Origin of the sequence: Thermovenabulum gondwanense, assembly GCF_001601575.1 — a bacterium.
In the GTDB taxonomy this organism is placed as follows: Bacteria; Bacillota; Thermosediminibacteria; order Thermosediminibacterales; family Thermosediminibacteraceae; genus Thermovenabulum; species Thermovenabulum gondwanense.
Map to the genome: position 1 here is coordinate 1 of NZ_LOHZ01000020.1, position 57671 is coordinate 57671.

The 57671-nt window shown below is 37.0% G+C and carries 62 protein-coding genes, 1 pseudogene and 1 other annotated feature (1 of these 64 running past the window's edge); of the genes and pseudogenes, 52 read left to right on the forward strand and 11 right to left on the reverse strand.

Annotation, left to right across the window (positions count from 1 at the left end):
* A pseudogene (locus ATZ99_RS02090) lies at positions 1 to 200 on the forward strand (L-lysine 6-transaminase); the annotation flags it as partial.
* A 214-nt stretch (positions 201 to 414) separates the two neighbouring features.
* Complete coding sequence (locus ATZ99_RS12175) at positions 415 to 1377, forward strand: resuscitation-promoting factor (RefSeq protein WP_068747590.1); 963 nt, start codon at positions 415 to 417, stop codon at positions 1375 to 1377.
* Between the two features lie 62 nt (positions 1378 to 1439).
* Here ATZ99_RS12175 and ATZ99_RS02100 read toward each other — a convergent pair whose 3' ends face one another.
* Complete coding sequence (locus ATZ99_RS02100; RefSeq protein WP_068747591.1) at positions 1440 to 2651, reverse strand: D-alanyl-D-alanine carboxypeptidase family protein; 1212 nt, start codon at positions 2649 to 2651, stop codon at positions 1440 to 1442.
* A gap of 131 nt (positions 2652 to 2782) precedes the next feature.
* Between ATZ99_RS02100 and ATZ99_RS02105 the strand changes: the two genes are divergently transcribed.
* The 6 genes from ATZ99_RS02105 (at position 2783) to ATZ99_RS02130 (ending at position 7375) form a co-directional block, all read left to right on the forward strand.
* Positions 2783 to 3193, forward strand: coding sequence for a hypothetical protein (locus ATZ99_RS02105; protein WP_068747592.1), 411 nt, complete (start codon positions 2783 to 2785; stop codon positions 3191 to 3193).
* A 2-nt stretch (positions 3194 to 3195) separates the two neighbouring features.
* Positions 3196 to 3906 (forward strand): DUF421 domain-containing protein, encoded by a 711-nt coding sequence (locus ATZ99_RS02110; RefSeq protein WP_068747593.1) that lies wholly within the window; start codon positions 3196 to 3198, stop codon positions 3904 to 3906.
* Positions 3903 to 4142 (forward strand): hypothetical protein, encoded by a 240-nt coding sequence (locus ATZ99_RS02115; RefSeq protein ID WP_068747594.1) that lies wholly within the window; start codon positions 3903 to 3905, stop codon positions 4140 to 4142. The genes ATZ99_RS02110 and ATZ99_RS02115 overlap by 4 nt, the downstream gene beginning before the upstream one ends.
* Positions 4143 to 4221: 79 nt before the next feature.
* Positions 4222 to 4464, forward strand: coding sequence for a (2Fe-2S) ferredoxin domain-containing protein (locus tag ATZ99_RS02120; protein ID WP_068747595.1), 243 nt, complete (start codon positions 4222 to 4224; stop codon positions 4462 to 4464).
* Between the two features lie 3 nt (positions 4465 to 4467).
* A complete protein-coding gene (locus tag ATZ99_RS02125) occupies positions 4468 to 6204 on the forward strand; it encodes a [Fe-Fe] hydrogenase large subunit C-terminal domain-containing protein (protein ID WP_068747596.1) in 1737 nt (578 codons plus the stop codon).
* Entirely contained in the window at positions 6197 to 7375 is a 1179-nt protein-coding gene (locus tag ATZ99_RS02130; RefSeq protein WP_068747597.1) for a SpoIIE family protein phosphatase, read from the forward strand. The genes ATZ99_RS02125 and ATZ99_RS02130 overlap by 8 nt, the downstream gene beginning before the upstream one ends.
* Here the strand turns inward: ATZ99_RS02130 and ATZ99_RS02135 are convergent, their stop codons facing one another.
* Positions 7376 to 7564 carry a hypothetical protein gene (locus ATZ99_RS02135; protein ID WP_068747598.1) on the reverse strand — a complete coding sequence of 63 codons (189 nt, stop codon included), beginning with the start codon at positions 7562 to 7564 and terminating at the stop codon, positions 7376 to 7378.
* A gap of 12 nt (positions 7565 to 7576) precedes the next feature.
* Positions 7577 to 7762 (reverse strand): hypothetical protein, encoded by a 186-nt coding sequence (locus tag ATZ99_RS02140; protein ID WP_068747599.1) that lies wholly within the window; start codon positions 7760 to 7762, stop codon positions 7577 to 7579.
* Positions 7763 to 7935: 173 nt separating this feature from the next.
* Between ATZ99_RS02140 and ATZ99_RS02145 the strand changes: the two genes are divergently transcribed.
* From ATZ99_RS02145 to ATZ99_RS02185, 9 genes are all read left to right on the forward strand, one after another.
* Positions 7936 to 8130: an FmdB family zinc ribbon protein gene (locus ATZ99_RS02145; RefSeq protein WP_068747600.1), complete on the forward strand. Its 195-nt coding sequence runs from the start codon at positions 7936 to 7938 to the stop codon at positions 8128 to 8130.
* A gap of 100 nt (positions 8131 to 8230) precedes the next feature.
* Complete coding sequence (locus tag ATZ99_RS02150; protein WP_068747660.1) at positions 8231 to 10489, forward strand: DEAD/DEAH box helicase; 2259 nt, start codon at positions 8231 to 8233, stop codon at positions 10487 to 10489.
* Positions 10486 to 11730 (forward strand): ribonuclease H-like domain-containing protein, encoded by a 1245-nt coding sequence (locus tag ATZ99_RS02155; RefSeq protein ID WP_068747601.1) that lies wholly within the window; start codon positions 10486 to 10488, stop codon positions 11728 to 11730. Before ATZ99_RS02150 ends, ATZ99_RS02155 begins: the two co-directional genes overlap by 4 nt.
* Positions 11731 to 11767: 37 nt before the next feature.
* The gene (locus ATZ99_RS02160; RefSeq protein WP_068747602.1) at positions 11768 to 12289 is read left to right on the forward strand and encodes a ferredoxin domain-containing protein; all 522 of its coding nucleotides are present in this window, start codon (positions 11768 to 11770) and stop codon (positions 12287 to 12289) included.
* A gap of 137 nt (positions 12290 to 12426) precedes the next feature.
* Positions 12427 to 13326 (forward strand): ABC transporter substrate-binding protein, encoded by a 900-nt coding sequence (locus tag ATZ99_RS02165; protein WP_068747603.1) that lies wholly within the window; start codon positions 12427 to 12429, stop codon positions 13324 to 13326.
* 19 nt (positions 13327 to 13345) lie between these two features.
* Positions 13346 to 14038, forward strand: coding sequence for an ABC transporter permease (locus ATZ99_RS02170; protein ID WP_068747604.1), 693 nt, complete (start codon positions 13346 to 13348; stop codon positions 14036 to 14038).
* Between the two features lie 2 nt (positions 14039 to 14040).
* Positions 14041 to 14724 carry an energy-coupling factor ABC transporter ATP-binding protein gene (locus tag ATZ99_RS02175; RefSeq protein WP_068747605.1) on the forward strand — a complete coding sequence of 228 codons (684 nt, stop codon included), beginning with the start codon at positions 14041 to 14043 and terminating at the stop codon, positions 14722 to 14724.
* A gap of 313 nt (positions 14725 to 15037) precedes the next feature.
* Entirely contained in the window at positions 15038 to 16417 is a 1380-nt protein-coding gene (locus ATZ99_RS02180) for a glycine--tRNA ligase (RefSeq protein ID WP_068747606.1), read from the forward strand.
* A gap of 63 nt (positions 16418 to 16480) precedes the next feature.
* Positions 16481 to 16891 (forward strand): hypothetical protein, encoded by a 411-nt coding sequence (locus ATZ99_RS02185; RefSeq protein WP_068747607.1) that lies wholly within the window; start codon positions 16481 to 16483, stop codon positions 16889 to 16891.
* A 37-nt stretch (positions 16892 to 16928) separates the two neighbouring features.
* On the opposite strand, the gene ATZ99_RS02190 is transcribed toward ATZ99_RS02185, so the two are convergent.
* Positions 16929 to 18287: a phosphomannomutase/phosphoglucomutase gene (locus ATZ99_RS02190; RefSeq protein ID WP_068747608.1), complete on the reverse strand. Its 1359-nt coding sequence runs from the start codon at positions 18285 to 18287 to the stop codon at positions 16929 to 16931.
* Positions 18288 to 18456: 169 nt separating this feature from the next.
* Here ATZ99_RS02190 and ATZ99_RS02195 point away from each other — a divergent pair, with 169 nt between their 5' ends.
* The 14 genes from ATZ99_RS02195 to ATZ99_RS02260 all read left to right on the forward strand — a co-directional run bounded on the left by ATZ99_RS02195 (position 18457) and on the right by ATZ99_RS02260 (position 30450).
* Positions 18457 to 19095 carry a thiamine diphosphokinase gene (locus ATZ99_RS02195; RefSeq protein WP_068747609.1) on the forward strand — a complete coding sequence of 213 codons (639 nt, stop codon included), beginning with the start codon at positions 18457 to 18459 and terminating at the stop codon, positions 19093 to 19095.
* Positions 19096 to 19130: 35 nt separating this feature from the next.
* Positions 19131 to 20840, forward strand: a complete 1710-nt coding sequence (locus ATZ99_RS02200) for a sigma-54 interaction domain-containing protein (RefSeq protein ID WP_068747610.1) — start codon at positions 19131 to 19133, stop codon at positions 20838 to 20840.
* 165 nt (positions 20841 to 21005) lie between these two features.
* Positions 21006 to 21896 (forward strand): bifunctional enoyl-CoA hydratase/phosphate acetyltransferase, encoded by an 891-nt coding sequence (locus ATZ99_RS02205; RefSeq protein ID WP_083947302.1) that lies wholly within the window; start codon positions 21006 to 21008, stop codon positions 21894 to 21896.
* Between the two features lie 24 nt (positions 21897 to 21920).
* On the forward strand, positions 21921 to 22961 hold the full coding sequence (locus tag ATZ99_RS02210; RefSeq protein ID WP_068747611.1) for a Glu/Leu/Phe/Val family dehydrogenase: 1041 nt from the start codon (positions 21921 to 21923) through the stop codon (positions 22959 to 22961).
* 16 nt (positions 22962 to 22977) lie between these two features.
* Positions 22978 to 24048 (forward strand): butyrate kinase, encoded by a 1071-nt coding sequence (gene buk / locus ATZ99_RS02215; RefSeq protein WP_068747612.1) that lies wholly within the window; start codon positions 22978 to 22980, stop codon positions 24046 to 24048.
* A gap of 21 nt (positions 24049 to 24069) precedes the next feature.
* Positions 24070 to 24288, forward strand: coding sequence for a 4Fe-4S dicluster domain-containing protein (locus ATZ99_RS02220; RefSeq protein WP_245641282.1), 219 nt, complete (start codon positions 24070 to 24072; stop codon positions 24286 to 24288).
* Position 24289: 1 nt separating this feature from the next.
* Positions 24290 to 25360, forward strand: a complete 1071-nt coding sequence (locus tag ATZ99_RS02225) for a 3-methyl-2-oxobutanoate dehydrogenase subunit VorB (protein ID WP_068747614.1) — start codon at positions 24290 to 24292, stop codon at positions 25358 to 25360.
* On the forward strand, positions 25344 to 26090 hold the full coding sequence (locus ATZ99_RS02230; protein ID WP_068747615.1) for a thiamine pyrophosphate-dependent enzyme: 747 nt from the start codon (positions 25344 to 25346) through the stop codon (positions 26088 to 26090). Before ATZ99_RS02225 ends, ATZ99_RS02230 begins: the two co-directional genes overlap by 17 nt.
* Positions 26090 to 26626, forward strand: a complete 537-nt coding sequence (locus ATZ99_RS02235; RefSeq protein ID WP_068747616.1) for a 2-oxoacid:ferredoxin oxidoreductase subunit gamma family protein — start codon at positions 26090 to 26092, stop codon at positions 26624 to 26626. The genes ATZ99_RS02230 and ATZ99_RS02235 overlap by 1 nt, the downstream gene beginning before the upstream one ends.
* A 194-nt stretch (positions 26627 to 26820) precedes the next feature.
* Positions 26821 to 27291: an HAD family hydrolase gene (locus tag ATZ99_RS02240; protein ID WP_068747617.1), complete on the forward strand. Its 471-nt coding sequence runs from the start codon at positions 26821 to 26823 to the stop codon at positions 27289 to 27291.
* A gap of 8 nt (positions 27292 to 27299) precedes the next feature.
* Positions 27300 to 28004 carry a hypothetical protein gene (locus ATZ99_RS02245; protein ID WP_068747618.1) on the forward strand — a complete coding sequence of 235 codons (705 nt, stop codon included), beginning with the start codon at positions 27300 to 27302 and terminating at the stop codon, positions 28002 to 28004.
* Between the two features lie 92 nt (positions 28005 to 28096).
* Complete coding sequence (locus tag ATZ99_RS02250; RefSeq protein ID WP_068747662.1) at positions 28097 to 28960, forward strand: radical SAM protein; 864 nt, start codon at positions 28097 to 28099, stop codon at positions 28958 to 28960.
* Positions 28961 to 28981: 21 nt separating this feature from the next.
* Positions 28982 to 30097: an aminopeptidase gene (locus tag ATZ99_RS02255; protein WP_068747619.1), complete on the forward strand. Its 1116-nt coding sequence runs from the start codon at positions 28982 to 28984 to the stop codon at positions 30095 to 30097.
* A 20-nt stretch (positions 30098 to 30117) separates the two neighbouring features.
* The gene (locus tag ATZ99_RS02260) at positions 30118 to 30450 is read left to right on the forward strand and encodes a tRNA-binding protein (RefSeq protein ID WP_187694810.1); all 333 of its coding nucleotides are present in this window, start codon (positions 30118 to 30120) and stop codon (positions 30448 to 30450) included.
* A 36-nt stretch (positions 30451 to 30486) separates the two neighbouring features.
* Here ATZ99_RS02260 and ATZ99_RS02265 read toward each other — a convergent pair whose 3' ends face one another.
* From ATZ99_RS02265 to ATZ99_RS02275, 3 genes are all read right to left on the reverse strand, one after another.
* Positions 30487 to 30702 carry a DUF3006 domain-containing protein gene (locus tag ATZ99_RS02265; protein ID WP_068747621.1) on the reverse strand — a complete coding sequence of 72 codons (216 nt, stop codon included), beginning with the start codon at positions 30700 to 30702 and terminating at the stop codon, positions 30487 to 30489.
* A gap of 29 nt (positions 30703 to 30731) precedes the next feature.
* A complete protein-coding gene (locus ATZ99_RS02270) occupies positions 30732 to 31619 on the reverse strand; it encodes a ComEC/Rec2 family competence protein (protein ID WP_068747663.1) in 888 nt (295 codons plus the stop codon).
* Positions 31620 to 31711: 92 nt separating this feature from the next.
* On the reverse strand, positions 31712 to 31912 hold the full coding sequence (locus ATZ99_RS02275) for a DUF1540 domain-containing protein (RefSeq protein ID WP_068747622.1): 201 nt from the start codon (positions 31910 to 31912) through the stop codon (positions 31712 to 31714).
* A 117-nt stretch (positions 31913 to 32029) separates the two neighbouring features.
* Here ATZ99_RS02275 and hprK point away from each other — a divergent pair, with 117 nt between their 5' ends.
* The 5 genes from hprK to ATZ99_RS02300 all read left to right on the forward strand — a co-directional run bounded on the left by hprK (position 32030) and on the right by ATZ99_RS02300 (position 37142).
* The gene (gene hprK, locus ATZ99_RS02280) at positions 32030 to 32953 is read left to right on the forward strand and encodes an HPr(Ser) kinase/phosphatase (protein WP_425428275.1); all 924 of its coding nucleotides are present in this window, start codon (positions 32030 to 32032) and stop codon (positions 32951 to 32953) included.
* 15 nt (positions 32954 to 32968) lie between these two features.
* Entirely contained in the window at positions 32969 to 34021 is a 1053-nt protein-coding gene (locus ATZ99_RS02285; RefSeq protein ID WP_068747624.1) for a bifunctional phosphoglucose/phosphomannose isomerase, read from the forward strand.
* Between the two features lie 14 nt (positions 34022 to 34035).
* Positions 34036 to 34782 (forward strand): phosphatase, encoded by a 747-nt coding sequence (locus ATZ99_RS02290; protein ID WP_068747625.1) that lies wholly within the window; start codon positions 34036 to 34038, stop codon positions 34780 to 34782.
* A 76-nt stretch (positions 34783 to 34858) separates the two neighbouring features.
* Positions 34859 to 35710 carry a D-amino-acid transaminase gene (gene dat / locus ATZ99_RS02295; RefSeq protein WP_068747626.1) on the forward strand — a complete coding sequence of 284 codons (852 nt, stop codon included), beginning with the start codon at positions 34859 to 34861 and terminating at the stop codon, positions 35708 to 35710.
* Between the two features lie 76 nt (positions 35711 to 35786).
* Positions 35787 to 37142, forward strand: a complete 1356-nt coding sequence (locus ATZ99_RS02300) for an extracellular solute-binding protein (RefSeq protein WP_068747627.1) — start codon at positions 35787 to 35789, stop codon at positions 37140 to 37142.
* A 4-nt stretch (positions 37143 to 37146) separates the two neighbouring features.
* Here ATZ99_RS02300 and ATZ99_RS02305 read toward each other — a convergent pair whose 3' ends face one another.
* On the reverse strand, positions 37147 to 38496 hold the full coding sequence (locus ATZ99_RS02305) for a hypothetical protein (protein WP_068747628.1): 1350 nt from the start codon (positions 38494 to 38496) through the stop codon (positions 37147 to 37149).
* Positions 38497 to 38906: 410 nt separating this feature from the next.
* On the opposite strand from ATZ99_RS02305, the gene murB reads away from it, so the two are divergent.
* The 3 genes from murB to ATZ99_RS02325 all read left to right on the forward strand — a co-directional run bounded on the left by murB (position 38907) and on the right by ATZ99_RS02325 (position 41002).
* Entirely contained in the window at positions 38907 to 39815 is a 909-nt protein-coding gene (gene murB, locus ATZ99_RS02315; RefSeq protein WP_157074687.1) for a UDP-N-acetylmuramate dehydrogenase, read from the forward strand.
* Positions 39816 to 39879: 64 nt separating this feature from the next.
* A complete protein-coding gene (locus ATZ99_RS02320; protein WP_157074686.1) occupies positions 39880 to 40461 on the forward strand; it encodes a hypothetical protein in 582 nt (193 codons plus the stop codon).
* A 112-nt stretch (positions 40462 to 40573) separates the two neighbouring features.
* Positions 40574 to 41002: a hypothetical protein gene (locus ATZ99_RS02325; RefSeq protein ID WP_068747632.1), complete on the forward strand. Its 429-nt coding sequence runs from the start codon at positions 40574 to 40576 to the stop codon at positions 41000 to 41002.
* A gap of 27 nt (positions 41003 to 41029) precedes the next feature.
* Here the strand turns inward: ATZ99_RS02325 and ATZ99_RS02330 are convergent, their stop codons facing one another.
* The 3 genes from ATZ99_RS02330 to ATZ99_RS02340 are packed head-to-tail and all read right to left on the reverse strand — an operon-like array spanning position 41030 to position 43274.
* On the reverse strand, positions 41030 to 42202 hold the full coding sequence (locus tag ATZ99_RS02330; protein ID WP_068747633.1) for a class I SAM-dependent rRNA methyltransferase: 1173 nt from the start codon (positions 42200 to 42202) through the stop codon (positions 41030 to 41032).
* A gap of 12 nt (positions 42203 to 42214) precedes the next feature.
* Positions 42215 to 42550 carry a YlbF/YmcA family competence regulator gene (locus tag ATZ99_RS02335; RefSeq protein ID WP_068747634.1) on the reverse strand — a complete coding sequence of 112 codons (336 nt, stop codon included), beginning with the start codon at positions 42548 to 42550 and terminating at the stop codon, positions 42215 to 42217.
* Entirely contained in the window at positions 42537 to 43274 is a 738-nt protein-coding gene (locus ATZ99_RS02340) for an HAD family hydrolase (protein WP_068747635.1), read from the reverse strand. The genes ATZ99_RS02335 and ATZ99_RS02340 overlap by 14 nt, the downstream gene beginning before the upstream one ends.
* 108 nt (positions 43275 to 43382) lie before the next feature.
* Here ATZ99_RS02340 and ATZ99_RS02345 point away from each other — a divergent pair, with 108 nt between their 5' ends.
* From ATZ99_RS02345 to ilvB, 13 genes are all read left to right on the forward strand, one after another.
* Positions 43383 to 44111: a PHP domain-containing protein gene (locus ATZ99_RS02345; protein WP_068747636.1), complete on the forward strand. Its 729-nt coding sequence runs from the start codon at positions 43383 to 43385 to the stop codon at positions 44109 to 44111.
* Positions 44112 to 44133: 22 nt separating this feature from the next.
* Positions 44134 to 45012 (forward strand): RNase adapter RapZ, encoded by an 879-nt coding sequence (rapZ, locus tag ATZ99_RS02350; RefSeq protein ID WP_245641284.1) that lies wholly within the window; start codon positions 44134 to 44136, stop codon positions 45010 to 45012.
* A gap of 6 nt (positions 45013 to 45018) precedes the next feature.
* Positions 45019 to 45954 carry a gluconeogenesis factor YvcK family protein gene (locus ATZ99_RS02355; RefSeq protein ID WP_068747638.1) on the forward strand — a complete coding sequence of 312 codons (936 nt, stop codon included), beginning with the start codon at positions 45019 to 45021 and terminating at the stop codon, positions 45952 to 45954.
* Between the two features lie 60 nt (positions 45955 to 46014).
* On the forward strand, positions 46015 to 46977 hold the full coding sequence (gene whiA, locus ATZ99_RS02360) for a DNA-binding protein WhiA (RefSeq protein ID WP_068747639.1): 963 nt from the start codon (positions 46015 to 46017) through the stop codon (positions 46975 to 46977).
* Complete coding sequence (locus ATZ99_RS02365) at positions 46970 to 47236, forward strand: HPr family phosphocarrier protein (RefSeq protein WP_068747640.1); 267 nt, start codon at positions 46970 to 46972, stop codon at positions 47234 to 47236. Before whiA ends, ATZ99_RS02365 begins: the two co-directional genes overlap by 8 nt.
* Positions 47237 to 47281: 45 nt before the next feature.
* A complete protein-coding gene (locus ATZ99_RS02370) occupies positions 47282 to 48277 on the forward strand; it encodes a DRTGG domain-containing protein (RefSeq protein ID WP_245641285.1) in 996 nt (331 codons plus the stop codon).
* A 2-nt stretch (positions 48278 to 48279) separates the two neighbouring features.
* Positions 48280 to 48579 (forward strand): PaaI family thioesterase, encoded by a 300-nt coding sequence (locus ATZ99_RS12090; RefSeq protein ID WP_245641286.1) that lies wholly within the window; start codon positions 48280 to 48282, stop codon positions 48577 to 48579.
* A gap of 3 nt (positions 48580 to 48582) precedes the next feature.
* Positions 48583 to 52032 (forward strand): DNA polymerase III subunit alpha, encoded by a 3450-nt coding sequence (locus ATZ99_RS02375; RefSeq protein WP_068747641.1) that lies wholly within the window; start codon positions 48583 to 48585, stop codon positions 52030 to 52032.
* A gap of 2 nt (positions 52033 to 52034) precedes the next feature.
* Positions 52035 to 52229, forward strand: coding sequence for a hypothetical protein (locus ATZ99_RS02380; protein ID WP_068747642.1), 195 nt, complete (start codon positions 52035 to 52037; stop codon positions 52227 to 52229).
* An 18-nt stretch (positions 52230 to 52247) separates the two neighbouring features.
* Positions 52248 to 53207, forward strand: coding sequence for a 6-phosphofructokinase (gene pfkA / locus ATZ99_RS02385; protein ID WP_068747643.1), 960 nt, complete (start codon positions 52248 to 52250; stop codon positions 53205 to 53207).
* Between the two features lie 14 nt (positions 53208 to 53221).
* Positions 53222 to 54970: a pyruvate kinase gene (gene pyk / locus ATZ99_RS02390; protein ID WP_068747644.1), complete on the forward strand. Its 1749-nt coding sequence runs from the start codon at positions 53222 to 53224 to the stop codon at positions 54968 to 54970.
* Positions 54971 to 55113: 143 nt separating this feature from the next.
* Positions 55114 to 55321 (forward strand) — a binding site (T-box leader).
* 61 nt (positions 55322 to 55382) lie between these two features.
* Complete coding sequence (ilvC, locus tag ATZ99_RS02395) at positions 55383 to 56375, forward strand: ketol-acid reductoisomerase (RefSeq protein ID WP_068747645.1); 993 nt, start codon at positions 55383 to 55385, stop codon at positions 56373 to 56375.
* 14 nt (positions 56376 to 56389) lie between these two features.
* Positions 56390 to 57671: the 5' portion of a biosynthetic-type acetolactate synthase large subunit gene (gene ilvB / locus ATZ99_RS02400; protein WP_068747646.1), read on the forward strand. It continues 395 nt past the right edge of the window; 1282 of the gene's 1677 nt are visible here — the first part of the coding sequence; the start codon lies at positions 56390 to 56392; its stop codon lies off the right edge, out of view.

A 57671-nucleotide genomic window follows, 5' to 3' on the forward strand; every position in this document is an offset into this window, starting at 1 on the left:
TGGCGGCCTTTGATTTTCCCGATCAGGAACTTAGGGGTAAATTTTTGAAATATTGCTTTGAAGAGCGGATGCTGGTATTGGCGACGGGTGTAAAGGGAGTAAGGTTCAGGCCGATTCTCACGGTAACAAAAGAAGATTTGACGGAAGGGTATAACCGCATGAAAAAGGCTTTAATGAGGATAAAGAAAGAAAATGCATAAACGGGGCTAAAAACGCCCCGATTTATTTTTGCCGTATTTTTTTTAGAATTTGTAGCATACTATATATAATAAATGGCATTCAGAAATTTATCAAAAAAATGTATTAAAAAAGAAGGAATTTGATAATTTTTATAGAATGTATAAAGTTGAGCCCTTTTATTGCCGCTTGCCATCATATTTTTATAACTTAAAAAAAATGTAAGGAGGAGTGTAATTGAAATTAAAATTCTTCAAAAATAGTATTGCCTCCTTTTTAATTGCTTTTTTTGTTTTTTCTGCGGCTTTGGGCTATACATATTTGGAAAAATCGGTTACCATAGTTGATAACGGTAGAGAAATGAAAGTTAAAACTTTTTCCACCACTGTGGGAGAGCTTTTAAAAGAGAAAAATATAATTCTTTCCAGGGATGACAAAGTTTTACCGGAGCCCTCCCAAAAATTAAAAGAAAAAGACAAGATTATTATTTATAGAGCTTTTCCGGTGAAAATTATCGACGGTGGCAAAGAAATAACGGTGAATACCTTAGCAGACAGCGTGGAAAATATAATAAAAAAAGCTGGCTTAAATTTGCAAGAAAAAGACAAAGTAGTGCCCCGAAAAGATGAAGTAATAAATAATTCTACAGAAATCAAAATCACAAGAGTAGATGAGAAAGTTATTGAAGAGGTAAGGAAAATACCCTTTAAAACCATTACCAGGGTAGATTACAACCTGCATTTTGGCAAACAAAACATTATTCAGCAGGGAGAAGATGGTGAAGAAAAAATTATTACTACAATAGTTTATGAAAACGGTAAGGTGGTTGACAAAAGTACTCGGAAAGTAATAACGAAGCCTGCAAAGCCGCAAATAATAGTAAGAGGAGGCTTAATGGTAGCATCCCGTGGAGGAGTAGAATTTGCTTACACTGCAAAATACCGTATGCTGGCTACCGCCTATACCTATACCGGTAATTTAACCAGAATGGGGACAAAGCCGCGGGTCGGTGTAGTAGCAGTAGATCCCGAGGTAATTCCCTTGGGTAGCAAGTTGTATGTGGAAGGATATGGATTTGCACGGGCTGAGGATACGGGAGGCGCAATTAAGGGAGAAAGGATAGATATATTTGTCGAAAGTGAAGCTATCGCCCAAAGATTCGGGAGAAGATGGGTAACCGTTTATTTATTAAAGGAATGAAAAAGCTAAATAATAAATTATACGCAAAAAATAAACGCCATCTGCAAAAAAGCAGGTGGCTTTTATTTTAAATAACTTACATTAATTTTATTTTTTTTATATCTTTTATACCTTTTTATTGCTACTTTTATCCTGAAAGGTATGTACAATAAAAGGAGAAAAAGTAAAGCTCTAAACCAGAAATAAGTATATATTTTTCTTTTAACTTCGTCCTTTGAAATCAAGTTTACGCTTCCTATAAAATTTTCTCCTTGATAAAAATCTATTTTTCCTATTACTGCTCCCTTAGCTAAGGGAGCTTTTATTGTTTTAGGAATATCTATTTTTTTAGTGATTGGCAAATTATTATCTTTTTCCGATACAAAACTGAAATCTTGAAAAGCAATTAAGGCAACGGGATTACCGTATTTTACATCTATATAAGTAATCTCCTCACCATTTTTAACTAAATCTTCGCGTTTGAAATTATTAAAACCATAATCCAGTAATGAGATTGCATCGGTATAAATATTTTTTCCCTGGGATTTTAAAACTACTGCTAAAAGTTGCATTCCGTTTCGCGTAGCGGAAGCGACTATGGTTTGACCTGCGGAAACGGTGTAGCCCGTTTTTACCCCATCAGCACCTTCATATCTCCACAAAAGTTTATTGTGATTTATCAATGTCCTATCGTATTCTTTTCCCTGCCAGGGTATATTAAAGGTCTTTGTTTTTACTATTTTACAAAAGGTAGGATTATTTAATGCATAACGCGATATTAAAGCTAAATCGTAGGCAGTAGTATAATGGTTTTTATCGGGGAGACCGCTGGGGTTTACAAAGTTCGTATTTTTTGCACCTATTTCCTTTGCTTTTGCATTCATAAGTTCTGCAAATTGTTCCACACTGCCGGAAATATGTTCTGCTATAGCTACGGCAGCATCGTTGGCAGAACTAAGCATCAAACCGTAAAGCATTTGTTCAAGGGTAAGAGTTTCACCTATTTCAAGGTATATCCTTGAGCCGTCAGATTTAAAAGCTCTTTCGCTTGTTGTGACTTTATCGTTTAAATCCCCTCTTTCTATTGCTATTATAGCCGTCATTATTTTCGTTGTACTTGCGGGTTCAAGGGGAATATTGGCATTCTTTTCATATAGTATCTTACCCGTTTTTGCTTCAATTAATATACCGGCTTCCCCAACTATATCCGGCGGATTTTTGATTGTTTGAGGAAAGACTGTATTGTTGAAGGAAAAGAAAAATAGGATAAAAAGTAAAATGATTTTTGCCCTCATGTTGCACCTCAATAAAAAAGATGTTGGCATAAATTTAGTATAACAAAAAATTAAATGAGTTCCAAGGAGGTCATTTTGAATAAAATAAAGTTAATAAATTAAAAATAATTAAAAGACAGGAGGGATACTTTTTGGGTAGCAAACTTCAAAAGGCAGGCAAAATATTACAATTACAAACAAATATACAAAACCTTGAAGAAGAAATTAAATATATTGATGCGGATATTAGCTCTCGTTTGCACGATTCGCTGGTACAATCTTCTTCATATATAAAGCTACAAAAATTGCTGGATGAGGTTTGTTTTTTATTAAGCTACTTGAGAGAAGGAAATAACACCGAAAGAGAAACAAAAGATTTATTGAAAACGATTAGAAAGAGGTTAATATTAATAAGTATATCTTTGTTAAAGGACATTCAAAAGAACCTGTTAAAATCGGCCGAATCATTGAATACAGCACAAGAAGAATTTATAATGCTATCTAATATTCAAAAATTATATAAAACGGTGGAAGAAAACGAAAAAAATTTTATGGAGGGGTAGTATTGTTAAAGACCTTTTTCTTTCTTACCATCAGGTCAATAGTATTATTTTTCGTCAGCTTAATAATAGTCAGGTTTATGGGGAAAAGAACCATTGCTCAATTATCTCCCTTTGATTTGATTGTAATTATAATAATGGGTTCGGCTATAGCAATACCATTGGAAGATAAAAAAATACATTTAAGTTTTGGAATTATACCCGTGATAATCATGTCGTTATTAAATTACTTAATATCGATTTTGATTACAAAAAACAGAGTTTTTGAGAACATTCTTCAAGGAACATCAACCGTTCTGGTAAGAGATGGAGAAGTAATAATAAAAAATCTTAAAAAAGAAAGGATAAGTATGGCGGATTTAATGATATTATTGAGAGAACAAAATATCTCAAATATTAACGATGTGGAAGAGGCAACCATAGAGCCCAACGGTAAGCTGAGTATAATCCTCAAAAAGGAAAAACAACCTGTTACGCCAAAAGACCTTGGGCTTTCAGCGGCGGAAGGTATTTTTAAAACTGTGTTAATAAATAATGGAGAAGTAGTAAAAAACAATCTGGAAGTGGCAAATGTAGGCTTAGAACAACTTCTTGTCGACCTTAAAAATCGGGGAATAAATAGACTGAAGGACCTGGAAAAGGTGTGGATTGATGAAAATGGGAAAATAACTTTTGAATTAAAAAATGAAAAAAACACTGAAAGGAGACCTTTATGAAGAAAAAAAAGGATGGATTTTTTAACAAGATAGGTGTGAGTGAGGATGAAATCAAAAGAGAATACGGTGTGGATCTTTACCTTTTTCTCGATGCCGTTGCTCTTGGCCTTAGTGATGAAGAAATATCAAATATAATCGGTTACGATTTGGAGACGGTCAAAAAAGTCAGGAAAAGACTTGGAAATATAGGAAGCGAAATAGGGCTTACTTACAAGAAAGACCTTTCCGACGAATGAATATGTGAAAAAATTGACAATATATTTTTTTTAATTTATAATATTGTTAATAATTTCACATGTCAAAAGGGGAGTTTTTATGGTAAAATTAAGTGTCTGTGTGGGGAGTTCATGTCACTTGAGGGGTGCTTATGATATAATTAAAATATTCGAAAGCCTGATAAAACAGTATAAATTGGAAGATAAAATAAAGCTAACTGCAGAATTTTGTTGTGGAAACTGTACCCAGCCAGTATCGGTAAAAATAGACCAAAATGGACCTTTTTCCGTTACCCGGGAAAATGCGGGAGAATTCTTTAAAAAATACTTTCTGGAGGTATAAATTTTGGAAGTTATCAATTTTACCCGTGCAGAGTGCAGAAATTGCTACAAGTGTGTGAGAAACTGTCCTGTGAAAGCGATAAGGATAAAAGAAGGTCAGGCGGAGATAGTTCTGGAAAGATGTATTACCTGCGGAACCTGCCTGATTAAATGTCCCCAAAATGCAAAAACCGTAAAAAGCGATATGGATAAAGTAAACGACATTCTGGGAAAAAACGAAAAAGTTGCTGTAAGCCTTGCACCTTCTTTTGCCGGGATTTTCTCATCATTCAATCCCGAAAATTTCATGTCTAGGTTGAAAGAACTCGGATTTAAAGATATTTTTCCCACTTCTCAGGGTGCAATTTTAATTGCGAAGGCTTACGCCAATATTTATAATGACAAAAGCAGGAAGGTAATTATATCATCCGCTTGTCCGGCGGCCAATTATTTGGTGCAAAAATATTATCCCGAATTAATAAATTATCTTGTTCCCGTAGTATCTCCTATGATTGCCCACGGGATGTATTTAAAGAGAGTAAGGGGTTATTCTAAAGTAATTTTTATTGGACCCTGTTTGGCAAAAAAAATGGAGGCTATGGAATTTAAAGAGATTATTGATGCGGTAATAACCTTTGATGAACTTAAAAAATTAATGGGGTTAAAAGAATTAATTGAAGAGACCTATTTTTCAGAAAATGACGATGAAGAGGAAAATGAGGAAATTTCGATTAAAACCGGGGCAGCTTTATATCCCATTCCCGGTGAAACAGTGAAGACATTTTCTCCTTTTATAAAAGAAAGGTGGAGGAGAGAAATTACCGTTCATGGTTTGGATGACCTGGGAGAGGTTTTTGAAGAAATAAAAAAGGGAAAATTAAAAGATGTATTTATAGAAGCTAATGCCTGCAGGGGAGGATGCAGCAGCGGTCCCGCAACAGGTGATAAAAAGAAGGATAGATTCATGAAGTTGGGAAAAATTAGAGAGTATGCCGGGAGATTAAAAGATAAATTTCAATTTGAAAATAAAAATGAAGAATTAGATATGAAAGCAATTACACGAGAATTTACCGTCCTTACGGTTTCTAAGAAAATACCTTCTGAAGAGGAGATAAGGAATATATTGAGGCAGATAGGAAAATACAGCGAAAGGGATGAATTAAACTGCGGCACTTGCGGTTATGATTCTTGCAGAGAAAAAGCTATTGCAGTATATAACGGAATGGCAGAAATATATATGTGCATTCCTTATATGAGGACGAGAGCCGAGTCCATTTCCGAACTAATAATCGAATCCACTCCCAATGCTATTGTTGTTGTAGATAAAAATTTGCAAATTCAGGAGTACAATCCCGCTGCAGAAAAAATGTTTAAGAAAACAAAAAAGGAAATTATAGGGATGCCTCTCGATTATATTTTTAATGACGATGATTTTAGATTTGTTGCCGAATTAAAAGAAAATATAATTGCGAAAAAAGTAAAACTGCCCGAATACAATCTGGTAACACTCCAGAGTATATATTTTCTGCATGGCCACGATTTAATAATAGGTATTATATCGGATATAACCAAACAGGAAGAAGATAGAAAAAGGAATTTAGAGATTAAAAAGAAGACCATTGAGACCACCCAGCAGGTTATAGAAAAACAAATGAGGGTGGCACAGGAGATAGCAAGTGTCCTTGGGGAAACCACAGCAGAAACAAAAGTGCTTTTAAATAGAATAAAAAGTATTTTAAAGGAAGAGCTTCCCGATGAATAATTTATCTTTTCGAACGGAAATCTATTTTGAAAGTATTAACAAATACGGAGAGGAACTTTGTGGCGATAAAGTCGAAGTAATTAAATCGCCATTGAAAACAATTTTTGTATTTGCAGACGGCCTGGGAAGCGGTGTTAAGGCAAACATTCTGGCTACCCTTACGACAAAGATAGCTGCTACCATGCTGAAAGAAGGATCTTTAATAGAGGATACCGTAAAGACAATTGTTGCCACTTTGCCAGTTTGCAGGGTTAGGAAGATTGCTTATTCCACCTTTACTATAGTAGAAATTTCCGCTGATGGGAAATGTTCTATTATCAATTACGATAATCCACCGGTATTTTTTATTCGAAACGGAAAGGTCTTAGACATTCCCGTAAAACACAGAGAAATTGACGGTAAAATTATTAAAGAATCTCACATTTATTTAAAAGAAAACGATGTGATAGTAGTTGTAAGTGATGGGATTGTTCATGCAGGGGTAGGAGGAATACTGAATTTAGGATGGCAGTGGGAGAACATCGCTAATTATTTAGAAAAAATTATAAAGAATGACACAAAACCTGTTGAGATAGTTAAGTTACTGGTGACAATCACAAATAATTTGTACATGGAAAGAGCGGGCGATGATTCTACCTGCGCGGCAATAAAAATTATTTCTCCTCAAAAGGTAAATATTATGGCAGGTCCTCCGCTAAATCCTGAAGATGATGTAAATGTGGTTAATTCTTTTATAAAAAAGCCGGGCAAAAAGATAGTATGCGGTGGAACAACCGCTCAAATAGTAGCTAAAAATTTAAATAAACCCCTGATTACTTCTCTGGAATTTATTGATCCTGATGTACCACCCATAGCCCATATTGACGGTATTGATCTTGTCACGGAAGGGGTGCTTACGCTAACAAAAACCCTTGAAAAATTAAATAATATTTTTTCAGGGGAAATCGAGCTAAATGAATTATTGCACCATAAAAAAATGGACGCTGCTACGCGTCTTGCAATTATGCTTATTGAAGCAACAGATATATCGTTTATCATAGGTAACGCAATTAATCCCGCTCACCAAAATCCGGATTTTCCCAAAAATCTTTCAATAAAACAAAATGTTATAAACGGCATTGTGAATATTTTGGAAAAAATGGGTAAATTTATAAGTGTGGAAAGTTATTAGTTAGTCCTGTTTATTTTCCATTTTAATTTTAGCATCCTTCCGGAAGCCTGGGGGATGCATTTTATATTGTTTTTTTTGAGAACTTACTTCCCTTGGGCTTGGTCTACCTGCAGGTTTATATATATTCGCACCGATTTCTGTATTTGCAAAGGTTTTTCTCATTGCAAAAAGCTTTTTTTTCAGCGACATTTTTTAATCCTCCTAAGTTTGATCAAGGCTTTCCAATACCTCGTCAAAAAGGTCTATATCGCACCTTCCGTTAACCCAGTGAATACAGGTATCACATCTTACATTTTCTTCATTTTCTTCTAAGTTTGTCATCGTTTCAATTGGGGCATATCCCGGACAATTTCTTCCAACGCTCTGCAACTGCTGCCTGCTTACCACTTTGCTCTCCTCCTTTATTTAAGTTTCATATTTATTTTTTGGACTTTTTTAAAATATATTTATACATTTACTGGAAAGGGAAAAGAAAAAAATATTTACAGCGAAATAACTATATAGTATACTTAAAATTAATAATATGAGTTTATCTAACTGAATTAAAGGAGGGCTATATTATGCCGATGTTTGAATATATCTGTAAAGATTGCGGAAATAGATTTGAAGAGCTGAGAAAAGCTAATGAAGCTGATTTGCCATTGGAGTGCCCGAGATGCAAGAGCAAAAATACAAAAAAGCTAATTTCACTTTTTGGAACTTCTTCCGGTTCTACCAACGGTGCGTCGTCATCACCTGTAAGAAAATTTGGTTGAGCCTCCTGCTAAATAAACCCCAGTTGGGGTTTTATTTTTTTATTGTAGGTGTTTTTATTATTTGTTAAAATATATTAAAAAACCGGAGAAAGGGATAGTTATGGAGCTTTCTTCACTGCTTGAAAATCTAAAAAAGAAAGAATCTTTCGTAAAAAATGTAACTTACTGGAAGGTTATACCGGCTAAGGAGGGAGAATATTTTCCCTTCCCTGAACAAATTGATGGGAAACTTATCCGTGCCCTTGTAGAGAAGGGTATAAAAAATTTATATTCACATCAGAGGAAAGCCATAGATGAAGTATTAAAAGGAAACAATGCTGTAGTAGTCACTCCTACAGCTTCGGGAAAAACTCTTTGCTATAATATTCCCGTTATCAATGAAATTTTAAAGAATAATGATTCGAGGGCATTATACCTTTTTCCCACGAAAGCCCTATCCCAGGACCAGGTTTCGGAGCTTTTAGAGTTAATAGAAGGGGTAGGTGAAAATATAAAAACATTTACCTATGATGGGGATACTCCTCAGGATGCAAGGGTATTAATCAGAAGGGATGGCCATATAGTAGTTACAAATCCCGACATGCTTCATACGGGTATTCTACCCCATCATACGAAATGGATAAAACTTTTTTCAAACTTGAAATATGTGGTGATCGATGAATTACATACCTATAGGGGAGTTTTTGGAAGCCATACGGCGAATGTGATAAGAAGGCTTAAAAGGATATGTAAATTTTACGGGTCAAATCCGATATTTATCCTTTGTTCTGCTACAATTTCGAATCCTGGTGATCTGGCCGAAAAGCTTATAGAAGAAAAAGTTACTGTTATTGACAAAAGTGGTGCTCCGACCGGAGAAAAAAATATAATATTTTATAATCCTCCCGTTGTAAACAGACAGTTGGGTATTAGGAAAAGCAGCATTATCGAAGCAAAAAATTTAGCATTAGAATTTTTGAAAAAGGATGTCAAAACAATAGTATTTGCAAAAAGCCGGTTAGCCGTGGAGCTTATTTTAACCTATATTAGGGAAGGCCTGAAGGAAAACCCGATTTTCAAATCATCTGTTAAAGGTTATAGAGGAGGATATCTTCCGAAGGAAAGAAGGGAAATTGAAAAGGGCTTGAGAGAAGGAGATATAAAAGGTGTAGTGAGCACAAATGCCTTAGAGCTGGGTATTGACATTGGAAGCCTTGATTCGAGTATTATCAACGGCTATCCTGGCACCATAGCAAGCACATGGCAACAGATGGGGAGAGCCGGGAGGAAAACATCTCTTTCTTGTTCAATATTAATAGCTTCGAGTAACCCTTTAGATCAGTATATTATTAATCATCCCGATTATTTTTTTGAAGCACCCCCGGAAGCGGGACTTATTAATCCGGACAATATTTATATCCTTGTAAGTCATATAAAATGTGCTGCTTTTGAACTCCCTTTCGAAGAGGGAGAAAATTTTGGCAGTGTTTATGTGGAAGAATATCTAAAATTTTTGGAGGATGAAGGAATTTTAAGGCATGTGGATAAACGGTGGTACTGGATGTCCGAAGCTTTTCCGGCTGAAGAAGTGAGCCTCAGAAGTGCCAGTATGGAAAACTTCGTGGTAATTGATACTACAAATTATACACCGAGGGTGATTGGAGAGGTAGATAGGGCAAGCGCTCCCATGCTAATTCACGAGGAGGCTATTTATATACACGATGGGCAGCAGTATCAGGTAGAAAAATTGGATTATGAAGAAAAAAAGGCTTTTGTAAAGAAGGTGGATGTGGATTATTATACAGACGCCAGTGTATCTACAAATATAAAGGTACTTGATATTCTAAAGCAGGATTTTATAAATAGCGTATCGAAGAAATATTTCGGAGAAGTTCTGGTTACTACAATGGCAACAATGTTTAAAAAGATTAAGCTTTTTACCCATGAAAATGTCGGAGCAGGACCTATAAAATTACCGCCGGAAGAAATGCATACTACGGCGTTTTTCTTCACCTTTGAACACAAAAAATTGGAGCCGGAAAAACTACAGCAGGGTTTACTGGGTTTATGTAATGTTCTGGTAAATATTGCTCCTTTATATTTAATGTGCGATCCTAAGGACATCCGCGGTGTGGTGGAAATTAAGTCGGCTTTTACTAAGCAACCAACTATCTATATTTTTGATAATTATCCAGGTGGTGTAGGTTTTGCGGAAAAACTTTATGAAATAGATAGGGTCTTATTGAAGGCGGCAATGCAAGCTATTTTAGAGTGCACCTGTGACGATGGTTGTCCTTCCTGTGTCGGTCCTGTAGAGGATGTAGGATACTACGCAAAGCAAAGTGCCCTTGAAATTGTTCAGGGGGTGCTAACAGATTGAATTTAACAGAAAAATTGAAAACTTTTATCGGGAGCTCAAAAAATAGATTAGATAAAGAGGTTGAAAAAGGCAAATATTTTTGGATTGCAGAAAAGATAGAGGGAAAAATTGTAAAAACCCCTCTCGGCGAACACATTGAAAAAGAGGTAATTTATGATAATAAATACGAATATTCGGGGGTTAAGCTTTCTGAGGTATTGGAAATTCCAATAAACGAGCTGGATTCTGTTTTTAAAAATTTAAGCAAAAAGATAGAAATAGAAAAAATAGCTTTTCTGGATACTGAAACCACCGGGCTTGCAGGAGGTTCCGGAACATATGCGTTTTTGATAGGTGTGGGATTTTTTGAAAACAATTATTTTAGACTTAATCAGTTTTTTATGCCCGATTATTCGGAAGAACCTTCATTACTGTTAAGATTAAAGGAAATTCTATCCGGTTTTGAATTCGTGGTTACTTTTAATGGTAAAATATACGATGTGCCCCTGTTGATTACCAGGTATGTTATAAATAAAATGAATCCTCCTTTTCATGAGCTATGCAATCTGGATTTACTTACAGTATCGAGAAGAATATTTAAGAAAAGATTAAAAAGTGTGGCTTTGGGCAACCTGGAAAGACAGCTTTTTTACATGGAAAGAGAAAACGATATACCGGGTTATATGATTCCAGCAGTTTATTTTAATTATTTAAGAACAAGCAGGGCAGAGGATTTAATACCCATCTTTTTTCATAACCAAAAGGATATCCTTTCTATGGTAAACTTGTTATATACAATTTTTGATGTGGTAAAAAACCCCTTAGGTTCTAATCTGTGTAGAGGCGAAGATTACATATGCATAGCGAAATTGTACGAGGAAAAAGGAGATTTTCAAAAAAGTATCGAATGTTATAAAAAGGCCATAGAGTCGGAAAATATTAAAGAAGAGGCCTGCATAAAGCTTTCTTTGTTGTATAAGAAATTGAAGATGTGGGATGAAGCGGTGTCCATGTGGATGGAAATGGCTGAAAAAAACATTGGTACCCTAATTGCACTGGAGGAGCTCTCAAAATACTTTGAGCACATCGAAAAAAATTACGATAAAGCTATAAAGGAGGTAGAAAGGGCTCTTCATATTTTGAGTTTAAAGAAAAGATTGCTTAATCAACCGGATGATAAGAAACTTTTAGAGTTTAAAAAAAGGCTTGATAGGTTGAAGGATAAAAGATTAAAAAACAAAGGACAGATTTTTTTAATGTAAAAAATATATAATCAAAAACAAAAGGAGGTAATTTTCCATGAAGGATGCCCTTTTATTAGCCGCACAGCTAATGGCTGTTTCTGCCAGAACGGCACCAAAGGCTGCAGGAAGGGATTTCGTAGAAATAAAAATTATAGAAGGTGAAGATGTCAAAAAATTGGCAAGGGAAATGCACGAATACGGAAAAACGACCGGTAAAGCGAATTTTGATAGGGATGGTAAGAATGTTGAAGACTCTGAAGTAGTAATTTTAATTTCCCTTAAAGATGCAAAACCTGTAGGATTGAACTGCGGAGCATGCGGTTATTCTGAATGTGCGCAACTTCCTGAATTTATAGAAGGTCCGGAGTTTAAAGGGCCCATCTGTGCATGGAGATTAATGGACCTCGGTATTGCCATGGGATCTGCGGTAAAGACTGCAAGCCTGTTAAACGTAGACAACAGGATTATGTACAGAATAGGTGTTTTGGCAAGAAAAATGGGCTTAATAGAGGGCGAAGTAGTGGTAGGGATTCCCCTTTCTGCGACGGGAAAAAATATATACTTCGATAGAAAATAATATAATAAAATAACGAAACGCGGTGTAATTTTAAACTGAATTTTCTTGCATTTATTAGTTATATTTTATTTTTGAGGTCATTATGTTTTGAAAAGCATAACGAATTCTAAGAAATATTCTGGAAGGGAAGAGTTACCATGCTTTATAAAAACAAAAAAATTCTAAAAATATATATCCCTTTATTAACGGTAATTATTCTAACCTTAGCCCTGTTTGTGACGGGTTGCTTTAAAAAGGAAGCAAAAAAAGAAATAATACTAGCAACTACAACAAGCACTCAAGACAGCGGACTTTTGGATAAATTGATTCCGTTGTTTGAACAAAAAACGGGTTATAAAGTAAAGATAATCGCCGTAGGTTCGGGACAGGCGCTGGCAATGGGAGAACGGGGTGATGCCGATGTGTTACTCGTTCATTCTCCCCAGGAAGAAGAAAAATTAGTCGAAAAAAAAGCAGTAATTAACCGGCATCTTGTTATGCACAACGACTTTATACTCGTTGGACCTGAGGAAGATCCTTCAGGTGTAAGAAATACTACCGATATATTTGAGGCATTTAAAACTATTGCAAAGAATAAAGCCTTATTTGTGTCAAGGGGGGATAACTCGGGGACGCATAAAAAGGAATTGGAAATATGGAAAGGTGCAGGTATAACTGATTTTGAAAAAGCTTCCTGGTACCAATCCACCGGGCAGGGTATGGGGGCAAGTTTGGATGTGGCTTCCGAGAAAAAGGCTTACATTTTAACCGATAGGGCTACGTATTTAGCAAAAAAGAAAAAGTTAGACCTGGTAATTTTGAAACATGGCGATAAAACTCTTTTAAATATATACCACGTTATGCAACCCAATCCGGAATATATAAAAGGTGTTAATCCCGGAGTGGCAAAGCTTTTAAATGTGGATGGTGCAGAAAAATTTATAAAATTTATGATTGATTCTTCCACTCAAAAGATAATAGGGGAATTTGGTAAGGATATGTTCGGTGAGCCTTTATTTACACCCGATGCAGGTAAAAAAGAAAATGATTTAAATTAAAAAATTAGAGGGAATTTTTATGAATACAATCTTAGAAGGTATAAAAAAGGGATTAATGATGCTATTTTCCTTCAATAAAGAGGTCTACGGTATAGCCTTTTTTTCCCTGAAAGTTTCTTTAACTGCCACATTAATAAGCGTAATAGTAGCTTTTCCCATCGCTATGTTTTTGGCTCTGAAGGATTTTCCTGGGAAAAAGGCAGTAATAAGTTTTGTAAATTTAGGGATGAGTCTACCGCCAACAGTAGTAGGGTTATGGGTTAGCCTAATATTGTGGAGAAGTGGCCCCCTGGGAATTTTTAGGCTAATTTACACTCCTGCTGCATTAATAATAGCGCAAACTGTTATTTCCACGCCTATAGTGTTATCCCTTGCCACTGCTGCCTTCCAGCAATTAGACCATAAACTGAAATGGCAAATTATGTCTCTCGGAGCGACACCGCTGCAGTTGATGTACCTTATGGCTAAGGAAGCACGGTATTCTTTAATGGCTGCAATTATAGCCGGGTTTGGAGGAGCTATATCGGAGGTTGGAGCTTCCATGATGGTAGGGGGAAATATTGAAGGCTATACCCGGGTCCTGACAACAGCTATTGTCATGGAAACCAGCAAAGGAAACTTTGAGACGGCCCTGGCTTTAAGTATAATATTAATGACTTTATCTTATTTGGCCACTTTTTGGCTTACTTTTATACAGCAGCGGAGGTCTTAAAGATGAATATAATTGAAGGTTATAATATTCAGGTAAAATCCAAAGATAAGTTAATTTTAAACATAAACGAAATAAAAATTCCTCAGGGAAGAGTTTTTGCCTGTATTGGTCCGAATGGCGCAGGGAAAAGTACTCTTATAAGAGTGTTGACCTTTTTACAAAATCCGCATAAAGGTGAAATTTTTTACAATGGAGAGAAAGTGAGGCAAAAGGAAATAATAAAAATAAGAAGAAAAATGGCGGTGGTCTTTCAGGAACCCTTATTACTTAATACTACTGTAAAAGAAAATATTCTTTTAGGGCTAAAAATCAGGGGAGTTGATTCAAAAACTGCGGAAAAAAAGGCCAGGTTCTGGATGGAAAAATTAAAAGTAAGTCATTTAGAAAAAAGATGGGCAAGGTTATTATCAGGTGGTGAGGCTAAAAGGGTGAGCATAGCCAGAGCCTTAGCTTTGGAGCCGGAAATAATTTTTTTGGATGAACCCTTTGCTAATTTAGACGAATTCGGTAAAGGCGATTTGTTGATGGAGCTCACCGAAATATTAAAATCCACATCAATGACTGCTTTTTTCGTAAGCCATGAAAAGAAGGAAATATCGGTTCTTGCCGATAGGGGCATTATTTTAGAAAGCGGGAAAATAATAAAACAGGGTAGTATAGAGGAAATATTAACATTAGATTATTAGAAATACAAAAATACACATGTTAAACATTGCTAAAAAATCTACTTCATGCTATAATATACTAAAATTTATTTTGGCCTCAGTAAAGTGCCTTTTCCCTGCCAAAAGCGAGCGAAGGTTGGTGGAAGCTTCGCGGTAAAAAAGGCATGTGGCAGCTGAGGTGATTAAAGAAACTAAGTAAAAAATATATTTTTCATTTTAAAGTGGCAGGTGATAACCTGCAACTAGGGTGGAACCGTCCGGAAAGGACCCCTAGGCCTTTTAAGGTCTTGGGGTTTAATTTTTTATACCAAAAATTAATGGAAAGGGGTTTAGTATGGCTGATACCGGAGAAAAATTGATGAACAAAATAGTATCCTTATGTAAAAGGAGAGGTTTTGTCTATCAGGGTTCGGAGATTTACGGAGGACTTGCCAATACCTGGGATTACGGACCTTACGGAGCAGAATTGAAGCAGAACATAAAAAGGTATTGGTGGAAAAAAGTTGTCCATGAAAGGGACGATGTGGTTGGACTTGACAGCGCTATTTTAATGCATCCCAAAGTATGGGAAGCTTCGGGGCATGTTGCGGGGTTTAACGATGCTCTGATTGATTGTAAAAATTGTAAGTCCAGGTTTAGAGCTGACCATCTTATTGAAGAGACCTTAGGGCTTCATGTAGAGGGCAAAAGTGTAAAAGAATTGTCTGAAATTGTACATGACAACAAGGTGAAATGTCCGGTATGCGGGGCGGTAGATTGGACCGACGCAAGGGTATTTAACCTCATGTTTAAGACCCACCAGGGGGTTACCGAAGATTCAAGCTCTATCGTTTATTTAAGACCGGAAACAGCTCAGGGTATATTTGTAAATTTTAAGAATATAGTGGATACCTGCAGGGTTAAGCTTCCCTTTGGAATTGCCCAGATAGGTAAGGCTTTTAGAAATGAAATAACTCCGGGCAATTTCATTTTTAGAACAAGGGAATTTGAACAAATGGAATTGGAATTTTTCGTAAAACCGGGAGAGGATATGGAGTGGTTTGATTACTGGAGAAATTTCACCATGGAATTTTTTACATCGCTCGGGGTCAAAAAAGAAAATTTAAGGCTTAGAGACCATTCACCCGAAGAATTATCCCATTATTCAAAGGCTACCACGGATTTAGAGTACAATTTCCCCTTCGGCTGGGGTGAGTTATGGGGCGTAGCTAACAGAACCGATTTTGATTTGTCCAGGCATATGGAATATTCTGGGAAAGCCTTAACGTATTTTGATCAGGAAGAACAAAAACATATAATCCCCTATGTCATAGAACCTTCCTTAGGTGTGGATCGAGCCATGCTTGCTATACTATGCGATGCTTATAGAGAGGAAGAAGTTGAGGGAGAAACCAGGGTGGTTCTGGGGTTAAGTCCGGTCATGGCTCCTGTAAAATGTGCTGTACTGCCCTTATTTAAAAAGGAACCTTTAGAAGAACTGGCGAGAAAGATATACCATGACCTGAAGAAGGTCTTTACCGCTGAATACGATAATGCAGGAAGTATAGGAAAAAGGTACAGGAGACAGGACGAGATAGGTACTCCCTACTGCATCACCGTGGATTACGAAAGTTTAAACGATAATAAAGTCACGGTAAGGGATAGGGACACCATGCTTCAGGACAGGATAGAAATCAGCAAGGTAAAGGAATATTTGGAAGAAAGATTAATATAAAACGCATAAATCCCGAATTTTATGCCCACTCTAAAATTGAGATAAATAAGGAGTGGGCATTTTATGTACTATTTTAGATTTGATGGCAATATTCTTGATTTTACAAAAGGTCCTGCAACTGATAGGATAATGAAAATGGCTGAAAATTGTTTTGTAAGAGAAAGAAAGGACAGAATTTCGATTTTCGATTTTAAATTGACCATGACCTGTCCCGGTACTTATATGGAAGATAAATTATTGGATTTTTATATGGTGCTAAACAAGAAAAAACATAATTTGAGCTGTTTTAATTGCTGGTTTGGGCTGGAATGGAAGGGGAAAATGTGCAGCGTAAATTCTTTCTTGTTACCACGTCATTTCCACCATAGAAAAATAAATTTTACTTCATTAATAGCCATTTTGAATACTTATGGCTATATTCAGCTTCCCGTCCCGGATCCTCTTACCTGGGGTTATATAAATTTTAGATATTAGTATTAAAAATGCCGCATAAAAAGCGGCATTTAAATATTTAAAAAACCTTTAAAGGGGAAAGAGCACTTTTTATTTCTTCCTTTATTTTCTCCAGTCCTTCAGGGGTTTTTGATTCGCACCTAACTATTAATTCCGGGCCGGTGTTGGATGCCCTTACCAGCCCCCATCCATCGGGAAAAATCACCCGGGCACCGTCGATATCAATTATTTCGTACCTACCTGAGAAATATTTTTTTACCTCCTGAACTTTATCAAATTTTTCTTCATCCGAGCAATGAACCCGTATTTCCGGTGTGGAATAGTACTTGGGCACGTCGCTCAATAGTTCGGAGAGTTTTTTTTCTGTATTAGAGAGGATTCTTAACAATCTCGCTGCAGCATACAAAGCGTCATCAAAACCGTAGTACTCATCCGCAAAAAACATATGTCCGGACATTTCACCGGTGAAAATTGCACCGATTTCTTTCATTTTTGCTTTTATAAGGGAGTGACCGGTTTTATAAAAGATGGGATTACCTCCCATTTTTAATATTTCTTCTACAAGGGCCTGGGAACATTTAACTTCAACTATTGCAGTGGCTCCGGGATGTTTTGGCAAAATTTCCCTCCAAAAAAGAATCATCAACATGTCTCCCCAGATTATTTGCCCCTTATCGTCCACCACACCAATCCTGTCTCCATCTCCATCAAAGCCAATTCCCAGATCCAGGTTTCCTTTTAGCACTAAATTCTTTAAATCCTCCATATTTTCGGGTTTTACCGGATCCGGAAAATGATTCGGGAAATTTGGATCGGAATCACAGTAAAGGGGATATACCTGTGCTCCAAGTCTTGTAAAGAGTCTTTCAGCAATATGGGACGCAGTTCCGTTACCGCAGTCAATAGCGACTTTCAAAGGTCTTGAAAGTTTGATTCTACTCGTAATATCGCTTATATAGTCTTCAGTGGGGTCAATAAAACTCAGGGTGCCGTTTCCTTTCTCAAAATTTCCTTCTTCCATTAATTTTCTAATGTATTGGATATCTTCACCATAAAGGGTCGCATGACCGAAAGCAACCTTAAAACCGTTAAATTGTGGAGGGTTATGGCTTGCCGTTACCATGATACCGGGATTAATTTTATAATGAATTCTTGCAAAGTAAAATATGGGAGTTACAACGGTTCCTAAATCTACTACATCACAGCCGGTGGAAAGGAGTCCATTAATAACCGCCTTTTTTAAAGAAGGAGATGATAAACGATTATCGCTTCCAACCACTACGAGCTTTTCACCGTTTTTTATTGAAAAACTTCCGAAAGCTTTCCCAAGGGTTTGTGCTACATCTTCGTTTAATTCTTCGCCAACAATACCTCTAATATCGTATTGTCTGAAAATGTTGGGGTTAAATCTGTGCAATTTTTTCACCTCCAAAAAGAATTATACCATATTTGGTAAATTTTATTAAATATTAACAAACATATATTACAAGCTAAAATTTTTCAATAGAAAATGAAAAAATGTAAACTTTATAATAGAAAATATGATAAATTAATTATAAAGAATGAATAAACGGGAGGATAATGGGATGAATGCCCTTATTTTTGCCGGTGGAAATGTAAAGGACTATGAATTCATAAAAAAATACAAAAGCTTTTACGATATAGTAATTTGTGCGGATAGTGGAGCCCTTCATGCTTTGAAGGCCGGGTTAAAACCGGATTTTTTAATTGGCGATATGGATTCTATTCCCGAAAACGTTTTTGAATATATAAAAAAATTAAATACAAAAATTATATATTATCCCAAGGAAAAAGACTTTACAGATACCGAACTTGCTGTGGAATACGCATTAAGTTTAGGAGTAAAAAAAGCTATTATAGTTGCGGGAATCGGGACGCGGCCGGATCACAGCCTGGCAAACATTTTTCTGCTTGTGAAATATTTAAATAAAGGTTTAGAATTAAAGGTAGTGGATGAGGATTTTGAAATATTTTTAATTAAAGATGAGAAAGAAATAGAAGGGGAAAAAGGTGACTTGCTTTCCCTCGTTCCCGTTACTGAATTTGCTGAAGATATTTATACCGAAGGGCTCTATTATCCTTTAAAGGGAGAAACCTTGGGTTTTGGCACATCCCGCGGCATCAGCAATGTTTTTCTTGAAAAAAAAGCAAAGATCAGCCTGAAAAAAGGAATTTTGCTGGGGATAAGAGTACATTCAAATTAAAGTGATTTTAAGTTTTATTTTAGAGGGTGAAAAATATGGTCTCACCTGAAATATTAAGGGCAATTTTTGATGCTATTAATGAAGGAATCCTTGTAGTGGATACTAATGAAAATATAATAATGATAAACAATGCTGCGGCAAAATTAATAGGTGTAGAAAAAAAAGATGCGGAAGGTAAAAATGTAGTTAAGATATTACCAAATACAAGGCTTCCAGTAGTATTAAGGACAAAAAATCCGGAATTAAACCAGATACAAAAATTAAAGGATACGACAATTATTACCAGCCGTATGCCGATCTTCGATGAAAAAGGAGATATAAAGGGTGCCGTGGCAATTTTTCGAGATATCAGCGAAGTAAAGAATTTAGCTGAAGAATTAACGAATTTGAAAGAAATCAGGACCCTGCTGGAAGCAATTATTAACTCCACTCAAGATGCTATTTCAGTAGTTGATTCGGAAGGCAAGGGTATATTGATAAATAAAGCATATACTAATTTAGTGGGTTTGACAAAAGAAGATATTATCGGAAAACCGGCGACGGTAGATATTGCTGAAGGAGAAAGCGTGCACTACAAGGTTCTAAAGACAAGAATGCCAATTAAAGGTGTACCTATGAAGGTAGGGCCAAACAAAAAAGAAGTTATCGTTCATGCTGCTCCGATAATTGTAAATGATCAATTAAAGGGAAGTGTAGCGGTTATTCACGATGTTTCGGAAATAAAAAGACTCACAGAGGAATTGGATTTAACAAAAAGAAAGCTAAGGCACCTTGAGGCAAAGTACACCTTTGACGATATAATAGGGGAAAGCCCTGTCATAGTAGAGGCCAAGGAAGCAGCAAGAAGTGTAGCTCTTACAAATGCCACAATTCTTTTAAGAGGAGAAAGCGGTACGGGAAAGGAACTTTTCGCCCATGCGATCCATAACAGCAGCTATAGAAAGCACAGTCAATTTGTCAGGGTAAACTGCGCAGCGTTAACGGATAGTTTGCTTGGAAGCGAACTGTTTGGATATGCGGAAGGGGCTTTTACCGGAGCTAAAAAAGGAGGCAGGAAGGGTCTTTTTGAAGAGGCGGATGGCGGGACGATCTTTCTTGATGAAATAAGCGAAATAGGGTTAAGTCATCAGGCTATGCTTTTAAGGGTTTTAAATGAGAAGGAAATTTTAAGGGTAGGGGAAAGTAAACCCGTGCCTGTAAATGTAAGGGTGATAGCTGCTACCAATGTGAATTTAGAGCGAGCCGTGGAGGAGGGAAGGTTTAGAAAGGATCTGTATTTTCGGCTCAATGTATTCCCTATATACATTCCTCCTTTGAGAGAAAGAAAGGAGGATATACCATTGCTGGTAGAGCATTTTATAAAAAAATACAATCAGGAATACGGCAGAGCGGTGGAAAGTATTGAAAAAAGTGCATTAAAATCTTTAATGGATTACGATTGGCCCGGTAACATAAGAGAATTAGAAAACGTTATAAGCAGGGCAATTATAAATATGAAGACGGGAGAATCCATTATTGAAAAAAAACACCTTCCTTCTTTTGTGGGAGGGTATTTTGAAGAAAAATTAAGAATAGTAAATAGTGAAAATTTAAATTTACCATTAAAATCTTTAATTGAGGAAACGGAAAAGGAAGCGATAATTAGTGTCCTTAATAAAACCGGCGGTAATAAACATGAAGCCGCGAGAATACTGGGGATTTCCATAAGAAATTTATTTTATAAAATAAAAAAATACGGGTTGTAATGGCGAATGCAAATTTTAGCGTGCAAAAAAAATCTTTCAGTGAAAAAAGTTGCACTGAAAATTATATAATTTCTATGAAAAGGCTCGATTTATGAGCCTTTATTTTTTTTTGGAATGCGGTACGGAGTTTGCATAAAAAAATACTTTTAGTGGAGGTGATTTTATTTGAACACCCTTAATGAATTGAAATTAAAAGCCAAAAATTTACCGAAAAGATTAATGGCTGTTGTAAAAGCTGAGGATGAGGATGTATTAAAAGCGGTGAAAAAAACCAGAGAAGAAGGAATTGTAGATGCGGTTTTAATTGGGGATAAATCTGAGATAAAAAAAATATCGGAACAAATAGAATTTGATTTTGAGGGTGAAATCATAGATGAAAAAGATCCTGTAAAGGCTTCATTAATAGGTGTGGAACTTGCAAAAGAAAAAAAGGTGCAGGCCCTCATGAAAGGGTTAATTCAGACCAAAGATTTTTTAAAAGGTGTCCTTTCAGGCGATAAATCATTGACGGGAGGAAGACTTTTAAGCCATGTGGCGGTATTTGAAGTGGAAAATTACCCAAAATTGATTCTTGTAACGGATGCGGCTATGAACATAAGTCCGGATTTAAGTCAAAAATACCAGATAATGAAAAACGCGCTACAGGTTACAAAAATCCTGGGAATAGAAATGCCAAAAGTAGCTTTACTTTCGGCGGTGGAAAATGTAAATCCATCCATTCCTTCTACTATAGATGCGGCTGTTATATCAAAAATGGCAGAAAGGGAAAAATTGAAAGCATTGGTGGATGGCCCTTTAGCGCTGGATAATGCAATCTCAAAGGAAGCCTGTGAGCATAAAGGGATTAATTCAACAGTGGGGGGAGATGCGGATATATTACTGGTTCCCGACCTTATAAGCGGAAATATTTTATACAAATCCCTTGTTTACTTTGCTAATGCAAAGGTAGCCGGCATAGTGGTGGGGGCAGAGGTACCGCTCGTTCTTACGTCAAGAGCCGATAGTGATGAATCAAAAGCATATTCTATTTCTCTTGCTGCATTAATGGGTAAATAAAAAATTATAGGGAGGTATTTTAAAATGGAGCTTTTTAAAGTACTGGATCAGATGGAGCATGAGGAAGTGGTTTTTTGCAATGATAAAGAAGCAGGGCTAAAAGCTATAATTGCGGTTCATAACACCAACCTGGGTCCTGCCTTAGGTGGATGCCGTATGTGGAGCTACGCTACCGAAGAGGATGCGGTAAGAGATGTTTTAAGGTTGTCCCGGGGAATGACTTATAAAAATGCCATGATGGAATTACCCCTGGGCGGAGGGAAATCTGTAATAATAGGGGATCCCCGGAAGGCAAAAAGCGAAAAACTTTTCAGGGCCTTCGGCAAATTTGTAAATTCTCTGGGTGGGAAATACATTACTGCAGAAGATGTAGGTACCTGCCCGGAAGATATGAAGTATGTAGCTATGGAAACGTCATATGTGGCGGGACTTGATGGTAAAAGCGGAGACCCTTCCCCTATAACGGCAAAAGGTGTATTTTTAGGTATTAAAGCATGTTCTGAATGGCTTTTTGGACAATCGGATATAAAAGATGTAGTGGTAGCGGTTCAGGGTTTAGGGCATGTGGGGATGTCTCTTGCAGGATTACTTTATGAAGCAGGTGCACGGCTGATAGTAACGGATATTTATGAGGATCGGGTAAAAGAAGCTGAAAAGAAATTCAATGCGAAAGTTGTAAGCGCTGATGAGATTTATGATGTAGAGTGCGATGTATTTTCACCCTGCGCTCTTGGGGCGGTAATAAATGAAAATACAGTAGAAAGACTGAAGTGTAAAATAATAGCTGGCGCTGCGAATAACCAGCTTAAAGACGAGAGTTTTGCGCAAAAATTATCGGAAAGGGATATTTTATACGCTCCTGACTACGTAATAAATGGCGGGGGAGTAATCAATGTATCTATCGAAGTGTCAGGAATCCCCTACAGTATGGAAGTAGTAGAACAAAAACTGCAAATCATTCCAACAAGATTAAAGGAAGTTTTTAACATGGCAAAAGAAAAAGGTATTACTACTGCAAAGGCTGCGGATATGATTGCCGAGAGTAAATTTAAGAAAAAAGGTTAATATTCGGAGGGATTTTATGGCTTTTGAAATTCTTGCAATAAATCCCGGATCAACTTCTACAAAAATAGCCGTGTTTAAAGACGAAGAAATAATATTTGAAGAAAAAATTTCCCATTCTACTGAAGATTTAAAGGAATTCAGGACAATTTTTGATCAGTATCAATTAAGAAAAAAAATAATACTGGAGGCAATAGAAAATAGAAAATATAACATTAACAATTTAAATGCGGTTGTGGGCAGGGGTGGTTTGATAAAACCCGTGGAGGGAGGAACTTACCGGGTAAATGAAAAAATGATTGAAGATTTAAAAATAGGAGTTCTCGGGGAACACGCATCTAATTTAGGAGGAGTGCTGGCATACGAAATAGCTTCTAAAATAAATGCCCCTGCGTTTATTGTAGACCCGGTAGTGGTTGATGAAATGGAACCCATAGCAAAAATCACCGGGGTACCCAGAATAAAAAGAAAAAGTATTTTTCATGCGCTGAATCAAAAGGCCGTTGCAAAAAGGTATGCAAAAAAAACCGGCAAAAAATACGAAGAACTCAATTTAATAGTAGCTCATATGGGTGGCGGGATTACCATAGGCGCTCATAAAAAAGGAAAAGTTGTAGATGTAAATAACGGACTTGAGGGAGAGGGACCTTTTTCGCCGGAAAGAGCGGGAAGCCTTCCTGCTATGGATGTTGTAAACTTAATTTTTAACGAAAATATGAGCAGGGAAGAAATGAAGAAGTTGATTGCCGGCAAAGGAGGGCTTGTTGCGTATTTTGGCACTAATGATGCGAGGGAAATAGGCGCAATGATAGATAATGGTAATACCGAAGCTAAATTAGTATATGAAGCTATGGCGTATAGAATTGCGAGGGAAATAGGCGCATGTGCAGTTACTTTATCCGGAAAAGTAGATGCGGTAATTTTAACCGGAGGACTTGCTTATGATACAAGGCTGGTGAACTGGATAAAGGAAAGAGTATCTTTCATAGCTTCCGTAGAGGTATTCCCCGGGGAAGATGAATTGAAAGCCTTGGCAGAAGGGGCTTTGAGGGTTTTGAGAGGAGAAGAGATGGCGAAAGAATACAGTTAAATGAAAGGAGGAAGTTTTGAGTTGAATAAGCTTATTATTGATAAAGATAGATGTAAAGGTTGCGGGCTTTGTGTGAATGTTTGTCCTAAGAAAATTCTTTTCCTTGATCAGGAAGAAGTGAATATATTAGGTTATCATCCGGTTGCATCAAAAGAAGGATGTATTGCTTGCGGATTTTGTGCAACGGTTTGTCCTGATATAGTTTTTACAATCTATAAGGAAGAGAAGGAGGGAGAATAAATTGGAAAAAATACTGATGAAAGGTAATGAGGCCCTGGCAGAAGCGGCAATAAGAGCAGGATGTCAATGCTTTTTTGGATATCCCATTACCCCTCAAAGTGAGCTGCCTGCGTATCTTGCGAGGGAAATGCCAAAAAGAGGAGGAGTTTTTCTGCAGGCAGAGAGCGAAGTAGCCGCAATTAACATGGTGTACGGAGCTGCTGGAGCTGGAGCAAGGGTAATGACTTCCTCATCAAGTCCGGGAATAAGTCTGAAGCAGGAAGGTATTTCCTATCTCTGTGGTGCGGAACTGCCCTGTGTTATTGTAAATATTATGAGAGGAGGACCGGGGCTGGGGGATATACAACCCGCTCAATCGGATTATTATCAGGCTACGAGAGGTGGTGGACACGGAGATTACAGAACGATAGTCCTTGCACCTTCTTCTGTCCAGGAACTTGTCGATCTGGTGTACGATGCCTTTGATTTGGCAGACCTTTACAGAAACCCTGTCATGATACTGGGAGATGGCATCTTAGGGCAAATGATGGAGCCCGTTGTGTTTAAGGAAAGGCCCAAAAGAGAACTTCCTCCAAAAGATTGGGCGACCACGGGAATGAAGAATAGAAAACAGAATGTTATAAATTCCCTGTATCTTGATCCGGTAAAATTAGAGGAACATAACTGGAAGTTATATAGAAAATATAAGGAAATTGAAGAAAAAGAAGTAAGGTATGAGATGATAAACTGCGATGATGCAGATTATTTTGTAGTGGCCTACGGGATAGCTGCGAGGATAGCTCTTTCAGCAATTGAAATGGCCAGAGAAAGGGGAATTAAAGTTGGACTTATCAGGCCGATAACCTTATGGCCTTATCCCGCAAAGGCATTTGAAGAGGTTATATCGAGGGCAAAAGCTTTTCTAACCGTTGAACTTTCTCTCGGACAAATGGTAGATGATGTTAAGCTTTCGGTAAATGGAAGGGCACCCGTATATTTTTACGGAAGACCCGGTGGAATGGTATTTACCGCAGAAGAAATCCTTAAAGAAATCGAAAAAATGAGGGGGTGGCCTGATGAAACTGGTATTTGAAAGGCCAAAATCACTCCAGGAAACAAAAACCCATTACTGCCCGGGATGCGGTCATGGGGTTATTCATAGATTAGTGGCTGAGGTTATGGATGAGCTGAATATCAGAGAAAAAACCATTGGAGTAGCTCCGGTAGGTTGCTCCGTATTGGCCTACAACTATTTTAATTGTGACATGCAGCAGGCTGCACACGGTAGAGCACCGGCGGTAGCTACCGGAATAAAAAGAGTTCTGCCGGAAAATATAGTTTTTGCCTATCAAGGGGATGGGGACCTGGCAGCCATTGGAACAGCGGAGATTATCCATGCAGCCGCAAGGGGAGAAAACATCACAGTAATATTTGTAAATAATGCTATTTACGGTATGACGGGAGGCCAGATGGCACCTACCACTTTATTAGGACAAAAAACCGAGACTTCACCGTACGGAAGGAATGCACAAAGCGCGGGATATCCGATAAGAGTTTGCGAAATGCTATCAACTCTTGATGGTGCTTCCTATTTAGCAAGAGCTCAGGTTACCGATGTAAAAAATATTTTACGGGCAAAAAGCTATATTAAAAAGGCTTTTGAAACTCAGATCAATAAAAAGGGCTTTTCTCTTGTAGAAATCCTTTCCCCCTGTCCTACAAACTGGGGCATGTCTCCATCTAATGCTATTTTTTGGGTAAAAAACGAAATGACAAAAGTTTTTCCTCCTGGAATATATAAGGATTGGGAGGAGGGGCGGTAATGAAACTTGAAGTAATTATGGCCGGGTTTGGCGGGCAGGGTATTATGTTGATGGGAGAAATATTAGCCCACAGTGCAATGGTGGAGGGGAAAGAGGTTTCCTGGATTCCTTCCTATGGCCCCGAAATGCGCGGTGGCACTGCGAACTGCATGGTAGTTATCTCCGACAGGAGGATACCTTCTCCCATTATATCTTCGCCGGATGTTTTGGTAGCCATGAACAAGCCTTCCATGGAAAAATTCATGCCTTTTGTAAAAAAGGGTGGCCTTGCGGTACTGAATATGGATTTAATAGATAAAGCTCTGGAAAAAGACGGGGTAGAAATGATAAAAATAAACGCAATAAAAATTGCTGATGAGATAGGAAATATAAAGGCGGCTAATATGGTAGCTCTGGGAGTGGTGGTAGGTAAGACCGGAATTGTAAAACCAGACACGGTGTTAAAATCTATAGATTATTTTCTTCCGGAGCACCGGAAAGCAATGTATGAAATTAATGAGAAGGCTTTTAAAAAGGGATTAGAGATAGTAAAATAAAAATATTTAAGATTTACGGTTCCTGATTTTTTCAGGAATCGTTTTTTTTAGCTTTTAAAAAATATTGTTTTTTATTTAATTGGGAATAAAATTTTAAAAAAGGCAATAAATTAAGCGATGAAAGGTGGATTTTAGAGGAATTTTTCGGTTTATGGAGAATAATTTAATGTTAGTCTTCCCATAGGAGGTAAATTATGCTGGAAGTTGAAATTCCTGGAGAAACCACTTTAAATTTAAAGTATTTGGTTCTTGACTACAATGGCACCCTGGCAGAGGACGGAAAATGCTCGAAAAAGGTAAAAGAATTGGTAAAAAAGCTTTCGGAAAAAATGGAGGTTTTTATACTTACAGCCGATACATATGGGACAGCTTCTGAAGAATTAAAGGATATTCCTGTTAAATTTTACAAAGTTGATCCCATAGATGGAGGAGAAGATAAAAAGAATTTTGTTGAAAAGCTGGGAGCAGAGTTCGTCGCATGTATTGGAAACGGGAAAAATGATGTTAAAATGATAAAAACTGCAAGACTAAGTATTGCAGTAATAGGGAGGGAAGGGGCATACAGGGAATCTATTATTAATGCTCAGATTGTCGTGTTTTCTCCCGAGGATGCTCTAAATCTCCTGTTAAATCCCAAAAGATTGATAGCTACATTGAGAAAGTAGGGAATGGTATGAAGGTTTTTTCTATTAGATTTCAAAATGTGGAAAAAGAAATTGAAAGGGAAGACTTTATAAATAAAATAGGAAATGAGCTCGCAAGCAGGGGATATTCTGTAGGCTTATTAAAAGAAGACAAGAGCTTAAAGGGCCAGTTTGAAAAATTCAAGATGGTCGGATATTTTAAAGATGGCAGGGTAGAGCTTATTTTTAAAGAATCGAACCTGGAAGATGTTATGAATTACTATAACTGTGATTACCTGATTCTTGAGAATTTACAAGGGGCTTTTCCCGAGATAGTTTGTTTTAATGAAGAAATAAAAAAGGTGGAACTGTCTTCTAAAACTATTGCAGCCGTAACAATAAAAACCGAAAAAAAATTTATGGGAAATATACCCGTGCTTAGCTTAGAAGAAATAAGAAATATTACCGATTTGATAGTAGAAAGGGTATTTGAAAAACTTCCTGCCCTTTTTGGAGGAGGATGTGGAAAATGCGGAGAAGATTGCAACAAAATGGCAGAAAAAATAATTAGCGGAAAAGCCGACAGAAATTTCTGCAAGCGAGAAGGGGAAGGGAAGATAAAAATCCTGGTGGATAATAAAGATATACCGCTGGTACCCTTTGTGGAAGATCTATTTTATTCGGTGATAAGATCTATGCTTTTAAATTTAAAAGGCTGCAAGGAAGGACAGGTGCAAATAAAGTTAAAGCTATAAAGGAATATTAATTATAGATTATAATCAGTCTAAAGAAGGAGAGAAATACCTTGGATTTTTTAGAACTGTTAAAATCCTGCGAAGTATGTCCTATGAGATGTAAAGTTAACAGGATTAACGGAGAACTCGGATTTTGCCGGGCAGGATTTGACTGCATTGTTTCAAAGGCATTCCCCCATCCCTGGGAAGAACCTTGTATAAGCGGTACCAAAGGGTCGGGAACGGTATTTTTTTCTGGATGCAATTTAAAATGCATATTTTGCCAGAATTACGAAATCAGTCAGGAAATGGTTGGTAAACCTAGGGATTTGAAAGCTCTGGCAGAAATATTCCTGAGGCTTCAAGAGCGGGGAGTTCATAACATAAATCTTGTAACTCCTACTATTTATACACCCCAGATTGCTGAGGCAATAAATTTAGCCAAAGAAAGAGGGCTAAAGGTTCCTATTGTATGGAATTCCAACGCTTATGAGAACGTTGAGATATTAAGTAAGATGGAAGGTTTAATCGATGTATATCTTCCCGATCTAAAATATTACGATGATGAAATTGCATACAAATATTCAAAAGCAAGGAATTACTTTGAATACGCTTCGAAAGCCATCCTGGAAATGGTTAGACAGGTGGGAGAGCCTGAGTTTGATGAAAAGGGAATAATAAAGAGGGGTGTGATAATAAGACATCTGGTGTTACCGGGTTATGTAAATGATACGAAGAAAATATTAAAATGGATTAGCGAAAACCTGCCAGCGGGTGTTTACGTAAGCTTAATGAGTCAGTACATGCCCTATTACAGAACGGAGGAATATCCGGAAATAAACAGGCCACTCACAAAAAAAGAATACGATGAAGCAGTTGAATACTTTTTTGAAGTGGGTCTTGAAAACGGCTTTATTCAGGGAGAAGGCGCGAATTCGGAAGAATTTGTTCCCGATTTTGATTTTGAAGGTATATAAAAATACAAGGAGGTTTTAAATATGAAGGACCCAAGAATTAAAAAACTTGCAAAACTATTGATTGATTATTCTGTGGAACTAAAAAATGGAGAAAACATCTTAATAGAAGCGGGGCCTGGGGAAAGCCCTCTTGTAAAGGAGTTAATTAAATTTGCTTATGAAAAAGGTGCCCACCCCTTTGTTAACATTTCAATGCAGGAGATAGCCAGGGAATTACTTATGAACGTGGATGAAGATACTTTAAAATTGATGGCAAAATATGATTCCGAGAAAATGAAGGATATGCATGCTTACATCGGAATAAGGGGTGGCGATAATGTGGCGGAGCTTTCCGATGTACCTCAGGAAAAAAAGACTCTTTATATGAAACTTTATTCAAAACCGGTTCATATGGATATAAGAGTCCCGAAAACAAAATGGGTGGTTTTGAGGTATCCAAATCCTTCAATGGCTCAGCTTGCTGATATGAGCACCGAGGCTTTTGAGGATTTTTATTTTGATGTTTGTTGTCTTGACTATGAGAAGATGTCTAAAGCAATGGACCCTTTGGTAGACCTTATGAGCAGAACCGACAGGGTAAGGATCGTGGGTCCGGGTACGGATCTTACCTTTTCAATAAAGGGTATCGGAATTGAAAAATGCGATGGAAAAAAGAACATTCCCGATGGCGAAATCTTTACCGCACCGGTGATCGATTCGGTAAATGGATATATTACCTATAATACCCCCGCATTGTATCAGGGTTTTACCTTTGAAAATATAAAATTTGAGTTCAAAAATGGGAAAATTGTAAAGGCTATCGCTAACGATACCGAAAGAATAAATAAGATCCTGGATACCGATGAAGGAGCCAGGTACATAGGGGAGTTTGCTATAGGTGTAAATCCCTATATATTAAAACCAATGAAGGATACCCTTTTTGATGAAAAAATAGCTGGGAGTATTCATTTTACGCCGGGTAATTCTTACGAAGATTGCGGCAATGGCAACAAATCTGCCATTCACTGGGATATTGTTTTAATACAAAGACCGGAATACGGTGGCGGCGAGATTTATTTTGATGATGTTTTGGTGAGAAAAGACGGTTTATTCGTGCTGGAAGAACTGAAGGGCCTGAACCCGGAAAACCTGAAATAGTGGTGGTAAAGATGCAGGGCATTATTTCCTATAGCGATTTTGAAAAAGTAGAAATGAGGGTGGGAAGGATAATAGAAGTGGAGGATTTTCCTAAAGCCAAAAAACCGGCATATAAACTTACCATCGATTTTGGATCTGAAATTGGAGTTAAAAAATCCAGCGCTCAGATTACAAAATTATATAAAAAAGAAGAATTACCCGGCAAACTTGTAATTGCAGTGGTTAATTTTCCTCCCAAGAAAATTGCTGATTTTATTTCTGAGGTGCTTGTCCTGGGTGTTAATGATGAAGAGGGAAACGTAGTCTTGCTGACAACCGAGAGGAACGTAAAATTAGGAGAAAAAGTATATTAAGCCTTCCTGCCGGGAAGGCTTAATATACTTTATTTTTTACTCTTCAAATAGATACCTTGCTATTTTATTAACTTCTACTTTTATTTTTTCAGTTTCCTCTTTGTCTATATTATAGGTTTCGATATCAATAACATCTCCTTCCTTAGCTTCATGAGGAAGGAGAATCCTTTCAATATTTATTATACTTTTATCGAATAATTCTACTACGGCATACCCGCCTTCAAACCGGTCTATAACACCCTTTTTTGACATAATAATGCCACCTCTTTTTTAAATTTATTTTACTTTTTAATAAGTTGCAGGATTTCGCCATTGCTTTTGAAAGTAATATCACCGTTTTCGGCAGTAGACAATATTTTAATCTTCATTTTATTGAGCTTATCTATGGTTTCTTTATGGGGATGTCCGTAATCATTTCCCTTTCCGTAACTTATTACGGCGTATTTGGGAGAGACAGCCTTTAAAAACTCAATGGAAGTGCCCGAACTGGAGCCATGGTGGGCAACTTTTAAAACATCGGCTTTGAGATCATAATTATTATTTATCATTTCTTTTTCCGATATGTACTCTGCGTCCCCGGTGAGCAAAAAGGATGTATTTTTATAGATTATTTTCAATACAATACTATAATTATTTAAATCTTCATAATTTTTGCTGTTGGGTGCTAAAACTTCTATTTTTACATCCTGTGAAGGCGTAATTTCCATTCCCCCTTTTGCGGAAGTAATTTTTAGGCTTTTTTTCTTTACAGCCTCTAATACATCTTTAAAGGTTTTAGTGGTGGTTGTAACATATGGCATGTAAATCTTGCCTATATCAAAGTTGTTAATAACGCTATCCATAGAACCGATGTGGTCTTCATGGGGATGGGTACCAAATAGATAATCGATCTTTTTAATATTCATTTTTTTTAAAAAGTTGATTATCTTGGTTTCATCGTCATTGTTACCTGCGTCGATCATAGCGGTTTTACCATCGGGTAACATTACAAATATGCAGTCTGCCTGTCCCACGTCTAAAAATGTAATATAAAGATATCCACCTGAAAATTCCTTATCCTGGGCTTTTTTTTCAGGGTTTTCCGCACTTTCATTGGTACAGGATGTCAATAAAAATAATAGAAATAGGAAAAATATTATTAATAAAAATTTCTTTCTTTTTTTATACAGCATTGAATCACCTTCCAGATATAAATTTCTACTCTATATTATAAACCATAGCAAATAAATTGAAATAAAAAAAGGAGTTTTTACCTCCTTTATCAATCCCATAAGGACATAAATTTTGAATTGGACTGGGAATCTTTTTCTTTATAAGAATTTCTGTGTTCAAAGGCATCACAGTAAGTACCTTCTTTTGAACTGCAACCAGGCCTTATTGCGTTTACTAAAACACTTTCTGCATGGCAAACGTTATCTCGATTGTATCTGCAAGATGCGACGTTACACCTTATTTCAGGCATATCGACCCTCCTTAATTTTTTAATATTTTTCCCATTATTTTATAAAAAATTACTTTGCTTAAAGGAATTTAGTTTTTTTTGTAGAAATGAATTTAAAGGTGAATATATATGGAAAAAATAAAAGGTGTAAATTTAAAAAAGATTATTGAAAAATTCGGGCTGGAAATTATTACTGGATATGATTACGATATTGTAATAAATACCTCAGATTTGTACAGACCAGGGGTAGAACTTGCTGGTTTTTTTGATTATTTTCCCTTTGAACGAATACAGGTACTGGGAATGACCGAGATTAAGTTTTTGAATGGTCTGGAAAAAGAAATAAGGAACGAGAGGCTGGAAAAACTTTTATCTTATCCCATACCGTGTATAATAATTACCAGAGGGCTTGGCATTCCTTCGGAACTATTAAAAATAGCTGAAAAGAAAGGCAGAATTCTGCTAAGGTCCCTCAGTGCAACGACAAGTTTAATAAGTAAATTGACCGATTATCTGGAAAGCGAACTTGCTCCGAGAACCACAGTGCACGGGGTGTTGATGGATGTCTACGGCATTGGGGTTTTATTAATTGGCGAAAGCGGCATCGGTAAGAGCGAGACGGCAGTTGAGCTTTTAAAAAGAGGACATAGACTGATTGCGGATGATGTGGTTGAAATAAAACAGGTTGCAAAAAATGTACTTGTGGGGATGGCTCCGGAAATTTTGAAGTATTTTATTGAGGTGAGGGGTTTGGGAATAATTGACGTAAAAACCATTTTCGGAGCCGGAGCCGTAAGAGATGACATTCGCATTGACCTGGTAATAGAACTGGTGGAATGGGAAAAATACAGCGATGATGATAGGCTGGGAATTGAAGATAAAAAAATGACTATATTGGAATCTAATATCTCTAAAAAAATCATACCGATAAGACCCGGAAGAAATTTGGCATCGATTATCGAGGTAGCGGCTATGGACCATCGTTTGAAAACAATGGGATATAATGCAGCGCTGAATTTTTCGCAAAAATTATTTGATGAAATTAACAGTAAAAACACGTAGGAAAGGGGAGGGTTTATGCAGGATTATGAATTATTAGCAGATAAATACGATATTTATAAAATGTACAGTCTAATTTACGGATTACCTGAACAAATTGAAGAAGCTTTTGATATATCCTATAAATTTTTAAACGGTATTTCAATGAAAAACATAAAACATGTAGTGATCGCGGGCATGGGTGGTTCTGCTATTGGTGGAGAACTTGCGAAATCGATTCTGGAATTCGAATTAAAAGTTCCGGTCCTCGTAAATAGGGGTTATAAACTTCCGGGGTTTGTTAACAATGAATCCCTTGTGATAGCATCAAGTTACTCGGGAAACACTGAAGAAACCCTGAGCTGTTATGAAGATGCGAAAAACCGGCAGGCGTCTATGATAGCAATTACCACGGGGGGGAAGCTTAAAGAAAAAGCTTTGAAAGATAAAGTGCCTGTACTTATCATACCCTCCGGGCTTCCTCCAAGAGCGGCGATAGGATATTCTTTCGTTCCCATATATTTAATATTAGCTAAAATAAATTCTTTTTTAGATGTCGTTGAAAGAATACAATCTCTGCAAAAGTTTTTGAAAAAGCTTAGAGAAGATTTTGCAAAAGAGGTTCCAGGGGGACAAAACAAGGCAAAGATGTTAGCCGGGAGGATATACGGGAAAATACCTTTGATTTACGGATCCCAGGGAATAACCGAGGCTGTAGCTATGAGGTGGAAAGGGCAGTTAAACGAGAATTCCAAACATCCAGCATTCTACAATGTTTTTCCGGAGCTCAATCATAATGAAATAATGGGATATGAAGCCGAAGGGAATTTGCTGAAAAATTTTGTTGCAGTTATTTTGCGAATGCCTGAAGAACATGAAAGAATTGATAAAAGAATTAAAATTACAAGGGATCTAATCCAGGACAAAATCACATGTATTGAAGAGATATGGCCCCGGGGAGAAAATACTTTAGAAAGGATTTTTTACCATATAATGCTTGGGGATTTTGTAAGTTATTATCTCGCTCTATTAAATGAAAAAGATCCTTCTGAGATTAATTTTATAAACACTTTAAAACAGCGGATGGGTTAAAAGGAGTGAAAAAATTGAAATTGGAAGCTGATACCCATTGTCATACGGTAGCCAGCGGTCATGCGTACAGCACAATATTAGAAAATGCAAAAGCTGCTAAGGAGAGGGGTTTAAAATTGATAGCCATTACCGACCACGGCCCCTCTCTCCCGGGAGGCCCCCATATATATCATTTTGGGAATTTAAAGGTGCTTCCAAGAGTGATTGAAGGGGTAATTATCCTGAGGGGAGTTGAAGCTAATATTTTAGATTGTGATGGAAGACTGGATTTGCCGGAAAGATATTTAAAAGAACTGGATATAGTTCTTGCAGGATTTCATACTTTTTGTTACCCGGGAGGTACTTTAGAAGAAAATACCAGAGCTATTATTAATGCAATTAAAAATCCCTATGTAGATATTATCGTTCATCCGGGGAATCCGGAGTTCCAGATAGATATAGAAAAATTTGTAGAAGCCGCTGCAAAGTACGATGTAGCCATAGAAATAAATAACAGCTCTTTTACCGTCAGCAGAAGGGGTAGCGAAGAAAATTGCTTGCAAATAGCAAAGAAAGCAAGGGAAGTAGGAGCAAGAATTGCGATAGGAAGCGATGCACATATATGTTTTGACGTGGGGAACTTTGAAAAGGCCTTAAAGATTGTGGAGGTAGCTGGGATTAAAGAGGAAAATATACTCAATGTGAGTTACCTGAGGTTAATCGATTATTTAAAAGATAAAGGCAGGGATTTTTCTTTTATTAAAAAGTATCAGGAATATTAATTAGGTATATTAGCCGCGGGTAATAAATTGCCTGCGGTATAAAGAAAATTATAATAAAATTAAGGAGGCATAATTTATGGATACTTTAATTTACTTAAACGGTGAAAAAGTAGATTACGAAAATGCCAAAATACATGTGGAAGACAGGGGATTCCTTTTTGGCGATGGTCTTTATGAGGTTATCAGGGTGTACGATGGAAAGTTTTTTTACTTAGGAAAACACATGGAAAGACTTAAAAAAGGGGCTGAACAGATTTATCTTGAATTGGATTTCGGACCGGATACTCTGTTGGAAACGATAAAAAAAGCGGTAAAAGAAAGCGGATTTAAGGATGCATCGGTATATGTGCAGGTAACAAGGGGAACGGCACCGAGACAGCATGCTTTTCCTTCCAATGTAAAATGTACCTGGCTGATAATAGTAAGGGAAGCTAAACCTCAGCCTCAGGAATTTTACGAAAATGGTGTTGAGGCCATTACCGTTCCAGATGAAAGATGGACTAGATGTAATATTAAAACAGTACAATTACTAGCCAACTGCATTGCGAAGGAAAAAGCTAAGCGTGCGGGTGCATATGAGGCTATTTTCCATAGAGGAGATATTATTACCGAAGCCTCCAGCAGCAATGTATTTATAGTAAAGGACGGAACAATATTCACACATCCCGCAAATAATCTGATTCTACACGGTATTACCCGCTTTGCGGTTCTGGAGCTTATAAAGAATAATAATTTTGAACTGCGGGAAGAGCCCTTTTCGAAGGAAAAGCTCTTTGCAGCAGATGAGGTTTTCCTGACGGGAACTATGACAGAGGTTATGCCCATCGTTAAGGTGGATGGAAAAATTATCGGGGATGGAGTACCGGGGAAAATAACAATGAAATTGATTGAAGATTTCAGAAAATTAACGGAAACCGTAGACTGCTAAAAAATTTAATCATATAAACATAATTTCATTAATATAATAAATAGGGTGGAAGGTCTTACTTTTGGGAGGTAATATTATGAAAGGACCTTTTACCCTATTTTTTAATAGATTGATAGTGAAAAAAATTTCTCTTTTCCTAATAATTATTTTTATCTTTTCTATTTTAGTAAGTTGTGGGGGAAATGTTAACAGCAATGATTTGCTAAAACAAAAGGAAGATAAAAAACAAGAGATTGTGATAACCTTATGGGATTTTCCACGATGGGAATCGGAAAACAACAGCAGATTCGGATGGATTGAAAAAAAGATAAAGGAATTTGAGAAAGCACATCCGGGAGTATATATATATTTAAAAAAATTAAAATGGGAATATGGTATGTTTGAGATAAAAGCGGCATGCCAGGCAGGGATAAATCCCGATATTGCTCCTGTAGCGGGTGATTATGATTTAATACTCAGTGGTTATGTAGAGCCAGTAGACGAATTCTTCACAAAAGAAGAACTGGGAAAGTACGACGAGAGGGCTTTAGAAGCGCTTAAAGTAAACGGGCGACTTTACGGTTTTCCATGGTTTTTGGCTACCTACGGGATGTTTATAAATAAAGATCTTTTTGAAGAAAGGAAATTATCTTTCCCACCTAAAGGTGACTGGACTTTCCAAAAATTTATGGATACGGCAATTAAGCTAACATGGGATAAAAACAGGGATAAAAAAGTTGATTACTATGGATTTGATTACGTATTAAAGCCCGGCAACTATGGTTTTTGGGGACTATTGACGATGGACGGAGCAAGATTCTTTGATAATGAGGGAAATTTCGTATTAAATTCTAAGGAAGGATTATCGGCATTGAAGAAATTAAGTGAAGCCTTTCAAAAAAATGTAATCTTTCCTCCAGAAGCTGGAGACAGGAATGAAAACCGGCTATGGGGAAATTTTATCGAGAAAAAAAAGGTAGCCATGATCTTTATGAGCAGCTGGGCAATACCACTTCTTGAAAAGAAAAAAAATGAGGGTTCCGGATTTGATTTTGAGTTGCTACCCTATCCGGGTGGGGAAAGTCAGGCTCATTCTTTTGCCGTAGCTTCCGGGTATGCAATTTTAAAACAAAATGATGAAAGAAAAAAGAAATTATGTGGAGAGTTTTTAAAATTTATAACATCGGAGAAGGAACAGGAAAATTTATTAAAATACGGTGTATTACCTGCGATTAAAAGTGTACAGGAGAAAGCGGTTTCGGAAAATCAATTTTATAAAAAAAGCAAAGAATTATTGACCTCTGCAGAATTTTTGCCAAAGGTACGAAACTGGCAGGAAATTGAAAATATTATAAATACAGAGCTGCTTTTATGCCTGAAAGGTAAAAAAACCCCCGAAAAAGCCCTTCAGGATATGGGAAAAAATATTTCAGGGATTGTAACTTCAGAGTGAGCGATCATTTAAAAAAATTATCCCAAAAGTGATTAAAGAAAAATCTGTAATGATTTAACACTTTTTTACCTTCTACATCATAAGAGAATTGGTCCAAAACCTTTTTTATATAGGCAATTTCATCAGGAGTAGGGTTAAAAGAATCCATGACGTATTTATTGCAATTTCTGGGTTTTTCAATGTAGGTAATATTTATAGAAGAATTAACGGGAATATTATTATCGATATTATTATTGATATTATTATTGATATTATTATTGATATTATTATTGTCACTATTATTATTGTTATTTATATTTGAATTATCATCCTTAGTTTGGTTAGCCGGATCGTTATTTGCAGTATTATTTTCGCCAAAATTACCTTCGTCAGTGTTTGATAGATTTTCCGAATTAGTTTCGGTATTTTCATTATTCGGGGTTTCTTCTAATGAATTATTTTCCTCCTCAGGATCTTGTGGATTTTCATTTTCTTTAACTATTAAAATATTTTCTCCGGATGAAACCTCCTCCTTGCCATCACTGATTATTACTCTCCAAAGCATGCTTTTTTCAGGATAAAAGGAAATAAAAAAATCCTCTCCGTCCATCACAAGGGAATTAGTAAATTCCTCTTCTGAATCCATATATTTATATTTTAATTCTGCATTGATAAAATCATTAACGTCCTCATCGTGGGCTGATACCCTTATATTGAACGTGCTTCCCTTTGTTATTTCTCCTTCCGATGAAATATTTAAGATGCTCGGGGGGTTGTTTTTGTCAAAGTACAGAGCAACAAAAGAGAATTTTTTGTAAATATTAGGGAAATATGGTAAAACGATGTGACTGAGCACTACTTTACCTGAATACTTTTTTTGAATTGAGTTCCATAATTGTAATTTATTAGTGTAGTCTTTTACTTCCCATGCACCAGCTGTTGAACCCTGAGATAAAGGGTCAATTCTTAAAAAGATTTTGGAAATGGATGTATATATGGATTCATCTAATTTATTTCCACTACTGTCGTAAAGTATAAATTGACCGCTTAAAAACTTTCCATCTACTGTAGATAAGATTTCGGGGAATTTCCCTGAAGAGTTTATAAAAAAAGAATTAGCAGGTATCGGATAGTACTGACTTTCAAAAGAAGATTTAGTGACATTATTGGATATGATTAAAAAACCATATTTGGATATAATTGTCCCTTCAGGGATAGTGAAAGACGAAATTATATTTTGACCATCCGTTTGAACAATAGTGTAACCTCCAATGTCGATACTCTCATTAACTTGTGCTTTTGAAAAATTGGTGCTTGATATAATAATAAAACTGATAATGGAGAAAATAAGTATCGGTGATTTATTTTTTAACAATATATTCACCACCTGAAAAATTTTTACACAGGATACAATATTCGACAAAGAAAGACTTTATACCTTCCAAGGATTAATATTTTTTACAGGAGGTTTTAATTAATTGGACATTCGACAAAAAAAAGATTATATTATTTTAATGAAAAAAAATTATAATGGACAATTATTGGTGATTTGTGAGATTAAATTTTTATTAACTAACTACCATTATCCCTTTATATCTTCTGTATTTTGTGAGCCGGTAATTGTCATTATTTATTTAGAAGAATTATATATTTTTTGTAATACATGGGAATTGAGGGAAAGGGATTTAATAAGTCTTATTTCAAATATTTTAAAAGAGGTCCGGAAGGTGTATAATAGCGATGTAAAATAAAGAAAATGTATTTGAAAGGAAAGGTTTTATGCAGATATCAACAGTTGTTAATGAAATAAAAAAAATAATACCTGAAGATAAAATTAGGCTAAATGAACCGATGAAATTGCACACCTCCTTTCGAATAGGCGGTCCCGCGGATATACTCCTATTGCCGACTGAGGTTTCGGAAATCCGAAATGTGGTAATATTTTGCAGAAAGCATGATATTCCTTTGTACGTAATTGGCAATGGATCAAATCTTTTAATAAGGGATAAGGGAATTAGAGGTATTGTTTTAAAAATTTCACAAAATTTCAACGATATAGAAGTAAAGGATAATTTCATAAAAGCAAAAAGCGGGACGCTGGTGACCGTACTTTCCAAAACCGCCCTTGAAAATCACCTAAAAGGATTGGAGTTCGCTTCGGGTATTCCCGGGACCCTGGGCGGTGCGATAGCTATGAATGCAGGTGCTTATGACGGGGAATTTTCAAAAATAATAGAAAAGGTAACGGTAATGGACTTTGAAGGGAATATCAGGGATTTGATTAAAGAGGAATTAGAATTTGACTACCGATGGAGCGTTTTCCAGGAAAAAAACCTTATTATTCTGGAAGCTTTAATTAAATTGGAAAAAGGAAATTACGATGAAATCAAGTCAAAAATGGAAGAATATTCGGCGAGAAGAAAGGAAAAGCAGCCTCTTAATTTACCGAGTGCGGGGAGCACGTTTAAAAGGCCCAAAGGTCATTTTGCCGGAACATTAATTGAAAAAGCGGGTTTAAAGGGAACGAGAATCGGGGATGCTGCGGTTTCCGAGCTTCATGCGGGCTTTATTGTGAATTTAGGTAATGCCACAGCCTGTGATGTGGAAAGGCTAATAGAGTACGTGCAGAAAAAAGTTTACGAAAAATTCCAGATCTGGTTGGAACCGGAGGTAAAAATTTTGGGTGAAAAATAATTTACAAAATAAGGATGAAGTAAACTGAGCGGTACGGGCTACACTATTATTACAGGAGGTGAATATGTTGTACGATTATCGCGATTTATCCAGGGATTTGATAACAGCGAATGGAAATTTTACCAGTTGTATTAACCTTTTGCAGGATAATTATAACCAGTTTACCGGTGTTTTAAAAGATTTGCATGACAAATTAAGACGTGCCATCTCTAACACGGAAAATAATTTGAAACAATTAGAATTAGAAATCTCTCAAAATAACGGAACCCTTGCCAAGCTTCTTGCAGGATCAAACCAAAAGCTACAGCAGGAACAGGTATCCAAAAGGAGAATGGATATTATAAACGAGCTCAGTGAAATAGAAAAACAATTGGAAAACCTGAACAGGGATTTTTCAAATTCTGTTCAAAACATTGTGGAAAACCTGAATAAACAAATGCTTACTTACAGAGAAATGGAAAATAAAGTAAAAACTGGATTGGAGCAGGTTAATTCCTCTGAATTTTCCATGGTTTCTCCAAATCCCGTTTTGGCGGTAAATCAATCCATTCAGACTGCGATAGATACGTTAAATAAAATTAGACAGAATATTGCCGAAAACAAAGTGTTAAATGAAATTACCAACACTTTGGATAATATTCAATAACGAGGTTAACCCCCTTCTTAAATACAGTATTTACAGCAATTAAATAATATATTGAATAGGGAATCAGGGTAAATTAATAAAGGAAGTTATTAAATGAAGGGGGATGTAGCGAATGACTCAAAAGAAAAGCTTGGCCGATTATTTGGAAGACAAAAAAAAGGAGGCTGAAACCTCGCAGGAAATAGCAACTCCTTATCAGACCACGTATCAGGCAACAGCCCAGCAAGGAGTAGCTTCCAATCAGTTTCAGCAGCTTTTGAATCAATTGAAAGCTCAGGCCCAATCCCAGCAGCAGCTTACGGATAATCAGGTAAGCCAAGCAATACAACAGGCAATAAATGCATTAACTCAGGCTCAGCAGAGCATAGAGGCCAATCAGATATTTTATCAGATGAATCAGCTCTTAGATCAATTTAACAAACAGCTTTCTCAATTAAACCAGCAGTTTAATCAGGCCCTTCAGAATCAGCAGAAGGCTCAGCAGCAAGCCCAGCAACAGGCCCAGCAACAACTCCAGCAGCAAAACCAACAATTAAGCTAAAGAATTAAGGGGGAAATCCCCCCTTTTTTAATATATCTCCAAAATGTAAAATTTTAAGTAGCTTGTCTCTTCAGACGCTGCCAGTACCGGATGATCCTTTGCTTGAGATCTTTTTTCGATTATTCTCACGGTAACCTTTGCATCGTATGCGGCAGACATGAGAATATTAAAAAAAAGCTCATCATTGACGTGATGGGAACAGGAAGAGGTAATTAAAAAACCTCCCGGTTTTAAAAGCTTCATTCCCCTCAAGTTAATTTCTTTATAACCTCGAAGGGCACCCTCCAATGCTTTTTTGTTCTTGACAAATGCAGGGGGATCGAGGATAACAACATCGAACTTCTTTTTATCATTGTAGAATTTCCTTAAAATATCAAAGGCATTGCCTACTTCAAATTTTATAATATCCTGCATTCCGTTTAATTTTGCGTTTTCTCTTGCTAAGGAAATTGCGTCATCGGAATAATCATAGGCCAGAATGTTATTGGCACCGTATTTTGCAGCGTTAAGCGCAAAGGAGCCCGTATAACAGAAACATTCTAAGATTTCTCTTCCTTTTACAAAAGGCTCTATTGCTTTTCGATTTTCCCTTTGGTCAAAGAAAAAGCCTGTCTTTTGTCCTTCTACTACATCCACATAATACTGAATATCGTTTTCTTCAATTATGATTTTCTCTGGTAACTCTCCGTATAATACACCTTTTTTTAGTTCAAGCCCTTCGAGTTCCCTTACAGGAGCGTCATTTCGTTCATATATACATTTTGGGCTAAGAAGTTCTACGAGAATATCAACGATAATATTTTTGTATTTTTCCATTCCAAGGGATAGAGTTTGAATCACGAGAGTATTATTAAATTTATCCACAATAAGTGCAGGAAGAAAATCGGCTTCGGCATAAATTAATCTGTAACTTTCGCCGTAATTTAATTGTTTTCTGTAATTTAATGCCTTTATTATTCTATTTTTAAAAAATTCCCTATCAATATCTTCGTCCTTATTTTTTGTGAGAAATCTAACGGTAATCTGGGATTTAGGGTTGATATAACCCTTTCCTAAAAATTTACCGTTTTCTAAGTACACTTCTACTATGTCCCCGGGCTTATAATTTCCCTTGATGTTTAATATTTCGGTACTGTAAACCCAAGGATGGCCCTTTTCTATTCTTTCGTTCTTTTTACCTTTTAAAATTACCTTAGCCATTATATTCCTCCGTTACTCGCCAAGTTGTACGTCCAATGAGTTGAATATTATCTTTTGGATATCAAAGATCAATACCATTAATTTATTTTCAGCTTCTAAATATCTTTTTATACCCGAATGGTATTTGATTATTTCATACAGGTTATTTAACTTTTGTTCTTCTTCGGCAAAGGTTTTACCCGACAAAGCGAGGGTCTGCACCTCTATCTCTTTTGCCCTTAGGTCCTTAAGCATCTCTAAAGCCTTTTTATCTTTTTCAAGCTCTTCTTTTGCTTTTTTAAATTCTATATATTCCTCGCTTTCTAAAAGCGCTCTGGCAAGTTCATGAGCTTTATCATAGACGTTCAACACCGGTCCCCCTTTTCCTTAAAGTTAATATCAGATTTAAAAGGTCATTGAAAGAACCGGAATAATCGGAAATTATCTTTTTGTTGTTTCTATTTATCATATAATCCTTTAATAGAAAAGTTTTTACTCCCAGCTTTCTCACAATAAGGTCTTCTTCTACATCATTTCCAATCATCAGACAATTTTCTGGAGATTTCTTTATTATGGATAAAATCTCTTCATAATATTGAATATGAGGTTTTGTAAAATGCATGATCTCGTAAGAAGTTATAAGCCTGTAAGGAAAGTTTTCAGCATTTATCCATCTCAACCTCTGTCTTATTGCATTTAATGGGAAAATGGGATTTGTTGCAATTACGACATCATAATTCATCAAGAATGCAGTTTTAAGAATTTTACTGGAAAAGGGATGGGGTTTCAAAACTTTTTTAAGAGATGGAAAATCTTTATCGTAGAATTCATCAAATTCAAACTGTAGTATTTCTTTTTCGATGTTTATATCTTTGCTGAAAAAAGCTTCCCAGAAAACTTCTTTATTGGTTTTTGAGGAATCCAGATTATTCACCATGGCCATGGTGGAATCAAGCAAGTGTGCGATGAATTGTTGAGGGTCGAAAAATTTACTCATCTTCGTTGCGATTAATTTTAAGTAGGAATTTATAAATTCATCGGTATCTAAGGGAAGAAGGGTGCCATCCAGATCAAATAGCAGCGTATCTATCAATTTTTACCCCTCCTGAAGTTTACACACAAATAAGATATTAATATTTGAAATAATAAAAATAGATTTTAATCCTACAATATATTATACTATTACAAGGAGGGTAAGTCGATGAAATTGTTTGCAGATTTTCACACCCATACCAAATATAGCCACGGCAAGGGGACCGTTAAAGAAAATGTATATTCGGCTTTAAAAAAGGGGTTGAAGGCAGTAGGAATATCCGAACACGGACCCAACAATATAGGAGTTGGCACCAATCTTAAAGATTTTGAAAGGATAAAGAAGGAAATTGAACAACTTAAAAAAGAATTTAAAGAAATCGATATACTTTTTGGATGTGAAGCGAATGTCATTAGCTTAGAAGGGGACCTGGATATTCCGGAAGAAATTTTAGAACAAATGGATTATGTAATGGTAGGGCTTCATCCGCAAATCTGGGGTAAGAGTATTAAAGATACTTATCATATTTTAATAGAGAATTATTTAGTAAAAACAATAAATACTTACCTTCAAAAAGTAATGAAACAAAATACTCAGGCTTTAATTAATGCTATGGAGAGATATAAAATAGACATAATAACTCATCCCGGGCTTCATATGCCAATCGATACAGGAATTCTTGCCAAAAAGGCGGCGGAAAAAGGCACCGCTTTGGAGATTAATGCGGGGCATGACCATACGACGGTTGAGTATATAAGGATAGCAAAAAGACAGGGAGTTAAGTTTGCACTGGGCAGCGATGCCCATGAGCCCGAAAGGGTGGGAGAGCTTTCAAGGGCAATAAAACTTGCGAAAGAAGCAGGATTGACAAAAACAGATATTATTAATGCTCTATAGCTTTAGGTTTGGAGGGGGATTTGTGGAAAAAGATTTTAATTTTGTAATAATTACCGGACTTTCGGGGGCGGGAAGAACCCTTGCTTTGAGGGTATTTGAAGATAACGGCTTTTTTTGTATTGACAATTTACCTCCCCAGCTTATACCCAAGTTTGCGGAGTTATGCAGCCAGAGCAGAAAAAAGCTCGAAAAAGTTGCTCTTGTAATCGATATCCGGGGAGGGGATTTTTTCGATAACCTTTTTGATAGCCTAAAATCTTTAGAAGATATGGGTTATGCCTATAAAATTATTTTTTTAGATGCCTCCGATGAGGTTTTGATTAAAAGGTATAAAGAGAGCAGGCGAAAACATCCGCTCGCACCGGATAAAAGAATAGTTGAAGGGATTAATTTAGAAAGAAGGAAATTAGCGCTTTTAAAGGCAAAATCGGATTTTATTATTGACACTTCCTTCAAGACTCCTGCCCAGCTTAAAGAAGAAATAGAAAAAAGATTTTTGCAGAGGGATAAAAGCGATACAGGGTTATTGATAAATATCGTTTCCTTTGGATTTAAACAAGGACTTCCTCTTGATGCAGATTTAGTCTTTGATGTAAGATTTTTACCAAATCCATTTTATGATGATGACCTGAGGCCCCTTTCGGGTAGTGACGAAAAAGTAAAAAATTATATTTTTAATTTTGAGGAGACGAAGGTATTTCTTAAGAAAGTTCAGGACTTGATAGAGTTTTTAATTCCTTACTATATTAAAGAAGGCAAATCTCAATTAGTGGTGGCTATAGGATGTACCGGAGGAAGACACAGGTCAATAGCTGTAGCCAATGAGCTGGCGAGGTTGTTAAAAGAAAGGGGTTATTATATAAATATAGAACACAGAGATGAAAAAGAAACAAGGGGGTAATATCCGGTGTTAAAAGTAGTAGCGATCGGTGGAGGTACCGGATTGCCTTCTTTGCTAAGGGGAATAAAATACTATACAAAGGATATAACCGCCATTGTCACCGTTGCTGATGATGGAGGTAGTTCCGGACGTTTAAGGGATGAATTGAAGATGCCTCCTCCAGGGGATATCAGAAATTGCCTTCTGGCTCTTGCGAATACCGAGCCTTTAATGGAAAAGCTTTTTCAATATAGATTTGATAGTGGTTTTTTAAAGGGGCATAGTTTTGGCAATCTTTTTTTAGCAGCCATGACAGAAGTTTTGGGAGACTTTGAACTTGCCATAAAGGAGTCGAGTAAGGTTCTTGCAGTAAGCGGACAGGTAATGCCATCTACTCTTGAGGATATAGTATTGATGGCTGAATACGATGATGGAAGTGTAGCCATTGGGGAGTCGTTAATACCAAGAATAAAAAGAAAAATTAATAAAGTCAAGTTGATTCCGGAAGATGCAAAACCTTTAAATGAAGCCCTGGAAGCCATTGAAAAAGCGGATGCAATTATATTGGGTCCGGGAAGTCTTTATACAAGTATAATACCCAACCTTTTGATTCGCGGTATCAGGGAGGCCATCGAAAGTTCTTCCGCAAAAAAAATCTTTGTGGTTAACATTATGACTCAGCCGGGAGAAACTGACAATTATACTGCCTTTGACCATGTTAAAGCGATAGTTGAGCATGCGGGAGAAAAGATTATAGAGTATGTGCTCGTTAATGTGGAAAAAATACCCGAAAGATTATTACAAAAGTACAAAGAAGAAGGGTCGGTGCCTGTAGTCGTAGATGAAGAGCGAATATTAGAAATGGGCTATAAAATAATAAAAACAGAAGTGCTCTCAATAAATGATGTAATAAGGCATGATTCAGAAAAATTAGCTAAGGAAATTATGAAGTTATTTTCTTAGTCTGCTTATTTACAAACGGAATAATTTTATGTAGAATAAAAAAAGTTAGGGTGAAAAAAATTGTCTTTTTCATCGGAATTAAAAGAAGAAATTTCAAAAATCACCGATAAGGATTGTTGCGGTCTGGCTGAATTATCCGCTTTGATCAGAATGAGCGCTGGTATGTCTCCTAAAGGAGATTCCATAGTTATAACCGTTCATACTGAAAATGCCGCTGTTGCCCGCAGGTTTATCCAGTTAATGAAAAAATATGAAACCGTAGAGTTTGAAATTACCGTCGAAAAAGAAAAATTGAGAAACAAAAATCTTTATCTGGTGAAAGCTTTTTCTCGGGGAAAAAAGATGGAAGAATTTTTATCAAAAATTGGCATAATAAGTGTGAAAAACGGCAAGATCACCTTAGAGGAAGGAATTAAATTTAAAATATTCAAAAAAAGATGCTGCAAAAAAGCTTATTTAAGAGGGGCTTTTTTGGGTGGCGGGTCGATAAGTGACCCTAAGCGGGCGCATCATTTAGAATTTATCACAAACAACATTAAAATCGCCCATGATTTATCTAAGCTTATGGAGGAGTTTAATATTTCTTCAAAAATAACAAGGCGAAAGGAAAGGTATGTGGTTTATTTAAAAAACGGTGATAATATAAAAGATTTACTGGGATTGATGGGAGCTAATGAGTCCCTCTTAAAATTTGAAAATGAAAGAGTATTAAAGGATATGAGAAATAATGTAAACAGGTTGGTCAATTGCGAAACAGCCAATTTAAACAAAACCATTGATGCGTCTTTTAATCAGATAGAGTTTATTATTTTTTTAAAGGAGAAAGGTATTTTGTCCAAACTTTCTCCGGTTTTACAGGAAATAGCCGAAATGAGATTGAAATTTCCGGAACTCAGTTTAAAGGAACTGGGTCAAATTATGGACCCACCATTAAGTAAATCGGGGGTAAGCCATAGGCTAAAAAGATTAAAGCAGATAGCGGATAAATTTAAACAATTTGAAGGGGGAAACATAAATGTATAAAATTGCTGTAGAAGTGAAAAACAAAACCGGATTACATGCAAGGCCGGCTGCTTTGTTCGTACAAACAGCCAGTAAGTTTAAATCAGAAATTTTTATCGAAAAAGAAGGCAAGAAAGTAAACGCAAAAAGTATAATGGGAGTAATGTCTCTTGCGGTAAGTCAGGGGACAAAAATAGAGATTTCCGCATCGGGAGAAGATGAAAAAGAAGCAGTCGAAGCACTCGTTGCACTTATCGATTCTAAATTTGGAGAAGAGTAAAAGCTACCTTTATGGTAGCTTTTATTAATATTGAGAGGGAAGGTTATGACTAAACACGAAAAGATAATCGAATATATAAAAAATTTGAAAATAGGGAACAGGATATCGGTAAGAAAATTAGCAAAGGAGTTGAATGTAAGCGAAGGAACCGCATACAGAGCTATTAAAGATGCTCAATTGGAAGGACTTGTGACAACACTTCCTCGAATCGGCACAATTAGAATTGAAAAAGAGAATAAAAAAGGGATAGAGGAACTTACCTTTCAGGAAGTTGTAAATATTGTAGAAGGTTCAGTTTTAGGGGGTTTTTCCGGATTGGAAAAACCGTTAAAAAAATTCTTGATAGGTGCAATGGAAGTCGAAGACATAGCCAGGTATATAGAACCCTGTGACTTACTTATAGTAGGGAACAGAAAAGAAGCCCAGCTCCTTGCTCTGAATAGAAAAGCAGCGGTTCTGGTAACAGGAGGATTTTACCCTGATGCTGAAGTAATTGAACTTGCAAATAAAGTGGAAAGACCCATAATTACTTCTTCCTATGATACCTTTACGGTAGCTATGCTTATTAATAGGGCAATTTCTACAAAGTTAAAACAAAAGGAAGTAATTTTAACAAAAGATGTAATGGTAAGTAACCCATATTTTCTCGATATTAATTCGAAGGTAGGGGACTGGAGGAGGTTGCTCAGGGCAACAAGGCACAGCAAATTTCCGGTTGTAAACGATGAAGGAGAGCTGGTTGGAATTGCTACTACCAATGATGTCATAGGTTACCCTGATGACGTTCCTATAAAGGACCTGATGACAAAGAATCCCATATGTGTATCGCCCGATACACCGATTGCATACGCTGTCCATTTGATGGTATGGGAAGGTATTGAGCTGATTCCGGTAGTGGAAAACAAAAAATTGGTCGGCGTAATTTCTCGACAGGATACCATGAAGGTACTGAAAAGTTTGAGCATGCAGCCTCAAATTGGTGAGACAATAGATGAAATGATATTAAACTCTTTTTCTATAAGAAGTTTAGCGAAGGTGTGATTTTGAAAGGATTTACAACGCCCGCAATGCTAAATCAATACGGTGTGACGAGTTTTGGTTCCTTAATGACTGCAATGGCCAATGCGGGACTCGAAGCATTTAGAATAGTAAAAAGGCTGGAAACCATTCCCGATACTTTTACTGTGTATTTCTCCAAGCCTGTTCAGCTAAAAGAAGATATTATTATTAAAGCAGAGATAATGGAAATTGGTAGAAAAGCAGGAAAAGTTGAAATAAATGTCGAAAATCAGAACGGAATGATAGCAAAGGGAGTAATGTCCGTAAAAGTACTTATAAGGTAGGTGATGATTCTGGGATTTGTACACCTTCACCTGCATACCAATTATAGCCTTCTGGATGGAGCCTGCAGTATAGAAAAGCTGGTTGAAGAACTTAAAAAAAGAGAAATGATGGCGGCAGCCATTACAGACCACGGAGTAATGTACGGAGTAATAGATTTTTACAAGGCTATGAAAAAGGAAGGTTTAAAGCCAATTATAGGATGCGAAGTATACCTTGCAAAACGCCGATTGAATGATAAAGAACCGGGCAAAGATGACGAACAGTATCATTTAGTTTTATTAGCAAAGGATAATGAGGGTTATAAAAATTTGGTTAAACTTACCTCCATAGCCTTTATTGATGGGTTTTACTATAAACCCAGGATAGATAAGGAATTATTGAAAAAATATTCTAAGGGGCTTATCGGTTTGAGTGCATGTCTTGCGGGAGAAATACCTTCTAAAATTCTTGACGGAGATTACGATGAGGCAAAAAAAATAGCATTGGAATATTTAGATATTTTTGGGAACGGGAATTTCTATTTAGAGCTTCAGGATCACAAAATTCTGGAACAGAAAAAAGTAAATCAGGCACTGTATAACATTAGCAAAGAAACAGGCATTCCTCTGGTGGCTACCAATGACGTACATTATATATCTAAGGAAGATTATGAAATTCACGATGCTCTTTTATGTATACAAACCGGTAAAACCATTAAGGATGAGGACAGGTTAAAATTTCCTACGGATGAATTTTACCTGAAGACTGAAACCGAAATGAGGCGGTTGTTTTTCCAGGTTCCCGAGGCCCTGGAAAATACTATTAGAATATCGGAAATGTGCAATGTGGAAATTGAGTTTAATAAAATTTATCTACCGGATTTTAAAGTTCCGGAAGGTTATACCCATGATTCCTATCTGGAAAAGCTCTGCCAGGATGGTTTATTAAAGCGATATAAAAGGATAAGTCCTGCTATAAAAGAGCGTTTGAAGTATGAACTTGAAGTTATAAAAAAGATGGGTTATTCTGCATATTTTTTAATAGTGTGGGATTACGTAAATTATGCCAGAAGAAATCAAATAATGGTAGGGCCCGGACGGGGTTCTGCAGCAGGAAGTTTAGTAGCTTATTGTTTGGGGATTACCGATATAGATCCGTTAAAATATAATTTACTGTTTGAGAGGTTTTTAAATCCCGAGAGGGTTACAATGCCGGATATTGATGTAGATTTTTGTTTTGAGAGAAGAGAAGAGGTAATCAAATATGTAATAAATAAGTACGGGGAAGATAGGGTAGCCCAGATAGGTACTTTTGGGACAATGGCAGCCAGGGCAGCAGTAAGGGATGTAGGAAGGGTACTGGGTTATCCTTACGGTGAAGTTGATGCAATAGCAAAGATGATACCCATGGAATTGGGGATGACTGTAGAAAAAGCTTTGGAATTGAATCCGGAACTAAATATTAGATATCAATCGGATGACAGAATAAAAAAACTTTTAAATATAGCCAAATCTATAGAAGGCTTTCCCAGGCATGCTTCCACTCATGCGGCGGGAATAGTAATTTCAGCATTGCCATTAACGGACCTTGTTCCTTTGCACAAAGTGGGAGACACCGTATCTACTCAATATACCATGAGCAATTTAGAAGAGATCGGCCTTTTAAAGATGGATTTTTTGGGCTTAAGAACTTTAACGGTGATAAGAGATGCCTTAGATTTAATAAAAAAGTCAAAAGAAGTGGAGATTGACCTTAAGACCCTTCCTTTGGATGATAAAAAGGTATATGAACTTTTGAGCAATGGGGAAACCCTTGGTGTATTTCAATTAGAAAGCGAAGGTATGAGAACCTTATTAAAAGAGTTGAAACCGGAACGTTTTGAAGACATAATTGCTGTAATCGGTTTATACAGACCGGGGCCGCTGGGAAGCGGAGCTGCCCAGGAATTTATAAAAAATAAAAACGGCAAACAACAGGTGAAATACCTGCACCCCAAATTAAAACCCATTCTGGAAGAAACCTACGGTATTATACTCTATCAGGAACAGGCAATGAAGATAGCTCAAGAACTGGCGGGTTTTACCCTTGCCCAGGCGGATATTTTGAGAAAAGCTATGGGCAAAAAGCAGCAGGATGTTATGCAAGCCCAGAGAAATGCATTCATTGAAGGATGCCTTAAAAATGGAATAGAAAGGGAAGTAGCGGAAAAAATTTTCGATGATATTTCATATTTTGCGGGTTACGGATTTAATAAATCCCATGCGGCCGCTTATGCCCTTATTGCCTATCAGACTGCTTATTTAAAAGCACACTTTCCTGTGGAATACATGGCAGCTCTGTTAAGCAGTGTAATGCATAACTTGGACAAGGTTGCTCAGTATATTTTAGAGTGCAGGCGAATGGGGATCGATGTACTGCCTCCTGATGTAAATGAAAGCTATGAAAGCTTTACGGTAGTTAATGGGAAAATTCGTTTTGGGCTTTCGGCCGTTAAAAATGTTGGTGAGAATGCTGTAAAAAGCATAATTCATATGAGAAAAGAAAAGGGTAAATTCAAATCGCTGGCGGATTTTTGCGAAAAACTATCTTCGGGCGAGTTAAATAAAAGATTGATCGAAAGCTTAATAATGGCCGGAGCTATGGATTCTTTTGGTGCAAAAAGGTCGCAATTATTGTCGGTTTACGAGGATGTGCTGGAAAACATACAAAAAAGGAAAAACGGACGGAATGTAGATAAAAATCAGGTCTCCTTTTTAGAGTTGCTGGAAGAGCAAAATGAAGATTATGAAAAGGATGAACTTCCCGATATACCCGAATATGATAAAAACCAGCTTCTTGCAATGGAAAAAGAAGTACTGGGTCTTTACCTCAGCGGGCACCCTCTCAAAGAATATGAGAATTTTCTTTTAAAAAACACCAATTTAAGAGCAAAAGAAATTTTAGAAAACTATAATTTGAGTGACGGAGTTAACGTAACCGTAGGTGGAATAATTTCGGGAATAAAACTTAAATCTACTAAAGAAAATAGAATGATGGCATTTTTAAATCTTGAAGATCTAACCGGTACAATGGAAATAATAGTATTTCCGTTGGTATGGGAAAAATACAGGGAGCTTTTAGTTCAGGATAATAAAGTACTTATTAAGGGCCGCGTCAATTTAAAGGAAGAAGAAGCTCCAAAGATAATAGCGGAAGAAATTGAACCGTTGAATGCAGTTAACTTAAAAAAACCCGGCGCAATAATAGTAAATATTGATAAGGGAGATGAAAAACTGATAAATTCTTTTAAAGATTTTTTCCTTTTGCATCCAGGCAATTGTCCTGTTACAATTTATATTAATGAATTAAAAAAAGCGATAATAACGGGTAAGGAATTTTTCATAGATGAAAGTGAAAAAACCTTGCAAGAGTTAATTAACATTAAAGGAGTTCAGGGATGCCTCTTTCTAAATAATTTAAAAGAGGAGGTTTAAAAATGTGGACGGTTGTTTATATGACTACCAGCAAGGAGACTGCTGATAAAGTAGCGGAGATATTGAAAAATGAAGGTTTTCTTGTTAAAACCAAAGAAGCTTTAAAAAGTAAAAAAAAGGGATGTTATATAGAAATTCTTGTACCTGAAGCTGAAGCTGAAGAAGCTCATAAAATAATTTTGGAGAAAAATTTATAATTTAGAGGGGAGAAAGTAATGAAAAGAATTGGTGTGCTTACAAGCGGTGGGGATGCTCCCGGAATGAATGCAGCGATAAGGGCGGTGGTAAGGCATTCTATATTTAACGGAGTAGAAGTTTACGGTATAAAAAAAGGTTATCAGGGACTGATAAACGCGGATTTTGTCAAAATGGACCTCGGTTCTGTGGGTGATATTATTCACCGGGGGGGTACCATTTTAAGGACAGCTCGATCGGAAGAATTTAAAACCGAAGAAGGAATTGCTAAAGCTATTAAAAATCTTAAAGATTACGGCATCGAAGGGCTGGTCGTAATCGGTGGGGATGGTTCCTTCAGGGGAGCTTATGAGCTTTCTAAAAGAGGGATTGCTGCAATTGGAGTGCCGGGAACAATAGACAACGATATTCCCTATACGGAGTACACAATTGGTTTTGATACGGCAGTAAACACCGTTGTGGAAGCAGTAAACAAAATTAGGGATACGGCTACTTCCCATGAAAGAACCTTTATTGTAGAAGTGATGGGAAGGGAATCGGGTAACATTGCCCTTTACGCAGGAGTAGCAAGTGGAGCGGAGAATATTTTGGTACCGGAAATTCCCTATGATATAAATGAAGTCTGCAAGAAGATAATGAACGGGTATAAAAGAGGTAAACTCCACAGCATCATTATTTTAGCCGAAGGTGCAGGGCATAGCTTTGATGTGGGGAAAAAGATACATGAAATTACCGGTCTTGAAACAAGGATTATTGTCCTGGGACACGTGCAAAGGGGAGGAACACCAACGGCTTTTGACAGGATTATGGCAAGCCGAATGGGAGCCAAGGCTGTAGAACTATTAATTAAAGGTGAAACTGCAAAGATGGTAGGTTATTCCAGGGGGGAAATAGTCATTACCGATTTAGAAAAAATAAAGGAAAAGAAAAAAACCTTTAACATGGAATTATACGAGCTTGCAAATATTCTTTCGATTTAAAGGGGAGGAAGGCAATGAGAAAAACTAAAATAATCTGTACCATTGGACCATCCAGTGAAAGAAAGGATGTATTAAGGGAATTAATTTTGGCCGGTATGAATGTAGCAAGGCTTAACTTTTCTCACGGTACCCATGAGGAGCATGAAAAAAGAATAATCGCCATAAGGGAAGTAGAAAAAGAATTAAAGGCAAATGTGGCGGTAATGCTTGATACTAAAGGGCCCGAAATAAGAATTGGAACTTTTAAAAACGGCAAGGTTTACCTGAAAAAAGGACAGAAGTTTTCTTTAAAAACATATCCCTGTGAAGGGGACGAAACGGGAGTATACGTGGACTTAAAACAAATAAGTGAAATTTTAAAAAAAGGAGACAGAGTGCTAATAGCCGATGGCTTGATAGAACTTTTAGTGGATGAAATAAAAGGGGAGGAAATTATCTGTACGGTTAATAATGAGGGAGAACTGGGCAGCAAAAAAGGTGTCAATCTTCCCGGAAAAATCGTGCCCCTGCCTTCCGTAACAGAGAAAGATAAGGAAGACATTATTTTCGGCATTAAAATGGGAGTGGATTTTATTGCGGCATCCTTTGTCAGAAAGGCTCAGGATGTGATCGCAATAAGAAAGATATTGGAGGAAAATGGTGGACAGGATATACAAATAATTGCAAAAATTGAAAACCAGGAAGGAGTAAACAATATTGATGAGATCATAAAAGTGGCCGATGCTATAATGGTTGCAAGGGGTGACTTGGGTGTTGAAATACCGGTAGAAGAAGTGCCAATAGTTCAAAAGAAGATCATCGAAAAGTGCAATAAAGCAGGAAGACCTGTCATTACCGCGACTCAAATGCTTGACTCTATGATAAGAAATCCCAGGCCTACCAGAGCGGAAACCACCGATGTGGCAAATGCTATTTTAGATGGTACGGATGCAATTATGCTTTCCGGAGAAACAGCAGCGGGAGATTTTCCGGTAGAAGCTGCCCGAATGATGGCGAAAATAGCTGAAAAAGTTGAAGAAACAATAAAAGTTGATGAGGTGACATCCGGAAGGCAGCGCATAATAAAGACGGTAACGGATGCTATCAGCCATGCTACATACACCATAGCGAGAGACCTCTGTGCTGCTGCAATAATTACGTCCACAAAATCGGGTTACACTGCAAGAATGGTGGCTAAATTCAGGCCACAAGCTCCGATTATAGCAGTTACACCAAAAGAAAAAGTTTTGAAAACTCTTCAAATCGTATGGGGTGTTTATCCAATAAAAATAAACGAGGTCATTTCTACCGATGAAATGTTCAGAGAGGCTATATCTGGTGCATTGAGTTCTGGTATAATTAAAAAAGGAGACCTGGTGGTTATTACCGCCGGTGTGCCGGTAAATGTAACAGGTACAACAAATTTGATAAGGGTGCATATTGTGGGCGAGGTAATTTTAAAAGGGACGGGTATAGGAAATAAATTTGTTACCGGTATTGCTTTTGTGGCGGATACGTTAAAAAAAGCTATGGAAATGCCGGACGGAGCTATTCTTGTTGTAGATGCTACCGATGCGGATTATACTCCGATAATAAAAAGGGCAAGCGCCGTTATTACACAAGAAGGTGGACTTACTTCACATGCGGCAATACTGGGCCTCGAGTTTGGTATTCCTGTGGTTGTTGGAGCTGAAGGGGCAACGGAAAGGATAAGAACCGGAGAAGAGATCACCGTAGATAGCCAGAGGGGGCTTATTTTTAGAGGAAGGGTGGATGTAAAATAAATTAACAAAATTTTTTTATAACACCCCCTTGACATATCTTTTATGAGGATGTAAAATACTTCTTAAACTATAAGAATATCCAGCGATAAAATCGCTGGTATTTTTATAAAATTTCAGGTTATTTAATTAAAAATTTAATATTTTAAAATGCTGTGAAGGAGAAGAAGACAGTTGATACCGTCAAAGAGAGCCGGGTAAGGTGAAAGCCGGTACGGGTCAAAGTTTTTCTATCACTCCGGAGCAGCTGGTGCGAATGTGAGTAGTACCAGACGCCTGCTGCGTTAAATAAATGAGGCCTTTTGAGGTAAATCAGGGTGGTACCACGGGGAAAAAACTCCCCTCGTCCCTGGGAAGATCTTTCTCGGGACGAGGGGAGTTTATTTTTTGAAAAAAAAATTAAAGGGGGATTTTTATGGCAAAAGTATATTACGACAATGACGCGGATTTGAAATTACTCCAGGAAAAAACAGTAGCGGTAATAGGTTATGGAAGTCAGGGGCATGCCCACGCTTTGAATCTAAAGGATAGCGGAATACAGGTAGTAGTTGGATTATATGAGGGGAGCAAATCCTGGGAAAAAGCAAAAGAGGATGGCTTACAGGTGGATACCGTTGAAAATGCAGCAAAAAAAGCGGATGTTATTATGATTCTTACTCCTGATCATACTCAGCCGGAAATTTACGAAAAATACATAAAGCCACATTTGACCGAGGGAAAGGCTTTAGCTTTTGCCCATGGGTTTAATATACGTTTTTATCAAATAGAACCACCCAAAAATGTTGATGTATTTATGGTCGCACCAAAAGGGCCCGGCCATATTGTAAGAAGGATGTATCAACAGGGTAATGGTGTTCCCGCATTAATAGCAGTACACAATAACTATACAAATAAGGCTAAGGAAATAGCCTTAGCTTACGCCAAGGGAATAGGAGCAACAAGAGCGGGGGTTATTGAGACAACTTTTGCAGAAGAGACCGAAACCGATCTTTTTGGTGAGCAGTGTGTCCTATGTGGAGGTTTGACGGAACTTATTAAGGCTGGATTTGAAACCCTTGTGGAAGCAGGATATCAGCCGGAGATAGCTTATTTTGAATGTTTAAATGAAATGAAATTGATCGTTGATTTAATCTACGAAGGCGGAATAAAATGGATGCGTTACTCCGTAAGCGACACGGCTAAGTACGGCGATATTACCGTTGGTAAAAGGATAATAAATGAGGAAGTAAGAAAGGAGATGAAAAAGGTATTAAACGAAATACAAAACGGCGAATTTGCGAAAAAATGGATTTTGGAAAATAAAACAGGAAGACCTTTTTATAAAACAATACTGGAAAAAGAAGCAGAACATCCCATAGAAAAAGTAGGTGAAGTTTTAAGGAATATGATGCCCTGGCTCAAAAAATGATTTGAGGTGAAATAATGACGGGAGCGGATTTGTTACTTTCTACACTGGAAGAACTGGGCGTTCAAGTAATTTTTGGTTTTCCTGGAGGGTCTGCCCTTCCCATATACGATGCACTTTACAGAAATAAAAAAATTAAACATATCAGGACGGTTCATGAACAAGGGGCTGCCCACGCCGCCGATGGCTATGCAAGGGCAACGGGGAAGGTAGGCGTAGCCCTGAGCACGTCCGGACCGGGAGCTACAAACCTCGTGACGGGTATTGCTACTGCGTATATGGATTCTGTACCGGTGGTGGCATTTACCGGCCAGGTAGCTTTACCCCTTCTGGGCAGGGATTCCTTTCAGGAAGTGGATATAACGGGCGTTACACTCCCTATTACGAAGCACAGCTTTATTATCAGAGAAAAAGAAAAAATAGTTAAAAAGGTCAAGGAGGCTTTTATAATAGCTTCAACAGGAAGGCCTGGTCCCGTAGTCGTGGATCTCCCTAAAGATGTGATGTCATCCGAAGTGGATCCGGGATGTGTGGACAGAGAAATTAACGGTTTCATCAGTTCTTTTCAGAAAAAGTATCAAACTACGTCGGATATCGAAGAAAAAATCGATAAAGCCGTGCGCTTGATGGAGGAATCCAAAAGACCAGTAATTTACGCCGGGGGAGGAGTGGTTTCCTCTCGGGCCTGGAAGGAAGTATTGGAGCTGTCGGAGAAAATATCCGCTCCGGTAGCAGTTACCCTGATGGGATTGGGGTCTTTTCCCCATGAACATCCACACTTCCTGGGAATGCTCGGGATGCATGGTACCGCTTATGCAAATTACGCTGTTTCAAAATGCGATCTACTAATAGCTCTGGGTGCGAGATTTGATGACAGGGTAATTGGGAAAGGCAGTGAATTCGCAAAAAATGCAAAAATCATTCATATAGATATAGATCAAGCAGAACTGGGCAAGAATAAAAGCGCAGACCTACCCATTAAAGGTGATTTAAAGGAAGTTATGAAAAAATTGTTAAACAGGGTAAGCAAAAGATATCTGAAGGATTGGCTTCAGGAAATAGAGGTCTTAAAAAGTAAATATCCACTTAATTATAAGAACGAGGGGTTAAAACCTCAGTATATTATTGAAAAAATATGGGAAATTACAAAGGGAGATGCCCTGATTGCTACGGAAGTAGGTCAACATCAAATGTGGGCGGCTCAATATTATAAATTCAGGGAACCCCGTAGCTTAATAACTTCCGGCGGACTTGGAACCATGGGATTTGGTTTACCGGCTGCTGTTGGAGCAAAAATAG

Excerpts from the sequence above, each read along its gene's own strand:
- ATZ99_RS02100 (WP_068747591.1), bottom strand. The coding sequence starts at position 2,651 with ATGAGGGCAAAAATCATTTTACTTTTTATCCTATTTTTCTTTTCCTTC.
- ATZ99_RS02115 (WP_068747594.1), top strand. The coding sequence starts at position 3,903 with ATGAAGAAAAAAAAGGATGGATTTTTTAACAAGATAGGTGTGAGTGAG.
- ATZ99_RS02120 (WP_068747595.1), top strand. The coding sequence starts at position 4,222 with ATGGTAAAATTAAGTGTCTGTGTGGGGAGTTCATGTCACTTGAGGGGT.
- ATZ99_RS02130 (WP_068747597.1), top strand. The coding sequence starts at position 6,197 with ATGAATAATTTATCTTTTCGAACGGAAATCTATTTTGAAAGTATTAAC.
- ATZ99_RS02135 (WP_068747598.1), bottom strand. The coding sequence starts at position 7,564 with ATGTCGCTGAAAAAAAAGCTTTTTGCAATGAGAAAAACCTTTGCAAAT.
- ATZ99_RS02145 (WP_068747600.1), top strand. The coding sequence starts at position 7,936 with ATGCCGATGTTTGAATATATCTGTAAAGATTGCGGAAATAGATTTGAA.
- ATZ99_RS02150 (WP_068747660.1), top strand. The coding sequence starts at position 8,231 with ATGGAGCTTTCTTCACTGCTTGAAAATCTAAAAAAGAAAGAATCTTTC.
- ATZ99_RS02160 (WP_068747602.1), top strand. The coding sequence starts at position 11,768 with ATGAAGGATGCCCTTTTATTAGCCGCACAGCTAATGGCTGTTTCTGCC.
- ATZ99_RS02165 (WP_068747603.1), top strand. The coding sequence starts at position 12,427 with ATGCTTTATAAAAACAAAAAAATTCTAAAAATATATATCCCTTTATTA.
- ATZ99_RS02170 (WP_068747604.1), top strand. The coding sequence starts at position 13,346 with ATGAATACAATCTTAGAAGGTATAAAAAAGGGATTAATGATGCTATTT.
- ATZ99_RS02175 (WP_068747605.1), top strand. The coding sequence starts at position 14,041 with ATGAATATAATTGAAGGTTATAATATTCAGGTAAAATCCAAAGATAAG.
- ATZ99_RS02180 (WP_068747606.1), top strand. The coding sequence starts at position 15,038 with ATGGCTGATACCGGAGAAAAATTGATGAACAAAATAGTATCCTTATGT.
- ATZ99_RS02185 (WP_068747607.1), top strand. The coding sequence starts at position 16,481 with ATGTACTATTTTAGATTTGATGGCAATATTCTTGATTTTACAAAAGGT.
- ATZ99_RS02195 (WP_068747609.1), top strand. The coding sequence starts at position 18,457 with ATGAATGCCCTTATTTTTGCCGGTGGAAATGTAAAGGACTATGAATTC.
- ATZ99_RS02200 (WP_068747610.1), top strand. The coding sequence starts at position 19,131 with ATGGTCTCACCTGAAATATTAAGGGCAATTTTTGATGCTATTAATGAA.
- ATZ99_RS02210 (WP_068747611.1), top strand. The coding sequence starts at position 21,921 with ATGGAGCTTTTTAAAGTACTGGATCAGATGGAGCATGAGGAAGTGGTT.
- buk (WP_068747612.1), top strand. The coding sequence starts at position 22,978 with ATGGCTTTTGAAATTCTTGCAATAAATCCCGGATCAACTTCTACAAAA.
- ATZ99_RS02230 (WP_068747615.1), top strand. The coding sequence starts at position 25,344 with ATGAAACTGGTATTTGAAAGGCCAAAATCACTCCAGGAAACAAAAACC.
- ATZ99_RS02235 (WP_068747616.1), top strand. The coding sequence starts at position 26,090 with ATGAAACTTGAAGTAATTATGGCCGGGTTTGGCGGGCAGGGTATTATG.
- ATZ99_RS02240 (WP_068747617.1), top strand. The coding sequence starts at position 26,821 with ATGCTGGAAGTTGAAATTCCTGGAGAAACCACTTTAAATTTAAAGTAT.
- ATZ99_RS02245 (WP_068747618.1), top strand. The coding sequence starts at position 27,300 with ATGAAGGTTTTTTCTATTAGATTTCAAAATGTGGAAAAAGAAATTGAA.
- ATZ99_RS02250 (WP_068747662.1), top strand. The coding sequence starts at position 28,097 with ATGAGATGTAAAGTTAACAGGATTAACGGAGAACTCGGATTTTGCCGG.
- ATZ99_RS02255 (WP_068747619.1), top strand. The coding sequence starts at position 28,982 with ATGAAGGACCCAAGAATTAAAAAACTTGCAAAACTATTGATTGATTAT.
- ATZ99_RS02265 (WP_068747621.1), bottom strand. The coding sequence starts at position 30,702 with ATGTCAAAAAAGGGTGTTATAGACCGGTTTGAAGGCGGGTATGCCGTA.
- ATZ99_RS02275 (WP_068747622.1), bottom strand. The coding sequence starts at position 31,912 with ATGCCTGAAATAAGGTGTAACGTCGCATCTTGCAGATACAATCGAGAT.
- ATZ99_RS02285 (WP_068747624.1), top strand. The coding sequence starts at position 32,969 with ATGCAGGATTATGAATTATTAGCAGATAAATACGATATTTATAAAATG.
- dat (WP_068747626.1), top strand. The coding sequence starts at position 34,859 with ATGGATACTTTAATTTACTTAAACGGTGAAAAAGTAGATTACGAAAAT.
- ATZ99_RS02300 (WP_068747627.1), top strand. The coding sequence starts at position 35,787 with ATGAAAGGACCTTTTACCCTATTTTTTAATAGATTGATAGTGAAAAAA.
- ATZ99_RS02320 (WP_157074686.1), top strand. The coding sequence starts at position 39,880 with ATGTTGTACGATTATCGCGATTTATCCAGGGATTTGATAACAGCGAAT.
- ATZ99_RS02325 (WP_068747632.1), top strand. The coding sequence starts at position 40,574 with ATGACTCAAAAGAAAAGCTTGGCCGATTATTTGGAAGACAAAAAAAAG.
- ATZ99_RS02330 (WP_068747633.1), bottom strand. The coding sequence starts at position 42,202 with ATGGCTAAGGTAATTTTAAAAGGTAAAAAGAACGAAAGAATAGAAAAG.
- ATZ99_RS02345 (WP_068747636.1), top strand. The coding sequence starts at position 43,383 with ATGAAATTGTTTGCAGATTTTCACACCCATACCAAATATAGCCACGGC.
- ATZ99_RS02365 (WP_068747640.1), top strand. The coding sequence starts at position 46,970 with ATGTATAAAATTGCTGTAGAAGTGAAAAACAAAACCGGATTACATGCA.
- ATZ99_RS02370 (WP_245641285.1), top strand. The coding sequence starts at position 47,282 with ATGACTAAACACGAAAAGATAATCGAATATATAAAAAATTTGAAAATA.
- ATZ99_RS02375 (WP_068747641.1), top strand. The coding sequence starts at position 48,583 with ATGATTCTGGGATTTGTACACCTTCACCTGCATACCAATTATAGCCTT.
- ATZ99_RS02380 (WP_068747642.1), top strand. The coding sequence starts at position 52,035 with ATGTGGACGGTTGTTTATATGACTACCAGCAAGGAGACTGCTGATAAA.
- pfkA (WP_068747643.1), top strand. The coding sequence starts at position 52,248 with ATGAAAAGAATTGGTGTGCTTACAAGCGGTGGGGATGCTCCCGGAATG.
- pyk (WP_068747644.1), top strand. The coding sequence starts at position 53,222 with ATGAGAAAAACTAAAATAATCTGTACCATTGGACCATCCAGTGAAAGA.
- ilvC (WP_068747645.1), top strand. The coding sequence starts at position 55,383 with ATGGCAAAAGTATATTACGACAATGACGCGGATTTGAAATTACTCCAG.